Annotated in this window: 46 protein-coding genes and 1 pseudogene (2 of these 47 cut by a window edge); 10 read left to right on the forward strand and 37 right to left on the reverse strand. The window is 45.2% G+C overall.

Going from position 1 to position 57671, the window contains the following annotated elements; translation table 11 throughout:
* Together ACOV1R_RS05320 and ACOV1R_RS05325 are read right to left on the reverse strand one after the other, a co-directional pair.
* On the reverse strand, window positions 1-102 hold the beginning of the coding sequence (locus ACOV1R_RS05320) for a universal stress protein (protein WP_003642165.1). Its footprint begins 342 nt before the window's first position; only the first 102 of its 444 coding nucleotides appear in the window; the start codon lies at window positions 100-102; the stop codon falls past the left edge of the window.
* A gap of 71 nt (window positions 103-173) precedes the next feature.
* Window positions 174-743: a sugar O-acetyltransferase gene (locus ACOV1R_RS05325; protein WP_003644841.1), complete on the reverse strand. Its 570-nt coding sequence runs from the start codon at window positions 741-743 to the stop codon at window positions 174-176.
* Window positions 744-839: 96 nt separating this feature from the next.
* On the opposite strand from ACOV1R_RS05325, the gene ACOV1R_RS05330 reads away from it, so the two are divergent.
* Window positions 840-1523: a YjjG family noncanonical pyrimidine nucleotidase gene (locus tag ACOV1R_RS05330; RefSeq protein ID WP_054519042.1), complete on the forward strand. Its 684-nt coding sequence runs from the start codon at window positions 840-842 to the stop codon at window positions 1521-1523.
* Window positions 1524-1918: 395 nt separating this feature from the next.
* Here the strand turns inward: ACOV1R_RS05330 and ACOV1R_RS05335 are convergent, their stop codons facing one another.
* From ACOV1R_RS05335 to ACOV1R_RS05370, 8 genes are all read right to left on the reverse strand, one after another.
* Entirely contained in the window at window positions 1919-2266 is a 348-nt protein-coding gene (locus ACOV1R_RS05335) for a hypothetical protein (RefSeq protein ID WP_224272124.1), read from the reverse strand.
* Between the two features lie 1039 nt (window positions 2267-3305).
* Complete coding sequence (locus ACOV1R_RS05340) at window positions 3306-3899, reverse strand: NADPH-dependent F420 reductase (RefSeq protein ID WP_015380814.1); 594 nt, start codon at window positions 3897-3899, stop codon at window positions 3306-3308.
* A gap of 148 nt (window positions 3900-4047) precedes the next feature.
* Window positions 4048-5220 (reverse strand): MalY/PatB family protein, encoded by a 1173-nt coding sequence (locus ACOV1R_RS05345; RefSeq protein ID WP_003644844.1) that lies wholly within the window; start codon window positions 5218-5220, stop codon window positions 4048-4050.
* On the reverse strand, window positions 5210-6076 hold the full coding sequence (locus tag ACOV1R_RS05350; protein ID WP_003644845.1) for a DUF3737 family protein: 867 nt from the start codon (window positions 6074-6076) through the stop codon (window positions 5210-5212). The genes ACOV1R_RS05345 and ACOV1R_RS05350 overlap by 11 nt, the downstream gene beginning before the upstream one ends.
* A 102-nt stretch (window positions 6077-6178) precedes the next feature.
* The gene (locus tag ACOV1R_RS05355) at window positions 6179-7207 is read right to left on the reverse strand and encodes an aldo/keto reductase (RefSeq protein ID WP_011101956.1); all 1029 of its coding nucleotides are present in this window, start codon (window positions 7205-7207) and stop codon (window positions 6179-6181) included.
* A 467-nt stretch (window positions 7208-7674) separates the two neighbouring features.
* Window positions 7675-7803, reverse strand: a complete 129-nt coding sequence (locus tag ACOV1R_RS05360) for a hypothetical protein (RefSeq protein WP_003642173.1) — start codon at window positions 7801-7803, stop codon at window positions 7675-7677.
* Window positions 7804-7844: 41 nt separating this feature from the next.
* Window positions 7845-9632, reverse strand: a complete 1788-nt coding sequence (locus tag ACOV1R_RS05365; RefSeq protein WP_003644847.1) for an ABC transporter ATP-binding protein — start codon at window positions 9630-9632, stop codon at window positions 7845-7847.
* A complete protein-coding gene (locus tag ACOV1R_RS05370) occupies window positions 9632-11383 on the reverse strand; it encodes an ABC transporter ATP-binding protein (protein ID WP_016511510.1) in 1752 nt (583 codons plus the stop codon). Before ACOV1R_RS05370 ends, ACOV1R_RS05365 begins: the two co-directional genes overlap by 1 nt.
* Before the next feature lie 269 nt (window positions 11384-11652).
* Here ACOV1R_RS05370 and ACOV1R_RS05375 point away from each other — a divergent pair, with 269 nt between their 5' ends.
* A complete protein-coding gene (locus tag ACOV1R_RS05375) occupies window positions 11653-13047 on the forward strand; it encodes an MFS transporter (protein WP_003644849.1) in 1395 nt (464 codons plus the stop codon).
* 468 nt (window positions 13048-13515) lie between these two features.
* Here the strand turns inward: ACOV1R_RS05375 and ACOV1R_RS05380 are convergent, their stop codons facing one another.
* Window positions 13516-14019, reverse strand: a complete 504-nt coding sequence (locus tag ACOV1R_RS05380; RefSeq protein ID WP_003644851.1) for a hypothetical protein — start codon at window positions 14017-14019, stop codon at window positions 13516-13518.
* A gap of 806 nt (window positions 14020-14825) precedes the next feature.
* Here ACOV1R_RS05380 and ACOV1R_RS05385 point away from each other — a divergent pair.
* Window positions 14826-15377, forward strand: a complete 552-nt coding sequence (locus ACOV1R_RS05385; RefSeq protein WP_003644852.1) for a hypothetical protein — start codon at window positions 14826-14828, stop codon at window positions 15375-15377.
* A 151-nt stretch (window positions 15378-15528) separates the two neighbouring features.
* Here ACOV1R_RS05385 and ACOV1R_RS05390 read toward each other — a convergent pair whose 3' ends face one another.
* The 11 genes from ACOV1R_RS05390 to ACOV1R_RS05440 form a co-directional block, all read right to left on the reverse strand.
* Window positions 15529-19236 carry a YhgE/Pip domain-containing protein gene (locus ACOV1R_RS05390; protein WP_054519043.1) on the reverse strand — a complete coding sequence of 1236 codons (3708 nt, stop codon included), beginning with the start codon at window positions 19234-19236 and terminating at the stop codon, window positions 15529-15531.
* Between the two features lie 24 nt (window positions 19237-19260).
* A complete protein-coding gene (locus tag ACOV1R_RS05395) occupies window positions 19261-19815 on the reverse strand; it encodes a TetR/AcrR family transcriptional regulator (RefSeq protein WP_015825875.1) in 555 nt (184 codons plus the stop codon).
* 97 nt (window positions 19816-19912) lie between these two features.
* Window positions 19913-20242 carry an ArsR/SmtB family transcription factor gene (locus tag ACOV1R_RS05400; protein WP_003642181.1) on the reverse strand — a complete coding sequence of 110 codons (330 nt, stop codon included), beginning with the start codon at window positions 20240-20242 and terminating at the stop codon, window positions 19913-19915.
* A gap of 496 nt (window positions 20243-20738) precedes the next feature.
* Window positions 20739-21677, reverse strand: coding sequence for a DNA/RNA non-specific endonuclease (locus tag ACOV1R_RS05405; RefSeq protein WP_054519044.1), 939 nt, complete (start codon window positions 21675-21677; stop codon window positions 20739-20741).
* 75 nt (window positions 21678-21752) lie between these two features.
* The gene (locus tag ACOV1R_RS05410; protein WP_015380825.1) at window positions 21753-22298 is read right to left on the reverse strand and encodes a GNAT family N-acetyltransferase; all 546 of its coding nucleotides are present in this window, start codon (window positions 22296-22298) and stop codon (window positions 21753-21755) included.
* Between the two features lie 262 nt (window positions 22299-22560).
* A complete protein-coding gene (locus ACOV1R_RS05415; RefSeq protein WP_015380826.1) occupies window positions 22561-23088 on the reverse strand; it encodes a GNAT family N-acetyltransferase in 528 nt (175 codons plus the stop codon).
* Between the two features lie 76 nt (window positions 23089-23164).
* Window positions 23165-23995: a phosphotransferase gene (locus ACOV1R_RS05420; RefSeq protein WP_021357427.1), complete on the reverse strand. Its 831-nt coding sequence runs from the start codon at window positions 23993-23995 to the stop codon at window positions 23165-23167.
* A gap of 467 nt (window positions 23996-24462) precedes the next feature.
* A complete protein-coding gene (locus tag ACOV1R_RS05425) occupies window positions 24463-25668 on the reverse strand; it encodes a CPBP family intramembrane glutamic endopeptidase (RefSeq protein ID WP_027822403.1) in 1206 nt (401 codons plus the stop codon).
* Window positions 25669-25761: 93 nt separating this feature from the next.
* Window positions 25762-27384, reverse strand: a complete 1623-nt coding sequence (locus tag ACOV1R_RS05430; RefSeq protein WP_015380830.1) for an ABC-F family ATP-binding cassette domain-containing protein — start codon at window positions 27382-27384, stop codon at window positions 25762-25764.
* 320 nt (window positions 27385-27704) lie between these two features.
* Window positions 27705-28499 (reverse strand): Cof-type HAD-IIB family hydrolase, encoded by a 795-nt coding sequence (locus ACOV1R_RS05435; protein WP_015380831.1) that lies wholly within the window; start codon window positions 28497-28499, stop codon window positions 27705-27707.
* 86 nt (window positions 28500-28585) lie between these two features.
* Window positions 28586-30418 (reverse strand): DUF2207 domain-containing protein, encoded by a 1833-nt coding sequence (locus ACOV1R_RS05440; RefSeq protein ID WP_043992896.1) that lies wholly within the window; start codon window positions 30416-30418, stop codon window positions 28586-28588.
* Between the two features lie 143 nt (window positions 30419-30561).
* On the opposite strand from ACOV1R_RS05440, the gene ACOV1R_RS05445 reads away from it, so the two are divergent.
* The gene (locus tag ACOV1R_RS05445; protein ID WP_015380833.1) at window positions 30562-33069 is read left to right on the forward strand and encodes an excinuclease ABC subunit UvrA; all 2508 of its coding nucleotides are present in this window, start codon (window positions 30562-30564) and stop codon (window positions 33067-33069) included.
* A gap of 308 nt (window positions 33070-33377) precedes the next feature.
* Here the strand turns inward: ACOV1R_RS05445 and ACOV1R_RS05450 are convergent, their stop codons facing one another.
* A complete protein-coding gene (locus tag ACOV1R_RS05450; protein WP_021357428.1) occupies window positions 33378-34592 on the reverse strand; it encodes an MFS transporter in 1215 nt (404 codons plus the stop codon).
* A 99-nt stretch (window positions 34593-34691) separates the two neighbouring features.
* Here ACOV1R_RS05450 and ACOV1R_RS05455 point away from each other — a divergent pair, with 99 nt between their 5' ends.
* Complete coding sequence (locus tag ACOV1R_RS05455; protein ID WP_015380835.1) at window positions 34692-35603, forward strand: helix-turn-helix domain-containing protein; 912 nt, start codon at window positions 34692-34694, stop codon at window positions 35601-35603.
* Window positions 35604-35882: 279 nt separating this feature from the next.
* Here the strand turns inward: ACOV1R_RS05455 and ACOV1R_RS05460 are convergent, their stop codons facing one another.
* The 3 genes from ACOV1R_RS05460 to ACOV1R_RS05470 all read right to left on the reverse strand — a co-directional run bounded on the left by ACOV1R_RS05460 (window position 35883) and on the right by ACOV1R_RS05470 (window position 39495).
* Window positions 35883-37262, reverse strand: coding sequence for an MFS transporter (locus ACOV1R_RS05460; RefSeq protein WP_097558051.1), 1380 nt, complete (start codon window positions 37260-37262; stop codon window positions 35883-35885).
* Window positions 37243-38538, reverse strand: a complete 1296-nt coding sequence (locus ACOV1R_RS05465; protein ID WP_027821778.1) for an alkaline phosphatase family protein — start codon at window positions 38536-38538, stop codon at window positions 37243-37245. Before ACOV1R_RS05465 ends, ACOV1R_RS05460 begins: the two co-directional genes overlap by 20 nt.
* Before the next feature lie 126 nt (window positions 38539-38664).
* A complete protein-coding gene (locus ACOV1R_RS05470; protein WP_003642196.1) occupies window positions 38665-39495 on the reverse strand; it encodes an alpha/beta hydrolase in 831 nt (276 codons plus the stop codon).
* A gap of 176 nt (window positions 39496-39671) precedes the next feature.
* On the opposite strand from ACOV1R_RS05470, the gene ACOV1R_RS05475 reads away from it, so the two are divergent.
* Window positions 39672-40391 carry a UTRA domain-containing protein gene (locus ACOV1R_RS05475; RefSeq protein WP_011101975.1) on the forward strand — a complete coding sequence of 240 codons (720 nt, stop codon included), beginning with the start codon at window positions 39672-39674 and terminating at the stop codon, window positions 40389-40391.
* A gap of 382 nt (window positions 40392-40773) precedes the next feature.
* Here ACOV1R_RS05475 and ACOV1R_RS05480 read toward each other — a convergent pair whose 3' ends face one another.
* The 7 genes and pseudogenes from ACOV1R_RS05480 to nrdD all read right to left on the reverse strand — a co-directional run bounded on the left by ACOV1R_RS05480 (window position 40774) and on the right by nrdD (window position 50172).
* On the reverse strand, window positions 40774-43275 hold the full coding sequence (locus ACOV1R_RS05480) for a collagen-binding domain-containing protein (protein ID WP_015380837.1): 2502 nt from the start codon (window positions 43273-43275) through the stop codon (window positions 40774-40776).
* A 389-nt stretch (window positions 43276-43664) separates the two neighbouring features.
* The gene (locus ACOV1R_RS05485) at window positions 43665-43907 is read right to left on the reverse strand and encodes a cytochrome b5 domain-containing protein (protein ID WP_003642199.1); all 243 of its coding nucleotides are present in this window, start codon (window positions 43905-43907) and stop codon (window positions 43665-43667) included.
* A gap of 512 nt (window positions 43908-44419) precedes the next feature.
* On the reverse strand, window positions 44420-44953 hold the full coding sequence (locus tag ACOV1R_RS05490; protein ID WP_003644869.1) for a PTS sugar transporter subunit IIA: 534 nt from the start codon (window positions 44951-44953) through the stop codon (window positions 44420-44422).
* 444 nt (window positions 44954-45397) lie between these two features.
* Window positions 45398-46529, reverse strand: a pseudogene (locus ACOV1R_RS05495) (GGDEF domain-containing protein).
* A 15-nt stretch (window positions 46530-46544) separates the two neighbouring features.
* Window positions 46545-47225 (reverse strand): EAL domain-containing protein, encoded by a 681-nt coding sequence (locus tag ACOV1R_RS05500; RefSeq protein WP_015380839.1) that lies wholly within the window; start codon window positions 47223-47225, stop codon window positions 46545-46547.
* A gap of 210 nt (window positions 47226-47435) precedes the next feature.
* Window positions 47436-47984, reverse strand: a complete 549-nt coding sequence (nrdG, locus tag ACOV1R_RS05505; protein WP_003642203.1) for an anaerobic ribonucleoside-triphosphate reductase activating protein — start codon at window positions 47982-47984, stop codon at window positions 47436-47438.
* Window positions 47950-50172 (reverse strand): anaerobic ribonucleoside-triphosphate reductase, encoded by a 2223-nt coding sequence (gene nrdD, locus ACOV1R_RS05510; protein ID WP_031263591.1) that lies wholly within the window; start codon window positions 50170-50172, stop codon window positions 47950-47952. The genes nrdG and nrdD overlap by 35 nt, the downstream gene beginning before the upstream one ends.
* Before the next feature lie 448 nt (window positions 50173-50620).
* Between nrdD and ACOV1R_RS05515 the strand changes: the two genes are divergently transcribed.
* The 3 genes from ACOV1R_RS05515 (at window position 50621) to ACOV1R_RS05525 (ending at window position 52730) form a co-directional block, all read left to right on the forward strand.
* On the forward strand, window positions 50621-51094 hold the full coding sequence (locus tag ACOV1R_RS05515) for a lipoprotein (RefSeq protein WP_003644789.1): 474 nt from the start codon (window positions 50621-50623) through the stop codon (window positions 51092-51094).
* 142 nt (window positions 51095-51236) lie between these two features.
* Window positions 51237-51647: a peptide deformylase gene (locus ACOV1R_RS05520; protein WP_217203085.1), complete on the forward strand. Its 411-nt coding sequence runs from the start codon at window positions 51237-51239 to the stop codon at window positions 51645-51647.
* An 81-nt stretch (window positions 51648-51728) separates the two neighbouring features.
* Window positions 51729-52730 (forward strand): FAD:protein FMN transferase, encoded by a 1002-nt coding sequence (locus ACOV1R_RS05525; RefSeq protein ID WP_128484965.1) that lies wholly within the window; start codon window positions 51729-51731, stop codon window positions 52728-52730.
* A gap of 188 nt (window positions 52731-52918) precedes the next feature.
* Here ACOV1R_RS05525 and ACOV1R_RS05530 read toward each other — a convergent pair whose 3' ends face one another.
* The 3 genes from ACOV1R_RS05530 to ACOV1R_RS05540 all read right to left on the reverse strand — a co-directional run bounded on the left by ACOV1R_RS05530 (window position 52919) and on the right by ACOV1R_RS05540 (window position 55865).
* Window positions 52919-53923, reverse strand: a complete 1005-nt coding sequence (locus ACOV1R_RS05530; RefSeq protein ID WP_003642208.1) for a tRNA dihydrouridine synthase — start codon at window positions 53921-53923, stop codon at window positions 52919-52921.
* Window positions 53924-54098: 175 nt separating this feature from the next.
* A complete protein-coding gene (locus ACOV1R_RS05535; RefSeq protein ID WP_015380844.1) occupies window positions 54099-54290 on the reverse strand; it encodes a hypothetical protein in 192 nt (63 codons plus the stop codon).
* Between the two features lie 315 nt (window positions 54291-54605).
* Complete coding sequence (locus ACOV1R_RS05540; RefSeq protein WP_003644794.1) at window positions 54606-55865, reverse strand: LPXTG cell wall anchor domain-containing protein; 1260 nt, start codon at window positions 55863-55865, stop codon at window positions 54606-54608.
* A 440-nt stretch (window positions 55866-56305) separates the two neighbouring features.
* Between ACOV1R_RS05540 and ACOV1R_RS05545 the strand changes: the two genes are divergently transcribed.
* On the forward strand, window positions 56306-57208 hold the full coding sequence (locus ACOV1R_RS05545) for a LysR family transcriptional regulator (RefSeq protein WP_015380847.1): 903 nt from the start codon (window positions 56306-56308) through the stop codon (window positions 57206-57208).
* A gap of 62 nt (window positions 57209-57270) precedes the next feature.
* On the opposite strand, the gene ACOV1R_RS05550 is transcribed toward ACOV1R_RS05545, so the two are convergent.
* Window positions 57271-57671, reverse strand: partial view of an SLC13 family permease gene (locus tag ACOV1R_RS05550; RefSeq protein ID WP_003642213.1) — the 3' portion only. 979 nt of this gene lie beyond the right edge of the window; only the last 401 of its 1380 coding nucleotides appear in the window; its start codon lies beyond the right edge, outside the window; its stop codon occupies window positions 57271-57273.

Here is a 57671-nt window from a genome sequence, read left to right on the forward strand (position 1 = left end):
CTTGGCCCGGTTAATGGCATACCGAAACGCTAACTGCGCGTCATCCGAATCATCAACGCCGACTAAGATGTGCTTAAATTCCTTAGGACTCATCTCTGACATATGGCTCCACTCCCCATTCTCTGATAATCTGACTACACCCTTATTTTCATCAATTTGAGCATAATTGTCAATTATGACTGCGGTGCATTTTGTTTCAAGACACGCGCCGGATTACCGACTACAATGACGTTATCTGGAAACGAATGCGTTACGACAGCCCCGGCACCCACAATCACGTTATTGCCCAACGTCACTCCGGGTAAGATCACGGCACTACCACCAATCCAAACATCATTACCAATCGTAATCGGTGCAGTCCGTTCCGCTTCAGTCCGCCGCACAGTTGGATCTAATGGATGAGCAGGCGTGTACAAGCCAACTTTAGGACCGAATTTGCAATCATTACCGATCGTAATGAGTCCTTCATCACATAACGTGACCCCATGGTTCGCATAAAAATGATTGCCGATACGGATGTTGACGCCATAACTGAATTCAAAGGTCGGTTCAACGAAGAACCGGTCACCGGCTGAACGTAGGAGGCTTTTCATCTTAGTATTCCGGTCATCATTGTCAGCAATCTGATTATATTGCATTAACTTCGTCCGCACGTCTCGCCGACGTTGCTGTAGGATTGGTGATTCTAAGTACAATTCACCATTAATCATTTGTTGATACGCTGGGTCATTATCGATTTCCATGTTTAACTTCCTTTTAAGTATGATACTTTAAGCATACCACACCATTCAAAATTGCTGTATGATGGTTTAAATAAACCTATTGAAAGTAGTGGTTCCATGCAATACGCAATTTTTGATCTCGATAATACCATCCTTGACTTTGACCGCGCTGAAGCGGCTAACCTCGCAGCCGTCTTTCAGCATCATGGCATCACTGATATTCGCCGTGCAGAAAGTGAGTATCAGGCCTATAACGAAACTGTTTGGCAACAAATCGAACAAGGTGCCGATCGTGATAGCTTGTTAGACCAACGATTTCAAGTCTTTCTAGGCACACTGGGCATCACCGTTGACGGTCCTGCGGTTCAACAAGAATACGACCAATTATTAGCGCACAGTTATCAGGTAATTCCCGGCGCCCACGAACTTTTGCGCACGCTGACCAACGCTGGGCTGACCTTACTCGTCGGCACTAACGGTATCAAACACACCCAGCTCAGTCGCTTGGCAGGTGCCCATATGACGCCCTATTTTGATCATATCTTCATCTCTGAAAGTATCGGTTATGCCAAGCCGAACCCACACCTTTTCAGCGCTATTCATGACCAATACCCAGACATGAATGCCACGAATACCGTCATGATTGGTGATAGCCTGCGTTCAGACATCGCGGGAGCGGCCACCGCCCATTTACCTAGTATCTGGTACAATCCACAGCATGTGCATAACGACACAACAATTGCCCCAACTTACACTGTGGATAACTTTAAGCAACTGCAAAAACTGTTATTAACAGCTTAAACGCAAAAATAATCAGCAAACTCTGCGCGCAGGCCTAACGTATCTTAAAAACTGAACTATTTAACATATTAGGTAACATATTAGGTATTATGCGGAGTAGTTGTATCGACGGCTTTTAACTCAATAATCTGCTTACCTTGATTTCCAATCAACAAAAAGACCATTTGACGAATCAGCAAGAAAAGTAATTCATATAAAACAGTTGTCGTTGCTTAATTCAAGATTTGGCCGTGAAACAATACTAATAGCAGTTCATCTGGGTAATCTGTCAAAACGTGCCCTTTCTTCTCAGGTGATAAGATTTTCAGATTTAATCGACTTGACGCTTGCTATCAATTAACGTGCGAGAAGAATAGCTAAAGGAACGGGATTAAAAATGAGTTATATTCAAATTTTTATGAAAAGAAGCCGTCGCGCCGGTAATCAACACTTAAGCTCAAAAAAATTACAAGCAAGGGTACTTTTAATACCTGATATAATATCAGCATCCATCTAATTTTTTTAAAGCTCGTCACCGCTAGCGCCTTTTTATCACTGTCTAAAGTATCACTGCTTTGTGCGCCAGCAATCAACTGCTGCATCTCCTTTATTGGACCCAAACTATCCACAAACGCAATTACAAAAGAAATGAAACCAACACACTTCATAATAGAAGAAACCAAAAGCATGTACTGGTAATCAGTATTTAGCACGAGTTCACTAAAGACTAAGACCGGTATCGATGCCAGTAAGAACAGTTGCATTATCAATCGTATTTTTTCCCACCTTGTCTTATTTCTTTTTTTGAGTTTAACTAGGCTTAATTTCAATAAGAAATTTTTTTTATGCTGAATTTTTTTATCTATAAAATGAGTTACCAAATAGTACAAGCAACCATAAGCGAAAAGTATGATAACTTGTTTGAATAGCATCGATCGAGAAATCAGCATGAGCAGCTCATTCGAATATGAAGACATTAATTTAGAAAGTCCTTTCTGAAGTCACCTAAGTATCTTAGCTTAGATAGCAGTATTTAATAAAAAACGTTGTGTCTAGATTTCTCATTGAAATGAAGCACAACGCTTTTGGTATTAGAAAATAAATGATTATACGCCTGAAGAATAACACTATTATGATTCATCAGGTCAGACAAGGGTTATTACCCATGCACCTGCTTTGACAGCGGAGATTAAATTCAGGCGCTGTAAGTGGAAAACCTGCATTATTCCAATAAATTTCGATAATAGTTGAAAGTATCATTGCTTGATCTAGTATATAGATAGCTGGGAACTAAGAACACCCGTGGCTAAATATAATAATATGTATTGTGCGTATAGTCGAAATTCATTAACATAATCTGCAAAGCCTATTGAATGGGCACACTGCATCTCATACGATATAAAGCAGGTAATGTTCACACTTTTATTTAACCAAAATAGCGTAAAGACATAAGAATTTTCACGTTCCTCTTATTGTGCCTATCGGATATTTCCGTAGCTAAGTGGGCGGAGTTAATTGACTAGACTCGTATCAATACCATTGTCCTCATCAAACCGTATAAACAATAATTAACCTCAATTAAAAAAAGCCATGCAGCCCCATTCTTACAGTTACGACACAGTAAGAATCAGGCTTCATGACCCATAATACGATTCAAATTTAACCACGCGGCGACGATTGGCAGGAACACCTGTCAATTGATACTCACCGCACGGCCCAATCAAAGTGACACTAGCCACACCTTTTCTTACAAGGTCAGCACTAGCTATTTTGGTTCAAAAGTGAACCCCTTTTTACAATCCACTATTCTTCAATCTGAACAAAGTGTGTGTTACCTAGTCCACCGCCAACTTGCATGACACTGCCGCCATGCCGAAGCTTGCCCAAGTTAACGGGGCGGAAATTCAACGGCCGGACGAGCGCAGCGAATTCTTTCTTAGCAGCAATGTCATCGCCCGCATAGAACAAGACCCGCTTTCCAGGCCCATCAACGTGCCCATCCATAAACTCCGGTGGAATCGTATTGAAGGCTTTAATGACCCGGGCATTGTTAGCTGCACGAGCAATGACTTCACTTCCAGTCAACGGGGCCGTCTTAATTTTCTTAAAGTCAGCCGTAAACTGGTTCGTCACGTCCACCACGATCCGTTGCTTATAATCGGCGACCTGCGCTAATACTGCCGGCGCCTGTTCAAACGGCACTGCAAGAATGACTAACGGCTGTTGTAAGGCTTCAGCAACTTCTACAAAAGCCACATTGGCAGCAAACTCGGCGCGCCGTGTTGCTAAACTAGCCGCACCACTGTGCCGACTTAATTTGATTTGATGATCACCGCGCGCAAAGGTCTTGGCTAATACTGTGCCGACCGTACCGGCACCAATAATTCCAATTTTCATAACTATCCTCCACCTCATCTTTTAATAATGGTTTGAATTAACCGACTTATCTGGTCCGTTATCACGGACTGTCAGCGGTCATCTAGACCAAACCAGCTTATCTTAATGATAGCGAAATCATTATGGAATTGCACCCCATACGCGTCAACTATGCTTGAACTTGTTGGTAAGCCGTAATACCAGCTTTTAATCGTGCCAATCCATCCGTCAGGGTAGTCGTTGGACAAGCCACATTCAGTCGCAAGAAGCGGTTGCCATCACCACGGTAAACATCTCCCGCTGATAAAAACAACCCGGTTCGTTGGCGAATAAAAGCAGCCAAAGCCGCACTGTCGGTTGTCACTTGACGCACATCCAACCATAATAGATAAGTCGCTTGGGCTTCCACCAACTTAACTTGCGGCAACTCAGCAGTCAAGTAAGTCTGAACTTGACGTTGATTGGCAGCTAGTTTGGTTCGCAATGCGGCTACCCAGTCATGGCCTTCAGTATAGGCCGCAATGCTGGCTGGAATCGCAAACGAATTGGGTTCAGCCAATTCATCATTGTTGATGCCCCGGCTCACTAATGCGCGGACGTGTGCATCGGGAATAATCAACGTTGCCGCGTGTAAGGCTGCCACGTTGAAAGTTTTGCTTGGCGAGATACAGCTGATACTGTTATGTGCTACTGGCGCAGTCAATGATGAAAATGGGGTGTACGTGTGACCGTTAAGGGTCAAGTCACAATGAATCTCATCGGCAACGACTAGCACATGGTATTTCAAGCACAGCTCGCCAAGGCGTTGCAACGTCGCACGTGACCAGACGATGCCGATTGGATTCTGCGGATTGCACAAAATCATCATCGTGGTCAACGGATCGGCTAGTTTCGTCGTCAAATCGTCCCAATCAATCGCGTACGACGCGCCACGTGCCACTAAGTCACTACTCAAGGTATGCCGGCCATTGTTTTCAATTGAATGATAGAAGATATTATAAACCGGAGCCTGAACTAACACGTTATCGCCGGTCGCTGTCATTTTACGAACAATTGATGAAATCGCCGGAACGACGCCGGTGCAGAACATCAACCACTCAATTTGCGGACGGAAGTTGTGTTCCGTTGCCCACCAGTCTGCCACGGCTTCATAGTAAGCCGTGGGGACTTCTTCGTAACCGAAGACGCCAAACTGGGCGCGTTTTATCAACGCTTGCTTGATAACTGGTGCCGTTTCAAAGTCCATGTCAGCGACCCACATCGGCAATTCATTATCCGCGACGTCCCACTTAACGGCATTCGTGTGCCGCCGATTAAGTACGGTCTCAAAATCAAACGGCATGGGGCGCACGGCTTTCATGGTCAACACTAATCAGGGTCTGATGAGGATCTACTTCAGGATCATCCATGATGATTTCACCAATGGCTTGCGCATGAATCCGACCACTAAGCGGATTTTTAACGCTATCAATCGTTGAAACCACGTCAGCGTCAATGTTACGACAATATTCAAAAGCTAAGTCCGTATTGAGTAACGTACAGTTTTCCAACTTAACATTATCCATGTAACACAGGCCCTGATCGCTCTCAATCGTACAGTTGACGAACCGAATATTCTTCGAATTCCAGCCCAGGTATTCACCAATGATTTGTGAATCATAAACGGTAACATTTTCACAATTCCATAGCGCATCCTTGGTCATCAGCGTTGCATGATGAATTTCAACGTTCTTAGCACCGTCAAAGGCGTAATTACCGACGAGGTTGAAGCCATCAATGCGAATATTCTGGCTATTCATTCCAAAATAATCACCAGCTGCTTGAACATCATTCAACGTAATATCTTGGCAGTTCCATAACGTTTCTTCCGCATCTGAAAAGTGAACGTGCGCTAACTTAACTTGGCTGGCCCGCCGAAATAGCTTAGGTGCCTGTAGCGTACTATTCGTAATCGTAATATCCTTGGTGTACCAGATGCCAGAGCGAGACATTGTCTCAAACAAACCTTGATCCACAGTCACATGTTGACTGTACCACAAGGGATATTTCCACTTAAAGATTGGCTGTTTCAACGTGACATCGCGACTTTCCTTCAGTGGTGATTCACCATCAGCAAACGTTGTATTGTCGATTTCAAGGTCGTGAGCTTTAAAGAGTGCCCGCTCGCCCGTTAAATACTGTTGTGTGATTGTTTTCAATTTAATCTCAATAACTCCTTTATACTGAAACGTGGACCTTTAGTCGCACGATAGGATCAGTGTATTACTTCAACTGCACGTTAAGTCAACTAACTTGTTCGCTTACTGTCCGGAATACTGATTCCAATTATTAGTTCGTGACCGGTTAAGTGCCATCACGCCCTCCAAGTCATGGGGTTGGTAAGGGGTTTCCAAGTACTGTATTTCCGAAGCAGTTAACGCCAACCCCGCTGCCTCAGCCACTGCATCTAAATGATGCGGCTTAGTTGCCCCAATAATCGGCGCCGTTACTCGTTGTTGTAGCCAGGCCAAATTAATGGCCGCCATTGAAACATGATGTTGGTGGGCCAGTTCCTCAACGCGATCAATAATTGGTTGATCCATCTCGCTGGTAGCTTGGTATTTGGTATCAGCAAACGTATCCTGTTGTCGCCGAGTAGTCTGGGTGCCAAAAGGATGTGCCAACCGGCCACTAGCTAATGGACTATACGGCGTCGTTGCCAAATCGTTCTCATGAGCATAACTGAACAGTTCCCGTTCATCCTCGCGATAGACCAAATTATAATGACTCTGGATCGAGACAAATTGTGGATAACCATAACGAACCGCTAGCGCATTGATCTGCGCAATCTGCCAGGAATAGGCGTTAGAAATCCCAATGTAACGAACCTTACCGGCCTGAACAGCTTCATTAAGCCCAGCCATGATTTCAGCCATTGGTGTTAACCAGTCCCAGATATGATAAATATATAAATCAACATAGTCTGTCTGTAAATTCTGTAGACTCTGGTCGAGGGACCGCAAGACATGTTCACGCCCACTGACATGATTTTCGATTTCTTGGGTTGTCCGATTCGTAAACTTGGTTGCCAGTACCAATTGATCTCGCTGAAATTTCTTTAGTCCTTGTCCCAAGACACGTTCACTCGCACCCGCTTGATAGACCGGCGCCGTATCAAAAAAGTTAATCCCCAGTGATATCGCGCGATCAAGTACCTGGTTCGCCTGCGTTTGACCAACCGCCCACGAGCGCTGATTAAGCGCCGTTCCAGTCCCCGCACCAAAACCCATGCACCCAAGTGCGATCGACGAGACTTTTAAATCGGATGTTCCTAATTGTCGATATTGCATTGCATCACAACTCCCTTCGTTAACTCATTACCATCTTTATTAAAACGCGATCCGTTGGCAGAGTAAAATACCTAGTTCAAATAATCAATTATAACCATTCCGTATAGTTATCCGTCATCCAGTCGTTTTAGGAATTAATGACCGTTATTAGTCACCAATCATTATTTTCAATGTGCCTGGCGACATCCAAGCGTGGCACCGTACTCCAGGTGTTGGGCCAAAAATGAACAGCACGATTGCAAGCATACCAGGCCACATCCTGCAGTGAGTGTCACCGACCGATTTTAAGGACGAACCACTGATAAACCGGTTTTGTGGGCACCACCACAACTCACCGCGACCACCTCCGCCAACTCAATTTTTCAACACAAAACCGACCATTCTAGAAGTTACACCTTTTCCAGAACGGTCGGTCATGACAACTGATTGAATCGCCGTAAGCATCGCTACCGACACGACGACAATGTTTATTTCAGTTTTACTTTAATTTTTAACTTTTTAGGCGCTTGATGGCGCGCTAAGATTAATTGCCAGCCCACTTTAACCAGCGTACTAATAACAGTCATCACGACCATTAACGATAATTTTCGACGCATTCGGCATCACCTCAATTAATTTAAATCGAGCATACCACACTTTAATCGACGTGAGCGGAATTTTGCAACTGAATCATATCATAGTAGTAACCATGCTGTTGCAATAGCTCATCGTTGGACCCGCGTTCAACGATTTGCCCCTGATTTAAGACCAGGATCAAATCAGCATTTTGAATCGTGGACAAGCGGTGGGCAATCGCAATCGTCGTGCGGTTCTCCTGAATCCGATCCAAACCAGTCTGAATCATCTCTTCGGTCTCAGTATCGACGTTCGCCGTGGCTTCGTCCAAGATTAAAATCTTAGGGTCAGTCACAATCGTCCGCGCAAATGAAATCAATTGCCGCTGTCCTGAAGAATAACTGGCCCCGCGCTCAATGACGCGTGACTGATAATTCTCAGGTAAATCGTTGATGAAGTCATCGGCCTTTACAAACCGTGCCGCTGCTTGAACTTGTTCATCTGAAATCTGATCGTTAAACATTCGGATGTTGGAATTAATATCACCATAAAACATAAACGGTTCTTGCAAGACCAACCCCATCTTCTGTCGCAATTCCTCAGCCGGATACTCACGAATGTCGCGATCATCAATTAAAACTTCTCCTGACTGAAACTCATAAAACCGCATCAAAACATTAATCGTCGACGTTTTTCCACTCCCCGTCTGACCAACTAGTGCCACCGTTTGGCCTGGTTCAGCCACGAATGAAACGTCTTTTAAGACCGGATGCTGGCCGTCATAGGCAAAGGTGACGTGCCGAAATTCAATCTTACCGCGCGTAATCTTAGCCGTAGGATCGGCGTGTTGGGCCGGAGCAATCGTTGGATCATCCATGACCCGTAAAACCCGTGATCCGGCGACGACGCCATCTTGAAAGTCTGACAAATTATCCATCATCGACGTCATCGGATTATAGAAGTTATTCAGGTACGTGATGAACGCATAAACGACCCCGGCAGCCACATAACCATTGAGTCCACGAACCCCGAAGATTCCCAGAACCATGACCGTCCCTAACGCATAAAACAAGTCGATCAGTGGACTTAATAATAATGAGTTCGTCCGGATCATCGCTTGGCGGGTCTTAAAATAGGCATCATTGGTATGATCAAATTCACCATTGATACGGTGTTCTTGTCGAAATTGCTGAATAACACTAATTCCAGTAATTGCTTCACTCAACTTGGTATTCAACTCACTGAGCCGTTCCCGCATTCGCCGGTAAACCCGTGAGCTATACCGTTGATAATACCAAATCGTTACAGCCAAAAAAGGCATGAAAACCAATAACCACAAGGCAATCTGCGCATCGGTGAGATACATCGCGACAAACGACGAAATCACCGCAAAAAAGGCGGTAAATAGTGTATTAAACAACGCCCAAAAATTGGAAAACGACATCGTATCGTTAGTCAGGCGTGACAAAATTGAGCCACCAGGGACTTGATCAAAGTAGCGCATGCCCATCCGATGCAACTTGGCGAACATTTGTCGACGGACATTTTCAAGCATATATTCTGCCCCCATCGTACTACTGAAGTTCTGTACGAACTGCATCAACGCGCGCACAACCATGCCGAAGAAATAGAGGCCCGCAAAGTACCACATGACCGGTACCGTGGCGTGTCCTGTTTTGAGATAATGATCAATAAAGGTCTGTAATACACGCGGTAGATAGATATTAACCACACTAATCAGACCGGAAAAAACGATGGCCGCAATAAAAAACCATTTGAACGGTTTCGCATACGGCAATAGTCGCCGAATAACCGTGAGTTGTTCCTTAACAGGCATGGAACGTGCCCATACCGATTGACGTGCTGCCATTATTGCACCGCTCCTTCCACTTTGGTCTCCAATTGTTGGCGCGTAAACATCTTCTGATACCACCCGTGTTGCGTCATTAATTGCGCGTGGGTCCCTCGTTCAACAACGTGACCGGCATCCAACACAATGATTTCATCAGCGTTCATCACCGAACTTAACCGGTGGGCCGCGATAATCGTCGTTTTGTCTGCTCGTTCTGCCTTTAGATTAGCTAAAATTTCTGCCTCAGTTTCGGCATCAACCGCGGATAACGCATCATCTAAGATCAGCAATTCAGGATTGATGAGTAAGGCCCGCGCAATGGCTAGTCGTTGGCGTTGCCCTCCAGATAGCGAGATACCTTCCTCACCAACTTGGGTATCGTAACCAGCGGGCATGCTGGCAATCTGACCACTCAAATCACTCTTGGCGGCGACCGCTTCCACAACGGCTTGACTCACAGTCGGATCGGCAAAACGAATATTTTCGCGAATCGTATTCGAGAACAGAAAACTATCTTGGGGCACATAACCAAGGGCTGGTAAGTAACTATCAAGCGCATACTGCTTAATATCGTGACCACCATAAGTAATGTGGCCCTCGTACTGATCAAATTCACGCAAAATCAGTTTCATAATCGTTGATTTACCAGCACCAACCCGTCCGACAATTCCGAGCGTCTGTCCCGCCTTCAAAGTAAAGTCCACGTTACTCAGACTGGTTCCTGCATCGTTGGGATAATTGAACTGCTTGATTTGATACTGAATATCACCATGCGGGCGCTGTTCAATGCCCCGTTTGGCATCAATAATGGCACTTTGCTGATTCAATAATTCCATGACCCGATCATACGAGGCGTTTCCCCGTTCCATCGTGTTGAATAACATCCCGACCGCAAACATCGGCCAGACCATCATTCCCAAATAAGTGACGAACGAGACCAAGTTACCGATTGTGATGACACCGTGGGTCACGTACAACCCGCCCAAAATAATTGTGGCGCCGTAAGATAACGCAATAATCATGGTAATCGCGGGATCAAATAGCGAGTCGAGTACGTTGACATGCCGATTGATCTTAATCGTCTGATCAATCTGTTGATTAAAATCAGCAACATCGGCCTTTTCCTGACCTAGCGCTTTGATCACTTTGATTCCACTGATACTCTCCTGCGCCTTATTATTCAGTCGCGAAAAGGCGGCTTGGGAGGCACGAAACGCGACGTGAATTTTTTTACCCAAATACCGTGACACGACCGCTAATAATGGGAAAGGTACCACCGCAATCAGCGTCAGTCGCCAGTCGATTAGTGTCATCATCGCAATCAGCGTTGTCCCACCAGTAATAATGGAATCCGCAAATTGGAGAATGCCACCACCAGCGACCCGTTCAACCGCCGTGAGATCATTGGTCGCATGAGCCATCAAGTCCCCGGTACGGTATTGCTGATAAAACGTCGCATCCATCTTCATAAAATGCCAAAAGAGTCGTTCCCGCAGCGTTCGTTCAAGGCCGGCTGCACCACCCCAGATGGCATTCCGCCATAAATAACGCGCCAGGTACTGACCAACGGCGGCCACACCAATAATAACTAAATAGACCGTCAGCGTGTGCGCCGTCAAGCTGTGCTGATTAATCCCATCAACGATGTCCCCAATAATCCGGGGCGGCACAATGCCGATAATGGCAGTCAAAACTAGTCCAAGCACCCCCGCGAGGTACAACTTCCATTCACGCCGAAAATACCAGCCTAATTTCAAAAATATACTCACAGCGCACCTCCAATAATTTAATTAAAATTTAATTAGACAACTTTTTATAATACCATACCTCGCGCAAACCCCTTAATGATAAGTTCCATCCCTAATGCAAAGTGATTGCACCAGATTGAAAATAAGCTTAAACTGGGGACGTTAGTGGGACGGTCATTACGATCGTCCCTTTCAATCGTAAAAATTCAGATTACTGATTTTTACCACCGACTATTGGGCTTGGTGAGCTGTCCAAAATACGCCAATTATTTTTATAAGGAGTGTTGATTGTGTCCCAACCAAGTACCGTCACTTTAAAAACCAAACTGGCAATCTTATCCGTTGGTTTACTCTCATTTGTCGGGATTCTCGTGGAAACATCGATGAATGTGACGTTCCCCACGCTGATTAAAACAATGGGGGTTTCACTAGATACCGTCCAGTGGCTGACGACCGGTTACCTATTACTGACAACCATTGTCATGAGTACCACGGCCTATGTTCTAAAGCGGTTTAACCCCAAGCCCTTATTCTTATTTGCCGCCCTCGTGTGTCTGCTTGGGGGCATTCTTTGTTGGTTAGCGCCGAATTTCTCCGTATTATTAACTGGCCGCCTTTTACAGGCCGTAGCCACTGGGATTTCGATTCCACTGATGTTCCAGTTGATTTTCACTTACGTCCCTCGCAATCAACTAGGAACTTATACCGGTTTAGCTAGTGTCATCGTGTCTCTAGCCCCGGCTCTCGGACCAACTTATGGCGGGATTTTAACTAGCGTCTGGTCATGGCGGGCAATTTTCGTTGGTATCGTACCGTTATTGGCATTACTGGCAATCTTAGGGGCGTTCAACATTTCGGGGAAGGCCTTAGGTGTTGGCGATAAAAAATTCGACTATCTGGGCGCAATCCTTTTAGCCATCACCTTCACTAGTCTGTTGTTCACGTTTAACAACGCGGGAACTCACGGCTGGCTGTCGCCGAACTTCGGCCTCTGGTGTCTGTGGAGCATCGTGATGATTGGTGCAATGGTGACGTACGCCATCAAGGGGCGTCGCCAACTGATTGATTATTCAATTCTCAAATTGCCAATCTTGCGACTTCGGCTATTTAATTACTTTGGTTTACAATTCATTAATATCGGGTTATCGTTCGTCCTGCCACTTTTCGCCCAAACCGTCCTTGGGGCTTCGGCCATGACGGCGGGGCTCATGATGCTTCCCGGCGCAATCGTCGGCGCCATCACTGGGCCAATCGCCGGTCGAATTTACGATAAACAAGGCCCAACGACCTTATTAACATTTAGTGCCATCATGGCGAGCGCCGCCTTACTATTATTCTGGCTGACAACCGATTATTTCACAGTCATCATCATGGCTGTCATTTACGCGCTACTACGCGTCGGCTTTAATACTGGTTTTGGGACTGCGATTTCGGATGGTAGCACCCGCGTCCCTCTGCCTCAAAAATCCGATCAAAACTCGATGTTCAGTATGATGCAACAATACGCCGGTTCAATCGGGACCAGTATTATGTCCGCTGTAATTGCCGGCTATGAAATTCATCATTCCACCGTAACTGGAACGATTATGGGGAGCAAGTTGGATTTCTTGCTATTATTCGTGTTGGCGATCGCCATTTTGGTTAGTGTTTTGCATGTTAAACGACTTGAAGCAGGGCAAAACTAGGATTGACTGGTAGCAACGTTAGTCTTGCAAGTGGATTGATTGCTGCATTTTTGGAGATTAATTCTTTAATACTTTGAAACTATACCAAAAAGGCCCGGGTTAGCGTACCCGAGCCTTTCTTGTACCATATAAAAAACCATTTACCAACTAACGCCTAACTTCACTAATACCAACCGCACAACATTTTCGTTTTGGCAGTTACCTTTTTAACACCTGAACAACTCCGAATGCAGCAATCGACTATTATTTTCTAGATAGGTTATTCTAGTCATTCAGCAAATCGTCAAACTTAGGCTTAGCCACTGGCAAGACATTAGCACCGATTTTAATACTTTCAGATAACAACCGGAAAAAGTCAGCTGTCATAATTGTTTCATGACAAAGTAACTAGCACAACGCGTATTGGATAAATACATAAAGCTGACTGCATAGTCGGCTTTATACCGTTGCGGGCAAATTATTACGGTTTTAGTGAACTTGCATAAAATAGTTTGGACCAGGTACTGGATTGTCAGCCTCAAAGTAAAGAAGACCATGGAAGGCGGCGTGGTAAGGACCGCCACTTGGAGTTGCTGTAAAATACTGTGCCACAGTGCTTAGATCAGGACGATCAGTAATGTACCCTGTAAAAGCACCCTTTTTTTCTGAAAAGCTAACGTTCTTAGCGTTTCCAGTTACACCACCCATATATCTGCCATAGCGTATTCTTGAACCAGAAAATTTATTTACTTGGCAAGATTGCCCTTTACCCAATCGCTTGACGGCTGTTGGTTGTTTCGGGCCCCGGTCTTCGATAACTGGTTCTTGAGATGATGCATCAAATAGCGGAACCTGATTGCCATCTTTGTCATAAATCACGTTTTGTTCAGTTGTAACGCTTTGCTCTGTAAAAGTACTCGAGTTGGCATTTACAACATGGAAAAAAATTGACACAATCAGCCCTACAGCCGATAACGATAGTGCACGTAACACAGTTAAACTACCCCTTTTCATAATACGTTCCCCAATTTTTACCGGTATTATACTTTGTCCTTATATGATAGCATAGGATAATCATATGTCATCTATTTTTTCAGATATTTAGCTTTAAAATATTGATGAATTTTATCCATCGACACCATTTTTATGTATGATAAAAGGACATATTGCGCCATGCTGCAACCAAGCTGATCACAACCAATTGAAAGCATGTGTCCAATATGTCCCAAGATAATTCTACTAAATTACTGATATGATTATTCAAGAACGATTACATATCGCTCAGATCAATATTTCTAGCATTGGTGAATGAATCACCATAACGTCAAAGTGTATTGAAAGTGGATTGATTGCTGCATTTTTGGAGATTAATTATTTAAATGCTTTAAATCTACATCGAAAAGGCTCAGGTTTTCTTTGACCTGGGCCTTTTTGCGTACTCTAGCGTCAGTAAACACACTATTAAGCAGATTACTATCTCAATGCTTTCTAAAATAGAGTTTCCATATTATGATGCTATAATTGAAAACTAGTGACATTACAAAATAAATAATGGAAATACCCAAAACATTAGCACAGTATTCTGTAAACCAATATTTGTATTGTGTGAGAAGATCATATCCACCATGTAAAACAAAAAAATAAATAACTGATATTCCAAAAACAATCATGCTTTGTTTGAAACTTGATTTAAAAACAGCCATCATATCCTACTCCCATCTATTGAAACCGGTTTCGTTTTGTCTTATTATACATACGCAATTCAAAAATGTACACTACCGGAATAAGGAGGAAGTCCAATGAATTATACCAGTCAAGCTAACATTCACAAATTTACTTTGATCATTATTTTATTGAGCAGTATCCTAATATCTACTACCATAACTTTGAAAATTTCTGCCAATACGACGTCATCGTCACAACAAGCCATAGATTGTATCGCTCAAGAATTAGCAGATGTATCAAATAGCATTCGGTATGATCCCCAGACTGGATTAGCAACAAACTTAGATGTGAACGCTTTAGTATCAAAATACGGTTCCAATAACCAGAACCAATTGCAGCATATCAACGAGATAATGAAATATGAATACAAGCGAAATTTGCAATTCAACCAAGGCAAGCTAAATAGTATTCAAACTAGAAGTTTTTGGTCCTGTATGAAAAATCAATTATTGGACATGATTGGCTACCAAACTTTCCAAGCATTATTACGCGGAGGCATTCAAGGATTAATCCAAAGAAAGGCGTGGAAGGCAGCGGCTAAATTACTAATCAGATACCTTGGAGATAGCATCGGAGTCGGGTTTATCGCCGCACAATTGGCCTGGTACGCGATTAGATGTGCCTAGTTATTCATTAGTTGCGCTCACTCGTAGAAAAAAGTAATGTCTTCGAATTATGGTATCAGTAAAATTAAAATTTAACCCTTTTCGAGAAAAAAACCGCGCCCCCAAGACGCGGTTTTTCGTCTTGGAAGCGCGATAATATGATTACCAGTAATTACTTACCAGCTTTCATCTGAATTTCAGCCTCGGCTGGAACTTGCATATCGTGTTGCTTGAGGAAGACCATGGAAGCCCACAGTAATCCCAGCGACACAATCGTAATTCCTGCTAAGACAACGATTGATGACCAGAAAATACCACTACCCCAACCACCAGTTAAGGCTTGCCGGAACGCTTGAATCGAGTACGTTAATGGCAAGTATGGGTGAATAACGTTGAAGAACTTGTTGGTAATTTCCATCGGGAAGGTCCCACCAGAACCACCAAGTTGTAGCATCAAGATAACCATTGCGACGAACCGTCCTGGGTTATCGAATAGCATCGATAAGAACATGACTAGGAACATTGACGCTAAGGCAATCATGATTGCCGTCAAGTAGTATTCAGGTACACTGATTGGTTTCAAACCAGCAACTAATAACACTGTCGCTTCGATGACCGCCATCGCAAGTGCTACGGGACCACCAACGGCAACTTTACTCCAGAACCATTGTGTTGGCGTGCCGTCGTCATCCGCAATCCGTCGAATTGGATAAGCGAAGTTGAAGACGATTGCCCCAACATACAAGGCCAGTGACAAGACGTAAGGTGCTAACGCATGACCATAGTTTGGCACGTGCGTGTAGTCTTTATAGGACGTCTTAGTTGGCGCCGCCATCATTTTCGCATTCGCGTTCTTTAATGGTGTCGCGTTAACTTGATCAGCACCTTCTTGTAAGGAAGTCGCGAGTGTCTTGTTACCGTTCTTGATCTGCTTTGTCCCGGATAGGAGTTTGGCAGAGTTGTTGTCAAGCTGGGTGGCCCCGTCATTTAATTGACTGACACCACTCGTTAATTGACCGGTACTACCTTGTAAGGTTTGTAAACCACTGTTTAGTTGACCGGCACCGGTGTCAAGTTGTTGGATACCACTTACTAGGACTGGTACTTGACCGTTTAACGTTACTAAACCATTTGTGACCTTACTTGAACCGGCAAAGAGTTGTTGAACACCACTAGCCAGAACTGGCACTTGTCCATTAAGGTTAACTAAACCAGTTGTTACCTTGCCAGAGCCAACTTGCAACTGTTGGACACCACTGACTAACTCAGGGACTTTGCCATTCATAGTTACCAACCCAGTCGTAATTTTGTTAGAACCAACTAGTAATTGACTAACTCCCCCTTGTGCTGTGTTAATACCATTAGTGAGGGTTTGAGAACCAGTACTCAATTTATTTATACCGGTAATCATTGCGGGAACACTGCCGTTGACTGTCTTCAATCCACCCGTGACCGTTTGGGAACCACTAAACAACTGCTCGACACCTGAAACCAATGTTGGAATTCCACCATTCAGTTGCGCAGCACCAGTCGCCAGTTGTGTGGTACCTTGGTTCAGATCATTTGAATTAGCATTCAATTGCTGACTACCATTACTCAATTGGCCTATTGCGCCAGTAATTTCTGGAACCGCGCCATTAAGTGTGGTGAGTCCAGTACTCAAATTATTAGCACCTTTATTAAGCAGAGCTGACTGTGAAGCCAATTTACTTGTACCTGTTGATAACGACTCAATCCCACTAACTAATCCAGGGACTTTCATATTTAATTCTGTCAATCCATTGCTTAAACCATCAGTCCCACTTTGCAGCTTCTTCAGCCCAGTGGTTAATTGTTCTGAGCCACTGGCAAGTTGACTAATTCCTGAAGTCGTGGAACTAATGTCTGAAATAATGGTATTCATCCCAGCTTCAATCTTTCCGTACTCGGTTACTAAGTCAGCATTAGAATTACTTGTTGCCGAGGTGTTCTCCGCAACTAATGACTCTACCTTTGATAGGATGCTCTGCAAATTTTGAACTTGTTGCGCATTAGTAGTAGTCGTCGTGCTTTGTCCAACATCTTTTAGACTTTCCTTAATTGCCGCAACCTGGGTATCAGTTAAATTCTGTGACGACTTTAAACCATCTATTTTACTATTGATTTGTGACGTAATATCAGCTTGCGTTGGCGACTTGGAAGTACTTAAAGCATCCACGTTACTTGATAAGGATTTTAACGCGGTATTTAAAGCATCGTTATTATTACTACTCTTCGTGTTAGCAGCAATTTCTTTTTGACTAGCTGCCAATGCCTGTTCAAATTGTGCCATTTCTGTCTTCAAAGTTTCGATTTTTGTCTTAGTCGCTGAATCATTTACTGCGGCTGACAATTGATCCAGTCCATCAGAAATTTTCGCACTATTTGTTTGTAAATCGCTAACACCGGCATTGACTGTTTGCGCACCGGTTGTTAAATCGTTAACAGAACTGCTCAAATTAGTAGTATTTGATTTCAATAGGCTGGCACCATCATTGGCGGTACCAACACCCGCTGTATAATCTGCAACTCCGCTAGCCAATTCTGTTGAGCCATCAGAAAGTTGCGAAACACTACTAGACAATTTTCCAGTTTGACCATCTAATTTAGTTAAACCAGTCGTCAGCTGATAAACACCATCAGTATATGTGGCAACTCCGACTTTGACCTTTTGGGATCCATCTGCTAACTGTCCCGTTGCATTACTGATTGTCCCGGTTTTGTCATTCAAATTCTTTAGTCCAGTCGTGACCTTGCCTGAACCATCTGTCAACAAATTAACAGCACCAGCTAATGTCCCGGCTTTATTGCCTAATGTTAACAATCCTTCGGTAATCGACTGCGATCCAATCTGCATTGTCGGTAATTTTGAGTCAAGTTGTTGTAGACCATTAGAAACTTGAGCTGAGCCGTTTGTCAATTGACTGACACCACTCACCATTGGGACGACTTTTCCTTGCAACGTAGTCAGCCCAGTTGTGACTTGACTGGAACCATCTTTCAACTGACTGACGCCACTAGCCAACGCACCAGTCTTACCATTCAACGTTCCAAGCCCACTAGTAACCTGCCCGGAACCATCTGATAACTGACTAACACCACTGGCTAACGCCCCGGTCTTACTATTCAACGTATCCAGACCGGTCTTCAACGCACTACCACCATCAGCAAGCTTAGCAATCCCAGCAGGTAATTGCTGCACTTTCGTATTCAGCTCAGTCGTCCCGTTCTTCAACGTATGAACACCCGTCGTATACGTCGTCAAGCCATCCTGCAGTTCGACGCCACCATCTTTAAGCTTGGTAGCCCCATCGGCGGCTTTTTGATAGCCTTTACCGGCAGTCCGAATCTGCTTGAAAATTGCTAATGCGTAGGCCTTAGTGACTTGCGCCCGAATACTCTTATTAACTCGTGAAACACCAGTATCGGTAATGACTTTAGCAATATAATTCAACGATTCGTTCGTCTCATAATGCAAGTTCATCTTTTTCGGATTGGTATCCGTCATCGTTGTGGCATTTTTTGAGAAATTGCTAGGAATCGTGACGACCGTGTAATATTTCCGGTCTTTCAATCCCTGCTTGGCTTTTTTAGCCGACACAAAGTGCCAATCTAAATCGTTATTTTTCTTTAAATTCGTCACGACTTGCTTACCAACTGCAAACTTTTCGCCTTGATAGTTCACTGACTTATCTTCATTAACGACAGCCACTGGTAAGTTTTGCGTATCCCCATATGGATCCCACACCGACTTCAAGAAGAAGATGCTGTATAAAAACGGGATCAAAATCATGACTGAAACTGAAATCCATAGTATTTTGCTATGACGAATTGACCGCCATTCGTCGCGTATCATTTTCACAACCTGAAACCTTCCTTCAAATAATTAAACTGTGTGTTGCTCAAGTGAAAACACCGTCGCAAGCGTCCCCTGAATCATCGCCTGCGTGCTGGCCGCCTGACCATCACGATGACCGTTATTGAGCCACTGGACAATACTTGTGACGACCCCACTGACTAAGTACGCCGTCAAATCGGGATGCTGCGACTGGCGAATCATCGCAAAAACCCGATCATCCGCTCCCGTCTCGGCGACCGTGACAAAACAGTCATTGATCACTTGTTGAGAACGGGTATTGTCACCCTCATTGTTCGTCACTAATAAATGTCGTAAAACTTGCGTGTGCGCCCCGATAAACGTCGACATAATTGCCGAACCAACCGTATCAGTTCGCTCAGCAGCCAATAGTTCATCTAACGTGTGCATCACCATCTGCCTGAGCAAATCAAATTTATCCGTATAATAACGATAAAAACTACTGCGATGTATAAATGCTTGCTTACAGATCTGCTCAACCGTAATTTGTGAGATTGAACGTTGCTCCAACAATTGGTACATCGCCCGCTGTAAATCCAGCTCCGTACGAATTGAAATTACCATCACCCCGTTTTTAAATTCTTATATTCGAATAGAAGAATATAGTTACCATAAAAACACCGCTGCATCCCCGTGCAACGATTGCTGGTGTTCATGCAGTTTAGTGCAAGTACGGTTTCAATTCCAAGTCCGCCTTAAGCGTGTGAATCAAATGCTCAACTTGCGTTAGTGGCGCGTCAAACGTCACCCGATAATAGTTACGGGTCCCCTGATGTTCAACTGCGACAAAGTGTCGTTCCTTTAACGTCTTCAATTGATGCGAAACGGCCGGTTGCGAAATATGCATCCGTTCAGTTAATTCACCAACAGTCATGCCCTGCGCGTGTTGCGAAAGTTCAATCATGATTTGTTGACGCCGTTCATCGGCTAAGACTTCAAAGATCGGAATTGTTTCTCGAAATTCTTGCAGTGCTTCTTCACTACTGACCATGCGATTAGCCTCCTATATTCTTATATTCTAATGTTCGAATGTATCAATGATAAAGCTTTTTGAATCCGTTTGCAACACCTAAATACACTTTGTCGATAAACGCGACAAATTATTATTTTTGTCGCATTTGACGCAAAAAAAGACGCCTGACCACGCAGTCAGACGTCTCCAAGGGTAATTAGTACTAGCAATCAAAACGATTGATAGCAACGTCCGGTTGGGAGCCGGAGCCGTTGTATGGAAAATCATAGGTGTTTGGGAAGGCCCCATGATCTAAGACATCGCGTTACTTGTTAATAATGACAGAAACATCAGCAAATTAACGGCGGTTAAGTAACTCGAATAACTACAGTATAATCGCTCAGTGAAACTTTGCTAGTCCTACTTTGAACCTTTTGTCGTAAAACAGGACATTTAGATTAAATTGTTGTATGAAACAACGACGTTTAACAGCCGACCGTGCCCATTATGCTGAACTAGATGACTGTCTTGCCGCTTAATTCAACGCCTTCTTCACATATTTGTAAGCATACTTAACCAACTCGCGCTCGACTTGCTTACTAGTGGTCGTCGATTGAGACGAGCGACTCGTATTCTGACTACTGCTGACTTTATCAGCCCCAGCAACCTGCATCGTCGAATCCGCTTTCCCGCGACCAGTAGCATAGTCGAAACTAACGCCAGGTTCAACGTTCCAAATATAGACATTGAAATTGACACTGCCATCGGTTGAAACTGCTTGCGACCAGTAACCACGAGGCATCAATTCGTTGCCACGGAAAACCGTCGTCACACGATAAATGACTTTTTTACCTTGTTCTAACGCCGTGCGCACCTGATCTTCATAAATCTGCATCGTTTTTTGATTCGAGTAGGCCGTCTGAGTTGCCAAGTTTTTCGGGTTATCTAAGCTACCATCTTCACCAGCGCGATACTGCCCATTAGACGTCAAGTTAAAGGATAACGTGTAAGCAATCAAGTGCCCGCGATTTTGCGGATAGACCCGCTTACCATTAACGGTAATCGGTTGATTATGCCAGCCAGTTGGGCTCCACGTTTGCGCCGTCCGTCCTTCAGACCGTCCTAAATTGGCCTTACTCAAATAAGCCGTGTCCGTGGTTGTCCGATTCAATGAATCTAAATTACCGTAATCAATCTTAGAATTTTTCCACTGACTCGCTGCCAGCGTACTCTTACCGCTATTAACTTTGATGGCCGCAGCACTGCCCGATTGATAAGTCATTTTTGCCAGTTGTTTGTAAGTTTGTTGCGTATTACCAGTCGCACTGGTCGTTTGATTACGACTGGATTCAGACTGCTGACTAGTCGTCGAACTCGTTGTATCCGTACCAGACGTTAACAAGCTACAACCACCCAACAGTAAGCTCAAACTCAAGAGACCCGCTATGCCAACGCGTCGCATTAATTTCACCATGATTCTCTTCCACCCCGTCTTTTTAAGTACGGTTCTATCATACCGTACTTTCACAAGGGGAACAAACGTTTTCTTTTAATCTTTTTGTACTTGCCAGTCATTCCTTAGAACCCCATACTTAATCGAGTCATAATACTGCCCTTGCCAATAACGAACTTGTGGAATCCGGGCCTCCTGCTTTAATCCCACGGCTTCCGCTAACCGCATCATCCGCGTATTCCCCGACCACGTTGTCAATCCAATGTGCGGCAAAGTCGTCTCCTCTTGGAATAAGTGGGTCAACCATTTAGTCAACGCGGTGCGCCCAATATGCTCACCCCAATGCTCCTGATCATAGATAATGATGCCTACCTCTAACCAGCGTTTGAGGGAACCATCCACAAAGTGCCAATTAACACTGCCGACAATCACACCATCCCGTGTGATGACCCAGTTACGCGGTCGAATCAGCCAATCACGGGGGCCAATAATTGTCTCAAAGTCTGTTTGAGTCGGTAGTTGGTCATGAAAATACGGTCCATTCCAGCGCGTCCACTCCGCATCTAGATCACTAAAACCTAGTTGCCATAGCGTTGTTAATTCTGCGCGCTGAAGCGGTCGAATTGTAATTGTTGCCGTCATTTGATCACGCCCTCTCAATTCATAGGTCTACTATATCGAAAACCCGCCCTAACAACAATCACATTCGTGGACATATAAACTTACATTAAACGGCCCCTTTCCCAGCGGACCGAAGCTGGCCATCCTTGACTTTAGCTCACTTAGGGACAACAACAGCCTAAAAAACCACCATTCTGGCTGAAAGAATGGTGATCATAAGTCTTAAGCGTGTGTTGCAAGCTGTCGCAACAATTTTAGTATAGCTGCTGAAACGCGTTTCAGGTCAAGCACTAAGTTGGCGCCAGGTTGCTTTGGTCAGTAAGTACCGCATGACGTGGATCACTTCACCTTTATCACTGGTAAACGTGTGCAGTTCTCCAGCCGCTTGCATGCCCATCTTAGCCATCACTCGGCCAGAATTAGGGTTGGCACTCGCATAGTGAGCCTCGATGGTCTCATAGTTCAGCGTTTCAAACCCATAATGCATCAAACAATTGCCGGCTTCCGCAACATAACCGTGCCCCCACGCAGCTGGGCTTAAAGCGTACGTCAATTCACCAGTCGCACCACTACCATGAAACTCATAAAACCCAATTAGTTGATGATCACGGCGACGTTCAATGCCAAAAACAGTGGTCGTGTCTGCCAAAAAGTGCGTCGTAAACAGTTGCTCGAACGTGGCCGGACTCTGAACCCGTCGGTAACGTAAATAAGCGACAACCTGCGGATCAAAAATCATGTCCGCTAACGCATCATGATCCGCCGCTGTCATTGGTCGTAATATCAACCGTTCCGTTTCAAACTGAGTCAAATTGCCATCTCCAAATTATTATTGATTCGTTAATTATAATAATCTACTGGCAAATGTAAATTATTTCGTTCCACTCTCAATGATTTGGCAAAGTTACCTGTGCCAGCATCGCAGTTCCTACCGCTTCAAATCGGGGGTCAGTAATCTGATTAACGTACGTAAATATCCCAGTACTACATTGTAACAGTAACCACTGTGTCACTAATGGTGGTATTTGTAAGTCTGTCCCATAACCAGCCCAAAAAGCTTGAATCAACGTTGAAGATTGTTGAAGATCTTCAAAAAAGAATTTCAAACAGTCCTCGAGGGCGTACCCGTGACGGGATCGTTCAAAATCAATCAGAACAAGCTGACCATGATGGTAGCGAAAATTACGAGTACCCATGTCCCCATGCAGTGTCATGACTGGTTGCGGTGCTAGTGCGGTTTTAATCATCGTCCGGTGGTCGAGAAAGTATGGTAATAAGGACACCAGCGCGTCGTAATGGGGACTAGTCTTTAACCGCTCGACCCGGGCGACCATCCCATCGAAATCCAGAACCGGCATCAGGTCTGCGGTTGTTGGAAGTTGAATTGCGTGGTGAAACCTGGAGACTACCTGACCCATTTGGTAAACGAGCGCTGGAGTCAAAGTTGTCGGTACAGGAGTTAGTTGCCAATCTCGCAACACCAACACCCACTCGCGACTTGCTAATTGAAAACTGGCTAAGACCCGGTCTGTGAGTTGCGCTGTCACTTGCTGCTCAGTTCTAAATTTACGTTCGCAATCCGGACTGAAAACTTTAACAAAAACTACGGTATCATAGCGGCGACTATAGCCGGTATACATCTCATTAAATGAAACATGCGCAATCGGAATCAAGTCTGCCTGTAATAACCGTGTTAACGTTTTATGTAGCGTTCTCATTTCGTCCTCCTAAATCCAATTCCCACAAATTTTAACCACAATAAAAGGGCCGGTAACCAACCGTCCCTTTCTCTGATCGACTTGCAAACCCCAAGCTTGCCATTGTGTATGTGCCTCGTCATGGACCCAGCCCATCCCGAGAGGTATAAATGCTTGTCAAACGTTATGATTCAGCTAATTGAGCTACTTATCACTATCAATAATTGCTTATTAACAATGTCCTGACAAAGTAAATCGATCCGGCTCCCAACCTAAATCCGCTGACAAAGCGTATGTATTGCTCCATAACTCTGCCTTTAGTATAGCGAGCCAGCATTGCGTTTAGATAACACGAAGATTACAAAAATGTTACAACTGGTCTAAACCAACTAAAAGTTAGCCTAGTATTGCTTAATCGTCTCTGATTACGGACACCCAGTTTATCTTTAACGAACAAAGTCGTCCACTACGGCCTTAACAGTCGGTCTTTATTGAGCTAAAAGCCGTTGATTGACATGTGCTTGAATAACTTGTCGCCGGGAACCGGTCAAGAAATAAATCGTTATGCCAACAAAAATAATGACAGTAGCACCGATTGTTTGCCATTCGAACGCATTCGGCTTAACCATCGTCTGGCTACCCGATGCCATCATGCTCAAAATATCAATGGCGGCATGGATCACCATCGGTAACAAGATACTACCTGAGTACAGGTACGTCGAGGCTAAAAACCAGCCTAGCGTCGCTGCAAAAATGATTTGCTCAACCGTGGCTGACAAGGGTTGGCCCGCAAAAACGTTTGTAATATGCCACATTCCAAATAGGCCACCGCTTAGCCACACTGCCCAGTCGAGCTGGTGACGCCGATGCCGAAAAGCTTGTAATAACAAGGTCAAAACGGCAAAACGATACAACCATTCCTCCGCGATTCCCGGTTCTAACCCACTCAAAAACATTTTCCAAGTCGCTGACCGTAGCTGGAAGTCCCAATGTGTGAACGTCGTCGCCCACGAACCACCCGCACTAAAAGCATTCCATAAACTAAAAGCCGTCCCCACCACGATCAGCCCAACCACTAAACTAGTTTGAGCCTGACGATTAAACCGCCACGATGGGCCCGTTAATCCCCATCCCCACAGTAAGACCCCAACAGCAATCACAAAGCCTAGGGCGCCTAAAATACCAGTATCACTGACCATCTCGAACACTGATGGTGCTTGCAGATTCGGTAAAATCAGAAAAGTCTGCTGCGCACTGACGACGCCACTAAAAATAGCCGTAATTAAGACCGCAATCCGGCCAATCACAGATTCGATCGGTTTAGTGACCACCACTACCACCGGCACGAATGCGACCATTAAATAAGCCATCCCCACAGCAATCAGTCCCTGTTCGTCTAACCATGACAGCTGACTTAACCAAGCCACGAGGTTCGCCAGTAAAATCGGCAAGAGTGTGAACTGCAGCACTGTTTGGACGTAATAATTAACATGTCGCAAACGCCACCACTGTGCTTGATCCTCCTCGGCAGCTGGCCACCAAGCTAACAGTCCCCATATCAGCAACTGCATACCACCAACTGGGAAAAACACACCACCATCAAACGTAAATAGTTGAATAAAGGCCGCACCAAATAACACGATGAGCTGCCCCATGTACCAGCGTCGTAATAATTGTTCGGTTTCCGGCGTCATAAAAAAATCCCCCAATCTGATATGCATTAATCATACCAGATTGAGGGACGCTCACACGTGATTTTGTTTAGATTTCTCGGATTCCACGACTAACTAGTAAAGATCTTGCACCCGGCCCTGTGTTGCTTCATGGGCCAAGTATTCATCATAAGTCGTATCACCACGATCAACAACGCCTTTCGCACTCACTTCGACAATGTGGTCGGCAATCGTTTGAATAAATTCATGGTCATGAGAAGTAAAGACGATGGCGCCTTTAAAATCAATCAGACTATCATTCAGTGCGGTAATGGATTCCAAGTCCAAATGGTTGGTCGGATCATCTAATAATAAGACGTTAGCCCGACTAAGCATCATCTTTGATAACATTCCCCGTACTTTTTCACCACCAGATAGCACATTCACTGGTCGTTCAACATCGCTACCAGAGAACAACATTTTACCCAGGAAACCTCGCAAGAAAGTATTGTCACTTTCTTCTTTCGATGCAAACTGGCGTAGCCAATCAATAATTGGCAATTCACTACCCGCGTATTCTTCATTAATATCTTTAGGCAAATAAGTCCGCGAAGTCGTTTGTCCCCAGGTCACCGTGCCACTATCTGGTTCCATCGACCCAGCAATAATTTGCATCAGCGTTGTCGTTGCCAAGTCGTTGCGGCTGATCAACGCCGTTTTTTCATTAGGACGGAGCGTAAAGCTAATATTATCAAGAATCTTAACGCCTTCAATCGACTTGGAAACGTTCTCGACCTTCACAAGGTCATTACCGATTTCACGATCTGGCGTGAACTTAATGAACGGATATTTACGTGATGATGGTTTGATATCATCCAACGTAATTTTTTCCAATTGTTTCTTCCGTGAAGTGGCTTGCTTAGATTTCGAAGCATTGGCACTGAATCGCGCCACGAATTCTTGCAACTCTTTAATTTGGTCAGCTTTCTTGGCATTGGCATTCGCTTGCAATTTGGCCGCTAACTGGCTAGATTCCATCCAAAAATCATAATTTCCAACAAATAGTGTGATCTTGCCAAAGTCGACATCACACATGTGGGTACAAACTTGATTTAGAAAATGCCGGTCATGAGAAACGACGATGACAGTCTTTTCGTAACCAGCCAAAAAGTCTTCCAACCAGCTAATTGATTGGACGTCCAACCCGTTCGTCGGTTCATCCAGTAATAGCACGTCGGGGCTTCCAAATAGCGCTTGACCTAATAAGACTTTCACCTTTTGCGGTTCAGTCAACTCGCTCATCTTCATGTGTTGCATCGATTCATCGATACCAAGGTTTTGTAACAACTGATCCGCTTCCGACTCCGCGTTCCAGCCATCCATTTCGGCAAATTCGCCTTCTAATTCAGCGGCCCGAATCCCATCTTCATCGCTAAAATCAGGCTTGGCATACAGCGCATCTTTTTCAATCATGATTTCATACAACTTTTCGTGACCACGAATAACAGTTGCTAACACTTCTTCATCTTCGAAAGCAAAGTGATTTTGATTCAAGCTAGACATCCGCTCGTTAGGCCCCATCGAGACCGTCCCAGTAGTCGGTTGTAATTTACCTTCCAAAATTTTTAAGAACGTCGACTTACCAGCACCATTGGCACCAATAACGCCGTAGCAGTTTCCCGGCGTGAATTTCAAATTGACATCTTCATAAAGCTTACGTGTTGAAAACTGCATACTAACATTATTTACGGTGAGCATTCCATTACCTCTTCTTTTTTAAAGTGAAATTGTCCGATAGAAAAGAGGTCGGAATTAAACAAACCTTCCAGACCTCTGTGTCGTTAATTATATAATCTTAATTTTAGCATGCTTTCAGCTCGTTTGGCAATCAAAACCATACGTGATTTTCTGAAAGCATCTCATTATTTTCATAAACAATCTAAATTAACCCCACCCGTAAACACCAGTTTTAACCGTGTCTAGTGACTCAACAAACCGGCTTGCGCGACCAAAGCCCCGCCTGACGATCATCACGCACACCAAGTAACTCAAGTTAGCAAAATACTGGTCTCACAAAGTTAACTCAAAATATGTTGTTCAATATAATCCAATACACCATTGTCCACATTGGTACCTGTCACCGCTGTCGCATTGGCTTGGACGTTTTCAGGCGCGTTTTGCATGGCAACCGCATGGGTCGCATAGTGAAACATCTCAAGATCATTGGTGCCGTCGCCAAAGACTAACATCTCATCCGGCAGAATACCCAACTGTTCACCAAGCTGTTTGAGGGCGCGGCCTTTGTGCATTCCCGGCTGAATCAAGTCCATACTGCCCTGACCACCTGAAGCGGGTACGGCAATGCCAGCGAGCTTAGGGGTAAGTTCATATACTAACTGGTCCGTCATTGCCGCGGGACAAATAACGTCGAACTTCACAACCGGATCAGTAACTGTGGTTAAATCCGCACATGTCTCTAATTGGTAATAGTAGTCACGCATATTAGCTACAAACTGCGGGTTCGCGTGCGCCAACACATGGACCGTTTGGGTGCCACACAATGCCACTTGTAATTCAGGATACGGTGCCAGGGCCGCCAATACTTGCTGAGTCGCTTGGGGACTGAACGTCGCGGCTTTGAGTCCCGCTTCTCGTTGCCACAGTTCCGCGCCGTTACCACCAATCAACCACATCTCAGGGTAAGCACTAAAGGTCGTGGCTAGTTCCGCCGCTTGGTGACCACTGGCAATCACAAACTGAATACCGCGCCGCTGTAGCGCTGCATAGTCGTTGGCAAACCGCTCCTGGTCATAATCACCATGATCATTTAAAAACGTCCCATCCATATCCGTTGCTATTAATTTAATCGTCATTACTAATCATCCATTTCATGTAAGCCTTTTCTACCCCTTAGCCTACCGATTATGCCCGCAAAGTACAAGTCTTTTCTGATACTTTGTTAGAAGGCACCACCACCGGAGCCACCGCCAAAGCCACCAGAACTACCGCCGGAGAAGCCTCCTGAACCACCCGACGCCGAACTAGCGCTTCCAGAGGCATCTAAGGCGCCACTAAAACTATCGTTGATTGCACCGGACAAATCGAAGTCCAGCCCACCATTGGCATAGAAGAGTGGGTAATACACGAGCATCCCCGTAGCCAATGCTTCCGTACCAAAATCAATCGCCAATTGCTTAGTCACTTGATTGGTTAGTCCAAAAGCCGCGGCGTATGGCAAGATTTGTTCCCACAAAATCAAATCACCGACTTGGGCCGTATTAAAGTGCCCAATATCCTTAAGCATGCGGCGTAGTCCATTGATCTGATTACGTAATTCCAAGCCTGCGTCAGTATTGATGGCAATCCGCCGCCGTTGAATTATCCAGCCAATCCAGAAAGCCACCGCGGCCACTATCGCTGGAATCACCATCAGGGTCACGACCTTCGGACTAACTAATAACCCAGCACCCGTGGCAATCATCCCCATAACACTCACGACAACTGCTGCCATCAGCCATTGATTACGAAGCCGATAATTAGTTTCGTCTTGATAGACCGCCACGTCTTGGTCTACTTCGGTCTGCCAGCGGCTAAACCATTTGCCCAGCCGACCAGCCTTATCACGCTTCCCGTATTTTTTGAGATCCGTTAACATGAACTGCCCGTCAACCGCGATTTTATCAAAACAGTGAGCCAAAAATGAGTTAGTCACTGGTTTCAATTGCGTTAACCGCACATCCGGTTTTCGGTGACCCGCAACCGTTTCAATCGTTATTTCGTGATTAGCTGCTGCTCGCAAAATTTCAGCCGTTAAAGCATCCGTATTCGGCGACCGCTGTGCCCACAATGACTCAGCAACTGCTGGTGTTACTGGTGGCACGTCAAATGAATGGTTGATGGGAATCGGTTGCTGATGTGGCTTAGCCGGATGACGAGCCAGCCACCAAAGATAGCCAATCATGACCAATAACCAACCTGCCACCGCGGCACCAAAGATAACGCGACGCAGTAATCGATTACGTCGCCGTTTTTCATTAGCTTCCTGTGCCAACTTAGCTTCTTGTTTTTGGACCGTCACTTTTCGCTTGGCAGTATTCGTCCGCGTATTCGTCGCCGTGACCGTAGTTGGAAATAGTAGGTGACTTTCAACGAATTGGTTCGCGGGATTATGTCCCAATGTCATCGTCACCCGGCCTGCCGCGCGCTCAACTTTCGTCTGACCACTCAACGGTCCGTGCGTCCAAGCTTGTAGCGCGCTCACATTCTTGGCAGGTAACTGAATCACGATTTTGACATTATTCAGTGGTACATCCCAGCCACTACCAATCACTTTCCAATTCAGTTCGGCCGTGTCTGCATAGTTCGTTACGACCCCTTTAAGCCGATACCGATAGACAACCCGTAACTTATCATCTTCTTGAACTTGCCGGTAGAGCTTGACACGCATCCGGTCAGCATTTTGGGTCAACTGATACGTGTTGTTGGCCCCCATTTCACTTGGCGCCGCCGTCACCGTGGCCCCACCATTCAGTTGCGTCGTGACCCCTTCCAACTGGGCCCCCTGAATACCTTTCAAATCTTGAACATTAAATACCCCGTGATAATCATCATCAAATTGATAAGTCATCGCTTGCGTTACATTCGCACTACCATCACGTTGAATAGCTACATTGACTTGATATTGGTCAATATCATAATCCGCAGCCGCGCGCATTGCTAAGCTAAACCACCAACAAAATCCTGCCAATAGTCCGAGCACGCTCAGCCAACTTAATCGTCGCTTCTTCGACATCTCACCATCGCCCCCTCCAATAATCGTTAGCCCTAGTTTATCATACTCACCCAGCCGTGGGGCGCGAGATACTGCCACCGCTTTCTTAGGCAAAGCCGTCCTTTTGTTGTAGCATAGAAAGTGACACGAAAGGGGTTTTAGTCATGCCACAAACCACGTTACCGACTCACATTCAAGTGCGAGGCGCACACGTCAATAATTTAAAAAATATCGATATCGACATTCCACTCAACGAATTTGTTGCGATTACTGGTCGCAGTGGGTCCGGTAAGTCATCACTCGCAATGGGCGTCCTGTACGCTGAGGGGGCCCGCCGCTACTTAAACGCCCTGTCAACCTTTACCCGCCGCCGAATCAATCAGGTCGGCAAAGCCAGTGTTGATTCAGTACAATACTTACCATCCGCATTAGCGCTACGCCAACGCCCCCAGGTTCCCGGCGTCCGTTCAACCGTCGGCACCATGTCTGAAAGCTTAAATATCTTAAGGCTAGCCTTCTCACGACTCAGCTCAGCAGTTTGCCCCAATGGTCACCGCATGCTACCAACGCTCGATGTGGCTGAAAATGATGGTTACGTCACCTGTCCGACTTGTGGCGCCAAATTCAGAGCGCCCGGCGCCGAAGATTTCGCCTTCAATTCAGGTGGGGCCTGTCCGACTTGCGGTGGCCTAGGCCAAGTTCGCCAAATTGACCCGGCACTCATTATTGCGGATGAAAATCAAACTATCGAAGAAGGGGCCGTTGCTTCTTGGCACCTGCCTGGACGTAACTTTATGCCGATCGTTGCACGCGAAATTGGAATTCCCATCGATATTCCGTATAAAAACCTTAGTGAAGCCGATAAAACACGCGTATTGCATGGTCCTAAGCAAACCGTTGCCATCAACATTCCAAGCGCTAAGGGTAAAATCTTTCACATGGACAACGCTGTCTACGAGAACGCCTTTGCCGCCGTTGAAGATAGTATGGCGACGACCAAAAATGAACGGGCAATTACTCGGCTGAATCGCTTTTACAAGTTTGATACTTGTCCAGATTGTCACGGATCACGCTTCAATCCTCAGTTGTTTAACTACGAATTAAATGGTCAAAATATTGCGACGGTTAGTGATATGACTGTCGCCGCCTTGCATGATTTTGCGACCACGATTGTCCCGTGGCTACCTACTAAGATGCATCATCTTGGACAATCCCTTGTTGATGAATTGCTACTCAGCCTGCAACCCATGGAAGAACTTGGACTCGACTACCTCACACTCAGTCGTCCCGGCGCGACCCTGTCAACTGGTGAATTACAACGCATTCAGCTCGGACGCACTTTGCGCAGCGCCACGACTGGCGTGCTATATGTCCTTGATGAACCTTCCGTTGGGCTTCATCCAGCTAACGTGGCGGGCCTAATCAAAGCTTTCCGTGGGCTAGTCGCCCAAGGAAACTCCGTCGTGGTGGTTGACCACGACACTAGTATTATCAGTGCAGCTGATGATGTTATTGAGATTGGTCCGGGGGCTGGTAAGCACGGCGGTACCGTTGTCGGACAAGGCACTGTCGCAGCCATCAAGCGGGACAAAAAGTCCTTAATTGCGCCATTTCTCACCGGTACTGCCACGCTGCGTGAACGCCCCGTATTAACCGACGATGCACTCTGGAAAAAGGGGGCCCTTGCTATTGAGGTGGCTCATCACTTTAACATCCAAGACATTACGGCGCGCATTCCCAAAAACCGTTTCACGACCGTCACGGGTATGAGCGGCGCTGGTAAAACGACTCTGGTACTAGATAGTTTGATTCCAGCACTGATTGCCACAGCTAAAAAGCGACCACTTCCAACCCACGTTAAGGCCTTTGACAATGGTCACATTCGGCACGTTGTTACCGTCGACTCAGTGCCCGTTGGTAAGAATGTACGGTCAACGGTCGCCACTTATACCAACATTCTCGACCACCTACGCCAATTATTCGCCGCCACCCCAGCAGCACAAGCAAACGGTTGGACCGCTAGCCAATTTTCATATAACGTCGCTGCGGGTGCTTGCCCAACTTGTGGTGGTACGGGCCAAATCTCCTTAGATGTGCAATACCTGCCAGACATCACCGAAGTCTGCCCCCAATGCCACGGCAAACGCTACAATAAACAGACGCTGACCGTCAAATGGCATGGCTATTCGATTGCGGATATTTTAGATCTTGCGGTTGACGAGGCCCTACCAATTTTCAAAGCGCAATCCGCCATCGCTAATACACTCCAGATCCTGCATGATATGGGACTAGGTTACTTACTATTAGGTGAAAGTACGCCGGCACTCTCGGGTGGCGAAGCTCAGCGCCTGAAGCTCACCTCCCGCATTGGCAAACGCCAAACGGGAACGCTCTTTGTCTTCGATGAGCCTTCAGTCGGTTTGCACCCGCTCGACATTCAGCAACTCGTCAAAGTCTTTGACCAACTGATTCAGCAAGGGGCAACCGTCATTGCCATCGAACACGATCTCGACGTAATCGCCAACGCTGATTACGTTATCGATATGGGACCCGCGGGCGGTATCAACGGTGGTAACATTGTCGCCACCGGTACCCCATTAGCCGTTAGTCAAAATCCAACTAGTGTAACAGGGCAATATTTGAAGACGCATTTGGCCCTATTCCACGTTTAACCAATGAACTGCTGACCGACCTCATTCATCACAGCAGCCTGATCGAATATTTAATCAAAAAGCGTGTCCAACGCCCTAGCAAGTTAACTGGCTGGGGGTTAGACACGCTTTTGTTTTGCCGAGATGGCGCTAATGAAGCGGACAAAACTAACGTCCTTTTCCTTAATGCACCATTTCAGTTAGTAAGCCGTCCCAAGATGGCTTTTTGAGCACTACATTTCACTAAATCCCTTCGTAAGTCATCACAAAGCTGATAGCCACATCCTAACGCCAAATTGAAATATCAATAACAAAAGATTAGCAATTAATCACTGCCGGTGCGCCATCACTGCCCAGATCAACGCCAGCGCACTCATACCAATCACCACCGAACACGCCGCCGTCGCACCAACTAAGTTATATAATAAAACGATGCCGACGCTACCAACGGGCGCCGCCAACGTCACAATCGAACTGATGGTACCAAAGACCGTCCCTGTTAAGAGGGGGTCAATTTGTGGCATCATGATGGCGAACATCTTCGGGTCCAGTTTGCCACTCATGAAGCCCACTGCAAACATGCCCCCAAGAATCAAGATTAGTTGTGGAACGACTAGTAAAATCACATAGGTCAGCATCGGCGCTAGAATCGCTGCCAGTAACAATTGAAACAGCGAGAGCCGATCAAACCAAGTATTTTTAGTAATGCCACCCAATACGCTTCCGGTAACAAAGACCACGTTGACCATTAAAATTGCGACCGAATAGCTCACGGGCATGCGGGATGCCAAGTCAATAAACATTAAGTTCAAAATCGCATCAATACTCATCGTTGCGACGTTTAAAATCATCAGAATACCCAGATAACTGACTGCGCCCATTCTAGTCGTCGTCAGCATCACTCGCTGAATCACGGGCCAGGCCTCAATATGTCGTGGTCGTACAGCAACTTTGGGAGTCGACTGAATCGCTGAACGTCCGGCTAACAAGCAGCTAGCGGCCCCAATAAAAGTCATCGCATTCACTATTCCAGCTAACGCATAATCATGCCACTGGGCGATAATCAAGACCCCTAGTGTTTGACCCAGTGGCTCAACAAGTGTACTTACGCTCGCATTAAGCCCCATCACTTGTTGGCGATCGTCAGGCCCAATCCGGTCTTGAATAACAATTGTCAAAATACTGCCACCATATCGTCCTAGTAGATCCGAAATAAAATTAATCGCAACGACCACGTAGAAAACAACCACAGTTTGCTGAGTAATCACTTGGGCCAAGACGAGATATAACCCCGCTTGAACGACCTTAGTACCAATCAGCCAGTTAGTTTTTCGGTGCGTCTGATCAGCGAGTCGCCCCGTTAATCCCCCGAAAACATACGGCACAACTGTCACCACCGAAACGATGGCAACAAACCAATGTGGATTTGGAAAATTCTTTGCGTACGTGAGTAAAATGATATTGAACAAACTCACCCCCAGCGTCGTAAAAAAATTTGCACTAGCAATCGTTTGGAGGGTCCGATTTTTTAATAAAGTCAGCATTAACCCATCTCCCATTAAGATAATGGACTTAGCTTACTCGTCATTACCGTGGTACAATCAGCAAGTAGGTTGCATATATGCCACATTAAGGAGTGCTAGATGACAAACATCGGAGAAACTATTCATCAGATTCGATTAAGTAAGGGCTTAACTCAACAAGAAGTGTATAGCGGTATTATCTCGCGCTCATTCGCCTCACGCTTTGAGAGTGGTGCCAACGATATTGGCGCCAGTAAGCTCTTTGCAATTCTGGATAACTTAGCAATTTCAGCCGACGAGTTACGATTCATACACCAAAACTACCAGCCATCAGCATATGACCAGGCCCTTTGGACAATTCGTCACGCTTATGAAACGCTAAATTTTCCCGCCCTAGCCACTTGGATTCGCGAACATCGACACAGCCCCCACGCCTACGAACAACTCATCGCCAGTTATGCCAGCATCTTGATGCTATCCTATGACCATCGTTCAGTCGGCGTGACAACCACGACCCAGCCCGCTTTTGATCACCTGCGCCAAGCCAAGACTTGGACCCTGCAGGAACTAAAATTAGTGCCCGTTCTAATTCCAATTATTGCATCCATCGACGGTTTGGCCGCACTAACACCACTGACAACCCGTATGGCCGCCAATTGTGCCAGTTATCAAACGGCTTGGGGCGATCCCTTTCACGTCAGCAACGACTTACTCGATTTTTATGGATCACTATTTCAAACTAAATTGAACTTTCATGATTTTCAATCCGCTCAAAATCTGAAAACCAAGTTCACTGCCATCGACAGTCACCAGTTAAACTGGGATGGGCGGTTGAGCCAACAATTCTGGCTTGGCATCTGGAATCTCTACTTTGGCGACTGGCAAATTGGCAACCAATTGCTTGATGAAGTCAGCGTCTTAGAAACACATCATCACCCCCGGATTGATAATACGTTATTTGCAATTCGTAATATTCGCACTAAGCAAGCCCAGACTTATCGCCAATCGCATCAGTCTCACAAGCATCTTTGACACCGAAAGCCTGTTCTAGCCTGGCAATAAATTATGCCAGACTGGAACAGACTTTTTCTTAATCACACATACTGATTAACTGACCCAAGGCTTGCTGATAGCTATGCCTTTCAGATTGTTATAATTAGCGCGTATTGTGTTGGCTTGTCATTTATTTTGTATTACAGCGGAATACGGAAATGAATTTATAACTCATGATGGTTTGAGGTTGAGCAACGTAAAAAGAACTTCTCCAAATTAGAAGAAGTTCTTTTTACATGATATTAAACAAACCCTGGCTTAAACCGACTTGGTCTGGTTCAAATGCGGTAGAGCCAAGAAAATCACTAATCCAACAACAAATAAAATACTTAAAGAAGCAGCACCAATCGTTGACTTCCCCGTCATTTGGGTCACGATTCCAACTAGGACGGGGCCCATCACGGCTGAGAACTTACCGAGAATATTGTAAAAGCCGAAAAACTCACTCCCACTAGTCTTAGGAATCAAACGACCGAAGTACGAACGACTGAGCGCGTGAATCCCACCCTGACTGGTTCCAACTAGTATGGCTAAAATCCAAAAATCCGTCGTACTATTCAACCGCAACGCGTACAAGCAGATACCTAAATAAATAATAATACCAAGCAAGATGCCCGTCCGGGTCGACGTTTTATTCGCTAACCACCCGTAAAGCAGTGAAAACGGAAACGCGACTAGCTGAACAACCAGCAAGACAATCATCAACGTGGTCGTCGTAATTCCCATATCCATCCCAATCGAAGTTGCCATTGTAAAGATCGTGTCGACTCCATCAATGTAGAAGAAGTACGCCACCAAGAACCACGCCGCAGCGCGATAATTCCGGATGTGTTTCAAAGTCGACCATACCCGTTGGAAACTTGAACGCACCGGATGCGCACTGGGTGCTAACGCGTACTTTTGGTGAACGTTTTTCAACAAAGGAATGTAAAAGATAATCCACCACGCAGCGGCTAAGACAAAACTCCACCGCGCGACCCCATAGCTTGATAATTGACCAAAACCACTGGTTAATTGTAAGACCAAGAATAAGATAAACGCCAAGACACCACCGAGATAGCCAAACCCATAACCATATGACGATAATCGATCCATCTGATCGTTTGGCGCCACGTCAGTCAGAAAACTGTCATAAAACAGATTACCACCGGAATAACCGATAATTGATAAAATATAAATACCTAATAGCCACTTCCAGGCACTAGTCGGGGCAACACTCAGCCCTAGCGTCATCACCATTCCAAGTATCGAAAAGATGTTGAGCATTCGTTTCTTGGCATGGGGATAGTCTGCTAGTGCACCTAGGACGGGCGCCAAAATCGAAACTAGTAAGGTCCCAATACTATTGGCATAACCCCAGTAAGCCGTTGCATTAGCCGGTGTCACACCGCTACTTTGGGCAACTGCCTTAAAGTAAACGGGTAGCACCGCCGTTGTGACAATAATGCCATAGCCCGAGTTGGCCCAATCGTAAAAGATCCAACCCCACTGCTGTTTATTAAATTTCATTAAGTTACTTCGCGGGAACCTCTGATCGCAATCGGAGGCGGAACGAGCACTAACCACAATATTAGTGGTGCTGATGTCCGCCCGCTTTTCCTCTCTCTCTCTTTTTTGTCTAGTCTTTAAAAACACCATCGAGGCAATGTCCCGGCATGGGGCCATCGAAATTCAATCCGAGTAACCGCGCAAATGTCGGCGCTTCATCGACTAAGTTAGCCGTTTCAATCGTCCCACCAGCTTTAACTGCTGGTCCATTGAATAACAGGGTCGTTTGATAGTCAGGCTTAGTCGGGTCATATCCATGAACCCCGTGGTAACGGTCTGGTTGTCCGAGTGTCGCTGGATGGACGGGTTCAACCACAGTTGGTCGTCGACTTTCATCAGTAAAATAATAGCCTTCCTGGGCTTCAACCATCAATGCACAAGCGGGGTCGGCACCACGACGTGCAGCTGCCTCCCCAGTAATGATGGTCTCAACACCTTCCACCTGACTAACCAGGGCCTTCAATTCATCTAACTGGTCAAATTCCGGTCGCGTATAAATGTACGTTGAGCCGTCCGCCGTCTTCGCCATCACGGACCAGTCATCTTCAAACGTCTGATCTTGACGTGCGGTCAACCAGCCCTGCTGAGCGAATAACGTATTTAAATGAATCATGTGATCCACATTGATTTGATAGTGATCACCTAAAATAACAAAGTTGGTATCCGCAAACGTGCCCGCAGCTTTAGTCGCGTCAATCAACTGGCCCACGTGCCGGTCTAGCCGGTGTAAAGCTGCCATGGCCTCACTGGATCGCACACCATAGCGATGGCGCATACTATCCATGTCGACTAAGTGAATCATCGTTAGGTTCGGCTTCTTATTCGTTAACGTATCGACTGCACAAGCCGTGATGAATTCATCTAGTTGGGGCTGCTTAATCCCATTACGAAGATGCCCATACTTATGATTCATCGCGAGTAAGAAGAGCGGTGAACTCGCCTTCAACGAGACGAGAACTTGGTTCGTCCAAATGCGGTTAGGAAAGATCTCGGCAAGGTTATATGTAATCTTGCTGCCAGCCGTCACTGGCCATAAAAAAGCCGCCGTTGTTAGCTTCTTTTGCCGTGCCAAATCATATAGTGTTGGTACTTGAACGTCCTTTTGATACCAATACCAATCTGGTGAACGGCGTGTCGGTTGTAACTTAGTATTATTAACGATTCCATGCACGCTGGGATACTGTCCCGTAATAATCGTGGTATGTGACGGATATGTCAGTGTTGGATAAATGCCTGTCACCGACTTGACCCAAGTACCACCGGTCATCAATCCACTCAGAACGGGTAATTCTGCTTGATGTTCGCGTAAATCACGAAATCCTAACGCATCTAAGGAAATAATGACCAAGTGTTGATTTGTTGCCATCTCAATCGCTCCTTCTTACTTAATAAGCTTATTCGTATTATTATACCGCAGAAAATTAATTGGTGTCAGGATCGTTGACAAAAAACGGGCGATCAGTGAAGCACGACTGATCGCCCAGATTTATTTTCAATAATTACCAGCTAACAATCCCTGTTCTTGTAACCACCGCAATGCTAATTGTGGCCATATTGCAGCCTGGTCATTCAAATACTTGTCCTTGCCAGGTTTTTGCGTCACATGATTGGCTAACGCTAACCCATGAATCCCACTACCAAATAAATGATACGCAGTTGCGACCTGATGTTGTAGCATGGCCTGCACATATTTTAACGAATTGATTGGCGGGACCAACTCATCCGTCGCCGTTTGCCAGACAAAAGCGGGTTTACTAGCTGGTGTGACTAGGCGCTGGGCTGCCCACAACCGGGCATCCGTGGTAATCTGATTACGCGCCGCCGAAGTCGTGGGAAACCCCGCTGTCAAATCAATGACTGGATAGCCTAAAATAATGGCAGCATGCTGGCCTTGATAATGATCCAAATGATACCGTGTGCGCAATTCTGGTTGGGTCGCAACACCATTATAAGTCGCAACCACGTGGCCGCCAGCCGAAAACCCGGCAAGAATAATCCGCTGACAATCAACATGGTGCGCGGACGCCTGGGTCGTAATCCAATCAATTGTTGCACCTAATTGCTGCAACGCCCAAGGATAGACGGACTGATCTCCCACAATTAATTGGTAATTCAAGACCACCGTATGCATTCCGGCGGCCATCATCCGGGTTGCAATTGGCGCTTCTTCCCGCCCAGAATGATAAGTAAAGCCACCTCCCGGGCAGATAATCATGATTGGATAATCAACAGCTGTTTCAAAATCACTAATTTGGTCTAACCAATACGCCGTGATCTGAAATGGGTGTGCCGCAGTATTTAATGTGCGCTGTTCAACTTGCATATGTTCCCCCTCCTACTCCCGTATTACCGACTTGATTTCGCTTTCATTATAGTAGGTCACATGATTGCTTGTCAATTTTTATTCGAATAAATATCGATATTTATTCGCTTGTTTACTCGCTAATGACTATTATTTGCTATAATTAAATTAATTATATGATGAGCGGGGGTATTAAAATGGGGAAACAAACATTCAGCGACATCTATCACGTTTTAAAGGACCGCATTCTCACGGGACACTACAGCGTTAAGATGCGATTACCCATTGAAGACGAATTAATTACAGAATTTGATAGCAGTCGCTATGCTGTTCGTAAGGCAATCGCACAACTAGCCAAAGACGGCCTAGTTTACAGCGTTAAGGGGCGCGGGGTGGTCTTATTGGAGCACACGCCACAAACCCAGCAATTCAATCTGGCTTTAAATAATCTCAACGGTCTGCAGAGCCTCAACGCGGAGCGCCACCTCGATTATCAGACCGAGGTCGTGGCCTTTCAGCAACGAATCGTTGACCAGCCGCTTAGCACACATACCGCTTTTGAAGTGGGTATTCCAGTGTATGCTATTCAACGGGTTCGGATCGTAGACGGTATTCGGGCAGTGCTGGACATTAACTATTTTAACGCCCAGCGCACTCCCACTCTGACTAAGACCATTGCCCAACACTCAATTTATCAACACTTCAAAAAAAATGGTCTGAAAATTGCTGTCGTTAAAAGAATGCTACGAGTCGAATCCGCCAACGAACTCGACAAAGCTCAGCTAGCGCTCGGTGATAATAATTGCGTCGGTAATATGATTAGCATCGCATTTAACGATGAAGGACGCCAGGTTGAATACACTGAATCCCACTTTATTCCGAACGAATTTAACTTCAATGAATTAATTCGTAATTAAACCTTACCAACATTACTTAGCTGAATGGTCATCCGGACCATCCAGCTTTTTATTATGGTTACTTACTTTAGACCAATTCAGTCGGTCAATTAAATTTATCTGTGAATAGGTTTCAACATAAATTAAAAATATATTCGAATAAAAGTTGACTAATGTGCTGAATTATTTATAATAAATATCATAAATGCTAATGGGGGTTAGCATTTATACCACGTTTCACTAGTGGCGCATTTGGGGTCAAGAGATTAGGTCGGTCATGGAGTAGAGAGAATTGAGCGTCACTAGACCAATTTGGTTTAGTGACTTTTTTATGCAAAAAAACTGTTGATTCGCAAGATTAAACTTGCCGAATCAACAGTTGCTTCAAAATACAATTTTAAGCTTAATACTGACGCTTCCGCCGGCTAACCGCTGCAGCACCTAATACTAATGTACTTGCTAATGCGATTCCCGCTAAACTAATCATCTGACTTGGCGCTTCATCAGTCTGTGGTAATGCTTGCCCCTTAGCCACTGCCAACGCGCTAGCCACCTTAGTTCGTAGAGCTTGTAATTGCGCTACTAACGCCGTATTATGATGCGCTTTAGCTTGTGCGATTGCCCGGTCAATCAAGTTGATCAGTGTTTCCTCATCCTTAATCTGATCGCCAACCACTGCTTCTTTTTGAACTTCCTCAAACGCCGTTTCCAATTCAGTCGCAGTTTCGTCCGTGACCCAGTCAGCTGTAATTTCATTGTCGACTTCTTCTTCGATTTGGTCGACAACTTCGTCTGGCGTCACACCAGCTTCGATTTCATCCTCAATATCGTCTTCAAATTCTTCTTCTGCGTCTTCAGCTTCTTCTTCGTCCTCAATCTCGTCAAAGTCAGGCATTTCAACATCGATGCTTGGATGAACTGGTTTGTCGTACTCTTCTTCTTCTTCGCCATTATCTGGCATTTCGATATCAATACTTGGATGTACCGGTTTGTCGTATTCTGGTTCTTCTTCTTCGCCATCGTCTGGCATCTCGATATCGATACTTGGATGTACCGGTTTGTCGTATTCTGGTTCTTCCCCCTCGCCGTCATCTGGCATTTCAATGTCGATACTTGGATGTACCGGTTTGTCGTATTCTGGCTCTTCGCCCTCGCCACCATCTGGTAATTCGGCATCAATACTTGGATGTACCGGTTTCTCATAGTCCGGAACTGGTTCTGGATCATTTTCATTATCAACATTATCCTGTAAATCCCAACGATGGGTCTCCGCCTTCACGTTGACTTTATTAGCAATGATGTTGCCATCAATATTTTGATTTGCATCAATTTCCGCCGCTGGGGCTAAAATACTGCCTTGAAATGGCCGGTCGACACTAATGACACCAGTTGCTAACTTGTCACTCGCGGTTGAATCATAGAAGTTCCAAAGCAAATGGTTATCACCAAAGTCTTCAGTTTCTTTATTATTCCGCTCCGTACCGTCATCATAAATGATTTTGATCTGCGAGTTAACTTGATAGTTGGTCGCACCTGCCGTATCAACATTAATAATGACCGTATTACCATCCGCATCTGCCGATAGTCCCTTGATTGTCAGCGGCGTACTCGTGTTTAAAACATCCGCTGACAGATTGATCACAATGTGTCCATCCGCATCAGGTTGCATATCCGTCACATCGATGACCCGCTGATTCATATCTTCAAAACTGTCACTCGTATAGGTGGCGTTCGCGGACGCTTCGCTAAGACTAGCGCTCAATTTTTCCAACTTAGCAAACTCTTTGTCAAAATCAATATAGACGTTACCATCTTTGTCTTGATAAACTTCAGAGGCAAGTAAATGGTCGATATAGACCCCGTTGACCATCGGCCGATTAGGATTCGAAACATCAATCTCAATATTTTCGCCAAAGATAACTTTATTGCTCCGCGTCTCACCAGCCGAAACAAACGAACTCCCAGCAATATTACTGATATTTTGAATATACGAAATATCTTTATCTAATAATTCTTCAATAATGTTCGTACCAAAGTTAACGTTGCCCACTAAGTTTTGCACCGCAACGTTCCCATTCGTATGGGCATGTAGTTCCGCTTCCCGTGCAAAAATATGGAATTGGGACGAAACCCCGAGCATGTTATGTAGATCCGGATAATCGTCCGTCACATTACCACCATCGGCAACGGCATCGTTTGCATGGGTCACAGCTTGACTAAGCGCCACCGCGACGGTCTGGGGCGTTGCAGTTGTCGTCGACTGGTCTTTAGTTGTCGTCGTTTGCTGGGCTACACTATCACTAGTCGTCGTACCGGCAATCTTAGCACTAGCATCGGTAGTTTTAGCAGCCGTTGCCGCGGTATCATTGCTGGTAGCTGAGTCAGTAGTCGCACCTTTATTAGAACTGGTTGTTGTCCGCGCAGCCGTTGCAGTGGCAGAATCAGTTGTGGTCGACGTCTCTTTTGTCGACTCTGAACCGGTTGTCGCATTCGTCTCTTTTGCCGTCTTTGAACCAGCTGTCGTATCTGAACCAGTTTCAGTATTGGCACTAGTTGTCTCATCCAAATTGGTGGTAGCGTTTGTATCAGTATCCGTTGCCGCCTTAGTTCCAGCCACTGTGCCAGCAGCAGTCTTTGAATTCGAACCATCGGTATCTAAAACCGGCTGATTTTGGTTAGTCACATCCGCTTCAGTTGTGGCCGCAGTCTTCAAAGTTTGTGTCTTAGCCGTGACTGATTTGGTTGTGCTTGAACTGGTTGATGCCGTATCAGTCCCCGTTGCAGTCGTTCCATCATCAGCCCGAGCCACCAGCGTTGTTGTGCCCATCGTCAAGATAACGGCACATGCAAACGCCCAGCGACGGCCAATTTTGTACATTTTAAAATTCGTCCGTTTTCGCTCCATCATTTACCCACCTAAAATATAGTTTATTAACTTTCCTTTAATTCAATTCTATTTTCACGCTTTTTCATACAACATTCAACTCTTTATATAATTTATTTTGCATTGTTATATAAACAGTGGATGACTGTCAATAGACGTGCCAGCAACCATTACAGGTCTTAACTAATCATAAGTTAGTATTTTTGTTATCTATTCGTTTACTTGGAATATCGATTATCATCACGCACTTATTTTACACAATGTCTCAAACCCACAAACAGCCGCCTAAAATTGGTCAATACTTGCCTCGCAGTACGAAAAATTTTGGTGTGAAAGCTCGTTTAAGCAATCACAACAGCCGCCTATCCACACAAAAAAAGACTGGTCACAATCAACCAGTCTTCAATAATTTAATTAGTCACGTATTGACCAACGACGGTCAGTCCCGTTAACACTTTACGTCCATGTGGTGATTTGGTGTCGATGACTGCAGTTAATTCTTGCCCCGCAAGATTACCATGATGCTTACCGCCAGCCCATGCTGCAACCCCCGTTACATCATAAACGACACCATCAACCGCCACGTATGCGGGTTGACCATCCTGACCATTATATTTTGCTAATTCAGTTTGATTAAATGTCGCTGAATTCATGCCGAATCACTCCTTCACAATTTACCGTCATGATAAACTGGACTGCCAAGTAAAAGCAAGTGATCCGTTCTTAAACCAAATAATTGACCTATCTTGAACATAACACGACATCAAACGATCGCCGAAGTAGTTATACCCCCACAACCATCTCGGTAATACCGGCCTAACCTTTGACCGACGAAACTTAATTAACTAGGTAACCATACTTACGTTAGCACCCAATTAATCGTACCCGTGATAGCAGTTGTGCTTATAAGTCTGCCAAAACTTAATCGCTGACCAATTACTGCTACCCACAACTACTTAATCTTAATACCTTATAACATCAGCGACGCCGTACCTCCTAGTACGGCGACCTTGTGAACCAGTACTGTTCATGCGTCCAGCACTGCCCCTAACTGCGTTATTAAAACGCACACCTCAGCCACTACTGCCCATTCAATGGGCTGCGTCGAAGCGTGACGTCTAGACACACCCCGTATCTAGGACGTCGATTGCTTATTGTCAAACAATTAATTACCTTGGGGTGGCCCGATCGTTGCGACCCGATGATTACCAGCCATACTGGTCGTAATACCTGAGATAACAGTTCCCATCGGATCGACTTGATTACTTGCTGCCAGCAACCGTTCTCGAACACGAACAACCGCATGTCTAATCGTCAATACCACCGTCGTTTTAACTGGTTGGAGCCGTTGTGTCAGTAGTGAAATCACTTCAACCAACATCTGCCCAGCAACCACCCAGTCACCCGGTTTAACGTTGAACTTAAATGTAGGCGATTCCAAAGCACTGGTTAATTGACCAATCCGTAGCCAGCCCACCAGACCGTTGGCCGCTCGAAAGCCAATTAACCGTTGATTGGCTGCCACGGCTGTGATAACCCCAGCAAAGGGCGCAACAATTTGATCCGTTGCCGGTATAATTTGCTGCTTAAATCCTAGTAACCCATATAAGTGAACCGTATTTGCAAGGGTCGTCACATTGATCACTTGGCGTTTAACCGGCGCAACTACGGGAATTAATGAGCTAATGACCACTGGCACACTTCTCACTTCCTTACTTTATAAATTGGCAACCATTCGTATTTAAATAACCTTAACAAACGTAACGTAAAAAACTTGTTTTCTTTAATATGTAAGTCAATTAGTTTAAGTCATTGACTGTTATCTTTACAACATAAACCATACCATAATTAAACTAGAATGCCAGCATAATTAACGGTTTCGATTAAGGTTTACATCTGTTAGCGTTAATTCGTAAACTCAATTAACGAACGATGCTACTAAATAGCTGAAATTGGCCACCATAACCCCAATGTCGCACTCAATCAATCTTGTAGATTTGACATCATGTTTCCCCAATACGTCAATCAGGCAATGACGGTTAGGCCTACAATTTCAGTCAGACCGATTGCGAGCAAAAAAGAGCTTCCGGCTTTTATTCCGGGAGCTCAACAAGTCAACGTTATTTATTTTTAATCTCAGCCACTATTCAACCGTAACACGCATCCGCCCGTGCCGCTTTGAAAAATAGAGGTTCTGATCAACACGGTTGTACAAATCAATCGGACTACCATCGGCTTGATGCAGTGTCGAGACACCAACCGAAATCGACACATTGATTTCCTCGTCTTCATACTTAACAACGAGATGATTGACTGCTTCAAAGACCTGACGGACAATCACTTTTGTACTAGCCAGATCATAACCGGGAAACAGGACATTGAATTCTTCACCACCGGTGCGATACAGCTTGACCTTCTCGTCATTGGCGGCCAAGACCGTCGTGACCGTGGCGGCAACTTCTTGCAAAACGCGGTCCCCTGCAAGGTTGACCGTACGTGTCATTAACGTGCTTAAAGTGATCAATATCGAACATCATCATCGATAAGTTGAGATTGTTCTTGGCACTATCATCGAATAAATATTTGATATGTTCCGTGTAAGCGGCAAAGTTCTCAGTCTCAGTCAAAGCGTCGTGACTCGCAAACTGGGCCAACCGTAATTTAATCTCACTATCTTGGGTCAGCATATTAACGTAGGCGTACAATAATCCTGCAAAAATCATTAAGTAGCCATATTCTTGTAAAGTATTGTCCCAATCCAGCGAATATTTAAGCTTGATCAGGCCCCACAAGATTCCGCCGTAAAAAGCGACCGCGCCATAGTAATATAGCCAAGGATACCGATGCTTAGGTACCCACAGCCGTAGATAATTCATGCTCCAGAAAAATAGCACGAACACGACGGCGTAACTCCACGATTCCCAGTAAAAAATCGACTGGTCGAAAACCATGTACACTATGACCACAGGTAACAATGAATAATACGGCATTCGAATATTCAAAAAAAACGAGCAGAACACGACGGCAATCAAGTGAAAGTTAACAAACTCCCAACTATCTGCTTTACCGACGACCGACAGTTGCATGACAAACACAAAGACCAACATGTAAATCACACCGTGCCAAGCATTGACGGTATCATCGTCAATGTTAATGTGACGGGCATGAAACCACGTCGTAATCCAATTAAAGAGGACCCAGTAAAGTGTTAGAACACCTAATATAAAGAAAATACTCGTTACGAACGGCGAAATTCGCCAATTAGACCATGTCATCGTAAGGATCCTTTCTCAGCATCCGCCGTTGACCAATTGCCGACCATCATCGACTAACCGCGGTTTCCCATAATAGTAACCCTGGTGCCATTCAATACCTTGTTGTTCGGCCATCTTTTGATCACCCTGGTCTTCGACACCTTCCAGAATAAATTCCAGATGGTAAGACTGAGCAATATCACGCCAAAATGCTAATTCATGAGGAATGCGCTCCGCTTGCCCACTCATCCGTAAGTTTTGCATCGCAAACTTGATTTGATCAACAAACGGTAGTGCGTGGCGAATATTCTCAAACGTGCTCGAGCCCGTCCCCACGTCATCAATGCTTAATTTAATATCATGTTGGTGGAAAAAGAGACTATATTTTTGAATCTCGTTTAATGAAGGACATTCTGTCAACTCAATCGTCAGCGCGGCCGGATTCAACCTTTTTTTTAGGTAAATGATCGTCCCTAACATCAGGTCGTCCTCAGCTTGTTGCCGGTTTAAATTAAGGGCTAACACCTGATTAGTCGCTTTCGTCTGCAATTGACTAGCAAGTTGTTCTAATAATTCAGCTTGTTTATCTAATGATAATTCAGTGAACGACTTCGGAACGGCCCAGTGACCATTCATCTCTTTACGTAACAGTAATTCATAACCAAAAACAGCTCGATGGCTGTGATCAACTTGGGGTTGAACAAAAAAACGATACATTCATGAAGCCTCGCTTTTAATGATTTCTTTATGTCAATATAAATTGACAACTCCTGTAAAGTATAACCGCTTTTAACTAAAATATCGAGACATAGTTACAGACTTTAATTAAAAAAATTATTAAGGGTTATATGTAACCGTTATATTGACCGTAACAAAAAAGAACGTCGTGACGACCTCGTCATAACGCTCTTTTTACCAGTCTTAATTTCACTTAACCAACTTATCCCAGATGACGACTTTACCAGCTGTTAGCGACTTAGGAACGTCGATAATACGTTGATTGGAACTCCCCCGAAATTGTAGCGAGAGATCCATCTTATCTTGTAAAAAGCGCCCATCTACCAAGATATCAATTAATGATAGCATCTTCAGTTTATCCTCAGAGTCTTGTTGCAATTCTTCCCAAGTATAACCTGACCACGACCAAATATCCTTCGTGTTTCCAAATTCGGAGCGAATGCGTTCACAAATCCGAATGCCGACTTGAGTATTTAGAAACGGTTCACCACCTAGCAACGTCAACCCTTGCACATAATCTTGCCCAAGGTCTTCAATAATCTGATCTTCCAATTCTTGTGAATACGGTTGTCCATAATGAAAATTTTGTGCCGCCACATTATAACAGCCTGGACAGTGGAATGGGCAGCCGCTCAAGTACAAGCTACAGCGGACCCCTTCCCCATCAACAAAGTTAAATGCCTTATAATCAGCAACATATTGTTCACTTAAGTCCTCTGCCAGCCATTCTTTGGGCATCGGATTGTTTGGTCCTTTCGTAGCGCGCGGCATTCTTAATCATCTCCGGAGACATATTTTTAGCACGGGACGCGATTTCAACGTGGCGACCATGTACCATTGGTCGTTGTTGTGGGTTACCTAGATACCCACACGTCCGCTTAACAACATCACAGTATTTAGGGTCGTGATTGCCACATTCTGGACAGACGAACCCACGGGCAGTGGCCTTGAACTCACCCTTAAACCCACACTTAAAACACTGGTCGATCGACGTATTCGTTCCCAAATAGCCGACATGATCATAGGCCCAGTCCCAGACGGCCTCCAAGGCTTTAGGATTCTGGGTCAAATTAGGATATTCACAATAATGAATAAAGCCGCCTGACGCATATTGTGGAAAACGTTCCTCCAAAGTTAATTTATCGAAGGGCGTCGGGTGCTTACGGACATCATAATGAAAACTATTCGTGTAATATTCCTTATCCGTAATATCTGCGATCCGGCCAAACTTCGCAATATCGTCACGACAGAACGTATCCGTCAACGATTCAGCCGGCGTTGAATACAGACTATAATGATAGCCACTTTCAGCCGCCCACTGCGCACACTTATCCCGTAACGCTTTCACCACGGTCTCCGCAAAAGCTAACGCGTGCTCGTCTTGTTCCCAGTTCGGACCAAAGAAGGTCGTGCAGACTTCATAAATTCCAATGTATCCCAGTGAAATAGTCGCCCGCTGATTTTTGAAGAGCTCATCGACATTACCACCTGCTGGTAGCCGCTTACCAAACGCCCCATACATGTATAAGAGTGGTGCATTTTCCGGCTTAGCTTCCTTCGTTCGTTCGATACGGTACGCGAGTGCTTCATGACAAGTCGCCATCCGTTCCTCGAAGATTTCCCAGAACAACTGTTGGTCCCCATGTGCGGCTAACGCGATTCGTGGCAGGTTGACTGTCACCACGCCCAAATTCATCCGGCCCGAGTTTACCTCGACACCATTTTCATCACGCCAACCTTGTAAGAAGGACCGGCACCCCATCGGCGTCTTAAAACTCCCCGTTAATTCCTTGATCTTGTCATACATTAAAAGGTCGGGATACATCCGCTTGGTTGAACACTCAATCGCGAGCATTTTAATATCATAATTGGGATCATTCGGACTTAAATTTAACCCCCGCTTCATCGTGAAGATCAATTTAGGAAAAATCGCAGTTCGGTGCTCCTTACCGAGTCCCTTGATTCGAATCTGGAGAATCGCCTTTTGAATTTCTCGTTCAATCCAACTAGTTCCTAGACCAAAATTGACCGTGGTAAACGGCGTCTGGCCCTGTGACGAATATAACGTATTGATTTCATACTCAAGGGCTTGCATCGCGTCATAGATATCTTTTTTAGTTTTGGCTTTCGCATAAGCTTCCCGCTGATCGGCAGGGACCCACTTTTTCGCATCAGTCATATGTTTTTGATAGTTGATTGCCGCATAGGGAGCCAATAATTGGTCGACCCGGTTAGCGGAACAGCCACCATACTGTAATGAAGCCACGTTGGCAATGATCTGCGCCATTTGCGCTGTGGCCGTTTGAATCGACCGGGGTGAGGCAACTTCGGCGTTCCCAATCTTATACCCATTTTTGAACATGCCGTCAAAATCAATCAAGCAACAGTTCGTTTCAGGCGTGACTGGTGAATAATCGAGATCATGCCAATGGATATCGCCACGCAGATGCGCCTTAGCCACGACATCTGGTAGCATCTTCAAGCCCATGGCGCGACTTGCAGCACCGGCTTCTAAGTCGCGTTGCGTGTTAAAAATCGTACTATCCTTATTTGCATTTTCATGCACAACGCTGGCATCGCGCTCAAACAACTTTTCAATCCGTCCTTGAACATTAGTTGCTGCCGCAAACCGCTGCTGTTCAGCTTCAAAGTAATCCTGATATGCCTTAGCTGCCGCGGTCAGGCCTTGCGCATTCAAAATCTGCATCATGGTACTACGTAGCTCCTGAGTATCAATGTTGTCAGCATCTTGATACTGGGCAACAAGGGCCTGCTTGACGACCCGTACCTCGTCATCAGTCGCTAACAACCGTCGTAAGACAAAGTCAATTTTATACGGATGAAATTTCGTTTGTGCGCCACCCCGCTTTGTGACGGTCAGTGGCCGTAATTGGTCTAATATATCGTTAGTTGTCGTTGTTAGCATCTTAATTCCCCACTTTTCAAAGTCATTGATCGAATACAATTGATAGTGCGTTCTGTTTGAATCAATACTATATATAGTAGCTCATTTCCATTAACTTGCCCATTGCCAAAATTAACTGTCACCTTCAGTTGTGTACACCAAATCGCTTTAATCGTCCGGTTAGTGCGTCTTTGGAATATTTAAAAAATATTTTTTATACTGTTTTTTATCTAATATCAGAATATTTAATCAATCTCGTTAACTACCGAACCAACCTTGATACGGCTTGCTTTCAATATTTTTCAAACGCCATAAACCGAATTTTAATTCGTTAAAAATTAAGCTGAACACAACCAAGTTGTTGTAAACTGATTAACTTATGACTATTTTGTTTAACTCATGCGGCGGATTCGCTATAATGAATTTAAGTCCTCATTGAGGGATGTGGACATTGGAGGAGAGAATAATTATGCAAAAAAGCAGGGGAATAATCGTTGGCTTGTTGTTGACAGGGCTACTGACAGGATGCCATTCTGCCACTGACACACAAACGCCCACCGTTCAACCAGCAACATCAAAAGTCAGCGCCGTTCGCTCAGTCACGACTCGGGATTTCTTAGGTCGCTGGGTCAGCGCTAGACCAGCAATGAGTCTGTACCTCAGTACCAATCATCAAGTTGCTTGGTTCCGACGCGGACATACGCCCATTCGTAGTCGCGCAACGTTAACGTTAAGTGATACACGTGCCACGTTCACAATCGATCACAATGTTGCAAAACTGACCCTCAACGACGCTAATCAAATGACCATGAATTATCAAGGGACTAATATCGCACTGATTAAAGATCCAAATTGGCAGCCTGAACACAACCAGGTTCCCACCACAACTAATGACGCCTTAAAGGCGGGCACCTTAACGCCAACATTTAAATTGTCGTACTAATTGAAGGCCACACCACATTTGCACGTTGACTTGTGTGAGTGTGGTGTGTTTTTTAGGGCCTGACAACTAGCGAACGGCTTGCTTCTGTCAACCGTGCTCTCTATAATTAAATTAATATGACTAATCAATGGAGGAACATCAAATGATTCGACCAATTGTGCATGATCCCGCCGCGCTTAGTGTCCCTGCTGACTTAGCAACCCCTGCAGACACTCAAGTCTTGACTGATTTACTGGATACCCTCGCCGCACACACCGATAATTGCGTTGGAATGGCCGCGAATATGATTGGGGTCAACAAACAAATTATTGTCGTGCAACTCGGTCCCTTTGCAATTGCAATGATCAATTCGAAGATAATTGATCATCACGGCACTTACGAGACTAAGGAAGGCTGCCTGTCCTTACCTGGTGAACGTCCGACTAGCCGCTATCACCAAATCACGGTGAAACATAAAGATCAACACTTTAAACCGCAACAACAACGATTCAACGACTTCACAGCACAAATTATTCAACACGAATTAGATCACTGTGCAGGGAAACTGATTTAATTGTGCCTACTTCTAACTGAGCGGGAATAAATGTTCAGTTTGCTGAACTCGTTGATATTTATGAAAGATAGGACTGGTTTTATGACAACTTTAGCTTATAATGGCGAGACAGCAATTCCTGCACTCGCTCAGCAGCGTCGACACCAAGCTCATCACGCGCTCGGTACCGACATTGATTTGACCCTTTTTGGTAGTGATAGTGACCAGTACCTACAAGTTGCTTGCGATCTTATCGACCAATATGAAGACCGCTTGACTGTCAACCGGACTGTTTCTGAGGTCATGGCAATCAACCAGGCGGCGGGCCAACATCCCGTTCAAGTGAGCGCCGCCACCTATACACTCGTTCGGCAAGCTGTCGAACTCAGTCGACAACATTTTGGTTTCAATGCGTTGATTGGTCCGCTCGTGAAACTCTGGCACATTGGTTTTACTAACGCGCACGTCCCTGAACAGTCTGCAATTAACGAACGATTGGCCTTGATCGACCCCGAAGCCGTCATTTGTAATGACGCTGATTTCAGTGTGCTTCTCAAGGTCACGGGAATGGAGCTGGATCTAGGCGCAATTGCCAAGGGCTACATTGCCGACCGCATTCAAGATTACTGGGAAGCATTTGGACAGCGGGCCGGAATGATCAACCTAGGTGGTAATCTGTTAATGGTGGGGACGTCCCCACTTCATCCGGATGGGCAATGGCGCGTTGGTATCCAAGATCCCACCACTGACCGCGGTAACGCGATTGCCAGCGTTACGATTGGCCCCTGCTCGGCCGTGACCAGTGGTATTTACGAGCGGCACCTTGAATTTAACGGCCAGTCCTACCACCACATCTTAGATTCGCAAACGGGTTATCCCCGACAAAACGACCTTGAAAGTGTCACCGTTTTCTCGAAAGCTTCCATTGATGGTGAAATCGAAACGACGCGGCTCTTCTTTGCGGGCCAACCGATTCCCGATTGGGCAACTCAGCGACTCGATATTTACGGCGCCATTTTTGTGACTAAACAACGTGAGCTTCAAATCGTTGGCTTATCACCTGAACAAGTTATCTTACTCGATGACCGGTTTACAATAATTTAGACCACAAAATAAGCTAGGTCCTCCAAGAAATTAACTTCTTGAAGGACCTAGCTTATTTTATGGTCCACTTACAGGCTAGCATTTAATTTGCAGTTGACTTTAGATGCGGTACGTTCGACATTAAAACCATTTTAATCAAGCACAGCTAAATGGCAAAAATATAGCCGTTTTAGTTAAAATAACGCGACCTAATCCGCTGGTAGCTTAGCCTCTAAGCGATCAATAATCGCACGGACATCATCCGTTGTCTTCGTCTGCATTAATTCATTGCGCAATTCGGCCGCATGACGCATACCGCGAACATAAATCTTAAAGAAGCGTTGAAGCGGTGCGAAATGCCCTTGTAGACCTAAGCCAATAAATTGATCATACAGATCTACTTGATACCGTAACAATTCTAGCATGTCACGCGTTGAATGAGGCTGGGGAATCGGTTCAAAAGCGTATGGGTTCTGAAAAATACCGCGGCCAATCATGATACCATCGACTCCTGGATGGGCTTTGGCAAGCTTCAGACCAGCCTGATAATCCAGGATATCCCCGTTAATTTGTAATAGCGTCGCTGGTGCCAAAGTATCACGCATTTGAACTAAATTATCAATTAACTCATAATGCGCTGGTACCTTGCTCATCTCCATCTTCGTGCGCACGTGAACCGTTAACACGGGAACCTGCTGTTGCAACAAAAATGGAATCCAAGTCTCGTACTCATGCACATCGTCAAAGCCCAACCGCGTCTTAACACTAACGGGAAGCTCTGCTTGACGTGCGCCCTCAATCACTTCTTTGGCACGATCAAAATGTCGGATTAAATCACTACCACTATGATTTTTAATGACTGCCATATCTGGGCAGCCCATATTAAGATCAATGGCTTGATAACCTTGATTCTTCACTTCATGGGCCGCTTTCGTAAAGTCCTCACCACTATTGCCCCAAAGTTGAACGATTGGTCGGGGCGACTCGGCCTCATCAACATATAGTCGTCCCCGCGTTGTAAACTTAGCCTTCGGGTGAGTAATGCTTAACGCATTCGTAAATTCAGTATAAAAGACATCGGGGGCCGCAGCGCGCATCACGACCCGGCGAAAAACGGAGCCGGTCACGGCTTCCATCGGTGCTAAACTAAAAAACGGTCGCTGGGCGGCCTGAGCTTTGGCCGCGATCCGTTGCCAATATGGCGACTGCGTCATAGTTATTCATTCCCTTCTAGATAATAATCACTTATCCATAATAGCGGTGTTCCACGTTGAAGCGCAAGTATTTTGGCGGCCGCACTAACATAATTCGCCAATCACAAGCCAAAATAAAAGTCCGGCGTTAACCGGACTCGCAATAATAGCTAAGTTGATAAGTTTAATTGTCGCTTTAACGAATTAAAACCAGTGCCCACAGCAATAGTCCAATAACGAGTACCAAGTTTAACAATTCCATCCGCAAATCAGCGAACTTCAGTGAGCTGAATGAGATACCGGCAGTTGTATCCATATATCGGAAGAAAATCCCACTTAAAACTAAACCAACTAACAATACAAATAGAACCATCATTCCCGTCATCATCACAAACTCAACTCCTTATTTAGTAAAATTCTTGGGCTCTTTGAAACCATGTTTATAGTAGTCCAGCAGCTACTTTCAAGCAAGTATTTCCGGCCGAAAAACTGGCGTTCTTAGCATATTATTATTAACTAAACGATACCAATCATTCCCAGCAAAAAAGTTCTTTCAGGAACAACTAAAACTCCGAAAGAACTTTTTTAAATCGCCATTAATTCCGCCGTCAACTTAGTCGCTCAGACTAAAGTAACCGATTGAACTAGTCTTGCACTTCGAAATAATCATTGAGAAATCGAATTGTGCCCACACACTTGTTAATTAATCAGTTGTTTTATGGCGCCGTTGTTGCTTGCTAAAACCAAATAAGCTAGTTGCGGCCAATAATACGAAGCCCAATACGGTCAAAACTCGATTGGTTTGTTCACCAGTCTGTGGTAACGTGGCCGTTTTAGTTGCGGTCGTTGGCACCGTCTGCTGAGTCACTGGCTTAGCCATTGCCGGACTCGTCGTCGTCCGCAATACCGTTGTGGCTTGTCGTGGCTGCGTCGTAACAACCCGCTGCGCTGTTGGGACGGAAGCTGAACTTGACTGATTAAGAGTGGGCTTGGCCGGGGTCGCTTGTGGTGCCGCCGACTGATTAGTGCTGGTTGACGTGCCAGTTGAATGACTAACGACTGGTCGTTCGCCCACAGGTTTTTCAGTCATTGGCTTTTCGGCCGCTGCTGTTAAGGTTGCCAAGGTCCGGGCGCGCACGGTCGTTAATCCAGCTTGAGCTTGGGACAATTCCCGCTGTGCAGTAACGACCTGATCTTGAGTACCCGCAACGCGCTGCAACTTAGCTGTCACCGCTGCTTTCGCCTGATTAACTGCTGCTTGGGGCTGAACAATATCATAATCTCTTTGTGCCATTTGGAAGTCGCGGCTCGTGCCACTGACTTCAATTTTGGCGTTGGCTAATTCTTCTTCGGCCATCATCACGTGCTCATTAGTCTTATCAAGGTTAGCTTGTGCCGCTGTTAACGTCTCTTGCACCGTTTTCAGCTTTGCCTGAGTAGTTTGTAACGTGACTTTGTTGGCCGCACTGTTATCCTTATCGAAGTTGCTCTGGGCTACTTGAACAGCAGCTTGTGACTTAGTCACTGCCGCTTGCGCCGTCGTTACCGCAGTTTGGCTTGTCTTTTTAGTTGCCAATTGTTCATCAAGTGCTTTCGTTGCCTTGACGTGCCGGTCAGTGGCTGCTTGCTTAAGTACGCCCATATGCGTCTGAATCTTTTGATTCTTGGCTAACGTTTTGTTGGCAGCGTCTAACGTGGTTTGCGCCGCTTGCAGATCACTCATAGCCGTTTTGACTGCCGTAGTAGCCATGGTTAATGCTTGCACCGCTTGCGTTACCTGGTAGTGGGCCGCCTTAACAGCTGGGTTATTTTCGACCTGACTTGCTAAACTGACCGTGCCATTCATCCTTACTGCCTGACCGGTTCGAGTGTTAGATTCGGCTGCATGTACCGTCATTTTCTGGGCCATGATGCCCCCTGTTAACATGGTGATTCCCATCACTATCTTAAGCGCTTTTGACATACTAAACTAATCCCCTTTTAAAAAGTATTGCCCAGCCATGACCAGCATGATGATCAATATGAAACTGCTGGAACTATTTCATTTTGCCGGATTCAATTTCAAAAGCAAGGAAAGCTAGTGATTCAGCGTATTTGTGATCACCAACCACTCAACAACTTTCATCCACATCACCAAAATAATTATATCTAGATGTCATTACTGCCTCCCTCAACACGAGTCCCCATCCACAATTAAACGGTAACGAATAATCATCACCGCTAACAAATGTTAACCCGCACCATGATTTTATTAGTGACCCATTCTCAATAAAAAAAATAACTAATATTTCGATTACCGTAGCGGCCTCACAATATTGATACTAATTTATACCGTTACTTAATTAGGCGGGCCTCGCCATCGGTGTTAGAATAGAATTTAACCTAAAGAAAAGTGTGACTGCTATGACCATTAATGACCTCCAAGCATTCGTGATGGTGTACGATTTACGCCACATTTCTAACGCTGCCGTAGAACTCCACTTATCACAATCGGAATTGTCCAAACGAATGCGAGCCCTTGAGAACGAACTGAACATTAAACTACTAGATACACACAACAAGCGCCGTCTACAAATCACGCCAGCTGGTGAAACGTTCTATCATCATGCGCATAAAATGATTACAGACTATGAGACCATGATGCACGATTTGGCACCGAATCGGCCAACGACATTTGCCAAGCTCATCATTGGCGCCATTCCAATCTCAGGTCAATATAACATTGCCAAAAAGATCGCCACTTTTGATACTCAGCATCCTGATACTGAAATCAAAATCATCGAGGATGAGGGCGACCAAATCGTCAAACGGTTACTGAGTGGTGAGCTGCAAGCGGCCATCATTCGCGATACTCAGACGACCCAATTGCAACCCACCGAATTTCAAAAACAACCACTACTCGCTGACGAACTCAAAATTATTTTACCGCGTGATCACCCCCTAGCTGCCCAGCCAGTCATTCGGATTCAAGACTTAGCGCGGCAGAAAATTGCAACGTTACCACCGGGCTCCGGTGTTTACGAACCGATCATCGCACTCTTTGCTCAGCAAGGCATGACGCCCCAATTCTTCTTTGAAAGTACGCATATTGAAACGCTCCTGGGCATTCTCAATCAAAATAACGTGACTTTCTTATTTAAACAATCGGTACTTCCGTTCATGACTGAACACGTGGTCATGCGCTCACTCGCCATCCCGTTCATCAGTCAACTGAACTTTGTATATCCCCAGCGAACGGGGAACCAGTTACTCACCGACTTAATTGACTACTTGACGGTGACTGCCCAGGAAAATCAACAAGTTTAAAAAATACCCTTTCCATCCGACCAACCGGCCGTTTGAAAAGGGTATTTTTTAAACTTATCCGCTTATGCCAACCCAACGAGGTGGAACCAGAACATCTCAACTAACGCAACGACAAAGACAACCGCCGTCAGTGGGATTCCTAACCGCATCACGTCTTTTTGTGTGTAACCCCCACCAGTATCGGGGTCGCTTCCAACTAAGACAGCGAGGTTGTGGAACGGTAAAATATAATGCAAGTTTGTCACCGAGAAGACTAGTAACGATACGGCCAAGGGTGAAATTCCCATATGAGCCGTGGCCGCTACGAAGGCCGGAATCGTAATCCCCATCACCGCAATGACAGAACCCATGAACATATGGATAATCATGGCAAAAACAGTAATCACAATCGCTAATAAATAAATATTAGTTGGCAAGTTGCTTGGAATCAAGGTCTTCGCAATCCAATTATTCATGCCAGTCA

The organism is Lactiplantibacillus sp. YT640 (genome assembly GCF_049745435.1).
Classification (GTDB): Bacteria; Bacillota; Bacilli; order Lactobacillales; family Lactobacillaceae; genus Lactiplantibacillus; species Lactiplantibacillus plantarum.

What these genes read in the sequence shown, in the direction of transcription:
- ACOV1R_RS05400 (WP_003642181.1), bottom strand. Translation starts at nt 20,242, where the DNA reads ATGGTCAGTAGTGAAGAAGCACTGCAAGAATTTCGAGAAACAATTCCG.
- ACOV1R_RS05530 (WP_003642208.1), bottom strand. Translation starts at nt 53,923, where the DNA reads ATGACGCAGTCGCCATATTGGCAACGGATCGCGGCCAAAGCTCAGGCC.
- ACOV1R_RS05385 (WP_003644852.1), top strand. Translation starts at nt 14,826, where the DNA reads ATGAATTATACCAGTCAAGCTAACATTCACAAATTTACTTTGATCATT.
- ACOV1R_RS05425 (WP_027822403.1), bottom strand. Translation starts at nt 25,668, where the DNA reads ATGACGCCGGAAACCGAACAATTATTACGACGCTGGTACATGGGGCAG.
- ACOV1R_RS05435 (WP_015380831.1), bottom strand. Translation starts at nt 28,499, where the DNA reads ATGACGATTAAATTAATAGCAACGGATATGGATGGGACGTTTTTAAAT.
- ACOV1R_RS05470 (WP_003642196.1), bottom strand. Translation starts at nt 39,495, where the DNA reads ATGCAAGTTGAACAGCGCACATTAAATACTGCGGCACACCCATTTCAG.
- ACOV1R_RS05355 (WP_011101956.1), bottom strand. Translation starts at nt 7,207, where the DNA reads ATGCAATATCGACAATTAGGAACATCCGATTTAAAAGTCTCGTCGATC.
- ACOV1R_RS05475 (WP_011101975.1), top strand. Translation starts at nt 39,672, where the DNA reads ATGGGGAAACAAACATTCAGCGACATCTATCACGTTTTAAAGGACCGC.
- ACOV1R_RS05445 (WP_015380833.1), top strand. Translation starts at nt 30,562, where the DNA reads ATGCCACAAACCACGTTACCGACTCACATTCAAGTGCGAGGCGCACAC.
- ACOV1R_RS05535 (WP_015380844.1), bottom strand. Translation starts at nt 54,290, where the DNA reads ATGATGACGGGAATGATGGTTCTATTTGTATTGTTAGTTGGTTTAGTT.
- ACOV1R_RS05450 (WP_021357428.1), bottom strand. Translation starts at nt 34,592, where the DNA reads ATGCTGACTTTATTAAAAAATCGGACCCTCCAAACGATTGCTAGTGCA.
- ACOV1R_RS05500 (WP_015380839.1), bottom strand. Translation starts at nt 47,225, where the DNA reads ATGTATCGTTTTTTTGTTCAACCCCAAGTTGATCACAGCCATCGAGCT.
- ACOV1R_RS05515 (WP_003644789.1), top strand. Translation starts at nt 50,621, where the DNA reads ATGCAAAAAAGCAGGGGAATAATCGTTGGCTTGTTGTTGACAGGGCTA.
- ACOV1R_RS05360 (WP_003642173.1), bottom strand. Translation starts at nt 7,803, where the DNA reads ATGCGTCGAAAATTATCGTTAATGGTCGTGATGACTGTTATTAGTACG.
- ACOV1R_RS05430 (WP_015380830.1), bottom strand. Translation starts at nt 27,384, where the DNA reads ATGCTCACCGTAAATAATGTTAGTATGCAGTTTTCAACACGTAAGCTT.
- ACOV1R_RS05345 (WP_003644844.1), bottom strand. Translation starts at nt 5,220, where the DNA reads ATGCCGTTTGATTTTGAGACCGTACTTAATCGGCGGCACACGAATGCC.
- nrdG (WP_003642203.1), bottom strand. Translation starts at nt 47,984, where the DNA reads ATGCCCAAAGAATGGCTGGCAGAGGACTTAAGTGAACAATATGTTGCT.
- ACOV1R_RS05365 (WP_003644847.1), bottom strand. Translation starts at nt 9,632, where the DNA reads ATGGCAGCACGTCAATCGGTATGGGCACGTTCCATGCCTGTTAAGGAA.
- ACOV1R_RS05455 (WP_015380835.1), top strand. Translation starts at nt 34,692, where the DNA reads ATGACAAACATCGGAGAAACTATTCATCAGATTCGATTAAGTAAGGGC.
- nrdD (WP_031263591.1), bottom strand. Translation starts at nt 50,172, where the DNA reads ATGCTAACAACGACAACTAACGATATATTAGACCAATTACGGCCACTG.
- ACOV1R_RS05540 (WP_003644794.1), bottom strand. Translation starts at nt 55,865, where the DNA reads ATGTCAAAAGCGCTTAAGATAGTGATGGGAATCACCATGTTAACAGGG.
- ACOV1R_RS05405 (WP_054519044.1), bottom strand. Translation starts at nt 21,677, where the DNA reads ATGGTGAAATTAATGCGACGCGTTGGCATAGCGGGTCTCTTGAGTTTG.
- ACOV1R_RS05330 (WP_054519042.1), top strand. Translation starts at nt 840, where the DNA reads ATGCAATACGCAATTTTTGATCTCGATAATACCATCCTTGACTTTGAC.
- ACOV1R_RS05440 (WP_043992896.1), bottom strand. Translation starts at nt 30,418, where the DNA reads ATGTCGAAGAAGCGACGATTAAGTTGGCTGAGCGTGCTCGGACTATTG.
- ACOV1R_RS05460 (WP_097558051.1), bottom strand. Translation starts at nt 37,262, where the DNA reads ATGGTGTTTTTAAAGACTAGACAAAAAAGAGAGAGAGAGGAAAAGCGG.
- ACOV1R_RS05340 (WP_015380814.1), bottom strand. Translation starts at nt 3,899, where the DNA reads ATGAAAATTGGAATTATTGGTGCCGGTACGGTCGGCACAGTATTAGCC.
- ACOV1R_RS05545 (WP_015380847.1), top strand. Translation starts at nt 56,306, where the DNA reads ATGACCATTAATGACCTCCAAGCATTCGTGATGGTGTACGATTTACGC.
- ACOV1R_RS05325 (WP_003644841.1), bottom strand. Translation starts at nt 743, where the DNA reads ATGGAAATCGATAATGACCCAGCGTATCAACAAATGATTAATGGTGAA.
- ACOV1R_RS05525 (WP_128484965.1), top strand. Translation starts at nt 51,729, where the DNA reads ATGACAACTTTAGCTTATAATGGCGAGACAGCAATTCCTGCACTCGCT.
- ACOV1R_RS05480 (WP_015380837.1), bottom strand. Translation starts at nt 43,275, where the DNA reads ATGGAGCGAAAACGGACGAATTTTAAAATGTACAAAATTGGCCGTCGC.
- ACOV1R_RS05395 (WP_015825875.1), bottom strand. Translation starts at nt 19,815, where the DNA reads ATGGTAATTTCAATTCGTACGGAGCTGGATTTACAGCGGGCGATGTAC.
- ACOV1R_RS05420 (WP_021357427.1), bottom strand. Translation starts at nt 23,995, where the DNA reads ATGAGAACGCTACATAAAACGTTAACACGGTTATTACAGGCAGACTTG.
- ACOV1R_RS05520 (WP_217203085.1), top strand. Translation starts at nt 51,237, where the DNA reads ATGATTCGACCAATTGTGCATGATCCCGCCGCGCTTAGTGTCCCTGCT.
- ACOV1R_RS05485 (WP_003642199.1), bottom strand. Translation starts at nt 43,907, where the DNA reads ATGAATTCAGCGACATTTAATCAAACTGAATTAGCAAAATATAATGGT.
- ACOV1R_RS05335 (WP_224272124.1), bottom strand. Translation starts at nt 2,266, where the DNA reads ATGCAACTGTTCTTACTGGCATCGATACCGGTCTTAGTCTTTAGTGAA.
- ACOV1R_RS05465 (WP_027821778.1), bottom strand. Translation starts at nt 38,538, where the DNA reads ATGGCAACAAATCAACACTTGGTCATTATTTCCTTAGATGCGTTAGGA.
- ACOV1R_RS05410 (WP_015380825.1), bottom strand. Translation starts at nt 22,298, where the DNA reads ATGACGGCAACAATTACAATTCGACCGCTTCAGCGCGCAGAATTAACA.